This is a genomic window from Acinetobacter sp. ACIN00229 (genome assembly GCF_016106645.1).
Lineage (GTDB): Bacteria > Pseudomonadota > Gammaproteobacteria > Pseudomonadales > Moraxellaceae > Acinetobacter > Acinetobacter oleivorans.
The window spans coordinates 115,344-173,014 of record NZ_JADWOM010000009.1 but is presented as its reverse complement, the minus strand read 5'-3'; the positions used below and the strand labels follow the sequence as shown (position 1 = coordinate 173,014).

Below are 57,671 nucleotides of genomic sequence, written 5' to 3'. Positions count from 1 at the left end.
TAATCTCTATTAGAATGCTTTTTGAACGCTTGAGTGTAAAACTTGTATTTGAATGACTATGAAGTATTTGCATTTTTATAAAATCAAGCTAATTTAAAACAAAATGATAAAACACAGGACAGAAGAAATGACAATCGTTGCACAAGTAATCAAAAACAAATCAGAGCAAGATATTTTTACAATTTCTCCTGAAGCCACTGTCCTTGAAGCAATTAAGATCATGGCTGATAAAGGAATTGGTGCGTTAGTGGTAGCTGAAGGTGAAAAAGTTGTCGGAATTTTATCTGAACGTGACTACACGCGAAAAGTGACACTGATGGAACGTTCTTCATACAGCACTACAGTTGCTGAAATTATGACATCTAAGGTGCTTACAGTAAGTCTAAACAACACAGTTGAAGAGTGTTTACAGCTTATGACAGATCGCCACTTACGTCACTTACCTGTATTAGACAATGAAAAATTAGTTGGTTTTATCTCTATTGGTGACTTGGTAAAAGCAGCAATGGAAGACCAGAAAAATTTAATTGAACAGTTAAAGCAGTATATCTCTGGTTAATTATTCGAAATAAAAAAATGGGCATATAAATGCCCATTTTTAATACTGAAACTTAAAGATAATTATCAATCAAAGCGACTAAACGCTCTAATAAGTCATCAGCCTGTGCTTGAGTCATATTAATAGGCGGTAACAAGCGAACCACAGAACCTGCTGTAACGTTGATAATAAGCTTGTGTTGATCACGAGCAATGGCAACGAGTTCAGCACAGTCTTTAGGTAATTGAATACCTATCATCATCCCAAAACCACGCACCTGAACATTCTTGTCAGCTAACTGTGTGCGAAGTTGATCCACAATATAGCGTCCCACTACTGCCGCATTTTCTACAGCATTTTCTTTTTGAATTGTGTCAATTACTGTATAAACCACACGAGAACCTAATACAGTACCGCCATAGGTAGAACCATGACTACCAGGTCCCAATAAACCAACAGCTTTACCTTGTGTCATTACAGCACCTACTGGAAAACCATTTCCAAGTCCTTTCGCAGTCGTCAAGACATCAGGCACAATGTTGGTATGCTGATATGCAAAATATTTACCAGTACGGCCATTACCTGTTTGAATTTCATCCAACATCATTAGCCAGTTGTGCTGATTACAAATATTACGGACTTCTTCAAGATAGCTAAAGCCTTGAGGAGCAGTATTAATACCACCCTCACCTTGAATTGGTTCAATCAAAATTGCAACGATATCTGGATGCTGCAATGCAGCTTCTTGAATTGCTTCTACATCACCAAATGGCACACGAATAAAATCATTGGTTAAAGGAGCAAAACCATCTTGTACTTTCTTATTACCAGTTGCTGAAAGTGTTGCTAAAGTACGACCATGAAAAGATTGTTCTGCCACAATAATCTTTGGTAAACGTACACCTTGTTGAGTACCAAATTTACGAGCAATCTTAATCGCACCTTCATTTGACTCAGCACCACTATTTGAAAAGAAGATTTCTTCCATACCAGAAACCTCTGCAAGCTTCTGGGCAGCAGCAGTTTGCCAAGGAATTTCAAATAGATTACTTGTATGCACAAGGGTTGCAGCTTGTTCAGCAATTGCTTGTGCAATAACTGGGTGCGCATGACCTAAACCACATACAGCAATACCCGTTAAAGCATCTAGATATTCTGTACCATCTTCAGTATATAGATATGCCCCTCGGCCTCGTACAAAACTGATCGCTTGGCGACCATAAGTAGCCATTAAGTGTGATGGTTGATCAGGTTGTATTGGAGCTAGGGTAATATCAGTCATAACGAACTCTGTCTGTATGAGGTTTTTAGAAGGGTTTATATAAACAAAAACTGGCTCTGATGAAAAGTCTCATCAATCATTTATCTAAAATTTCGTCTGCTTTTCGCTATCACTTCGGTTTATACAATAAAATATTGAATATTCAATGCAACTTTAAGCATTAAGGTGGTTTGCAAAGCAACATAAACACCCCCTATAATGCTGCTAGATTAGTTGAGGATCTATTTATGACTGAACAAGCACGTGATACTGAAGCGTTAATCCGCGATCAAATTGCGAAGCATCCCGTTTTACTTTACATGAAGGGCACTCCACAGTTTCCACAATGTGGTTTCTCTGCACGTGCTGTAGAGGCGCTCAGTCAAATTGGTCGTCCATTTGCATATGTAAATATTCTGGAAAATCCTGATATTCGTGCAATCTTACCAGCAATTGCGAATTGGCCTACATTCCCGCAACTTTGGGTAAATGGCGAACTTATTGGCGGTAGCGATATTATGCTAGAAATGTTCCAAAATGGTGAATTAAAACCATTAGTTGAACAATATAGCGCTGCACCAGAAGCGTAAATAATAAAAAAGCCAATCAATAGATTGGCTTTTTTATGTTCTTAATTTTAAAGATCGCTTACCCCAACATAGCGAAACAAACCTTCCACACCTAAATCAGATTTTAAAACAATCAAATTTTCATAAGCTGTTGTAGTCAAAGCTTCAAAAATATTCATATTTGGATCTTCGTGCAACTCATCCACGCTCTGGCTCATGCACTCTTCAAATCGATCTGCAACAAATTCAAAGCCCAAGTCCATCGCAATAAATAAAGTATGTTCACATGGTTGAACATATTGCTCTTGTACCCAGTCAATTATCGCTTGTTTGCAAAATGGACACTCAATATTTGCAGAGGCATCGTTAAGTTCTATCAGTTGATAAAGCATTAGATTTGAAAAGTAGAGAAAAATATAGTGTAGAAGAAAATGATGAACACTTCTATAGACAATGTCTAAAGCTACTTAAAATGCATACGTTAAAATCACAACGTAATTACAACATAATTTCAAAAAGCCATTTCTAGCAATGAGTAATGAATTTATCCCCCACTTACAAAAAATTTAGTATAAGAATTATCGTTGCAAAAATAATAATGTAAAATCATGGTTGTTGCAGAAATAGGATATTTTAATGCTCACCGATCTTGATGATTTTTATTGTTTTGCTCTTGTTGTTGAGCATGGTGGCTTTAGTGCTGCTGAGCGTGTAACGGATATACCAAAATCAAAATTAAGTCGCCGCGTTTACAGCTTAGAAGAAAACTTAGGGGTCCGTTTAATCCAACGTAGTTCTCGTCATTTTGCTGTTACAGATATTGGGATGGATATTTATAGACATGCTCAAGTCATGATGAATGCTGCTCAAGCTGCCCATGATTTGGTTGATCATTTAAGTATTCAACCTAGAGGTGTAGTGAAGGTTAGCGTTCCTGTTGATATTGCTCAAAATCAACTTCCAAAAATCCTACCTGCTTTCTTAAAAAAATATCCAGAAATTCGTTTGCAACTGATGGTCAGTAACCGTCGAGTAGATGTGATTAATGAAGGAATTGATATTGCTTTACGTATTCGTTCAAAACTTGATGACGATCCAAGTTTAGTTCTTAGACAGTTTGCCCTTATACAACAAAGTCTATTCGCAAGTCAGGCATATTTAAATGAATTTGGAGATATAAAAAATCCTGAACAACTTAGCGAACACCGCATTTTAAGTTTATCTGAGGAACATCTTGATCAACAATTCATTTTACATGGCCCTGATAATCAGCAAAAGAAAGTCAAAGTCAGTCCTACTGTAATGGGCACAAATATTCACATGTTAGCGCAATTGGCTAGTCAAAGCTGTGGTATCGCTTTATTACCTGAGAGCGCAGCACAAGATTTCGTAAAATCTGGGCAACTCCTACCAATCTTACCCGAATGGAAAGCACCACATGGTGTATTCCATGCAGTTTATCCATCACGCCGAGGATTGCTACCTGCTGTTCGAGTATTTATTGATTATTTAGTAGAAAATCTTTCTGAGCGTTAAAATAAAAAAGTTCGATAATTTATCGAACTTTTTTTATATTTTTCAAATTGTAGGATAGCCTCCCACACCTTCAGGCCATGGGGTTAATAGTTCAAAACCAGTATCTGTTACTGCAACCATATGTTCCCATTGAGCAGATAATGAATGATCTTGAGTAATGACGGTCCACCCATCATTTAACTCTTTCACTTGCGGTCTACCTGCATTTACCATTGGCTCAATGGTAAAAACCATTCCTTTCTTTAAGACCAAACCTTGCCCACGCTGCCCATAATGCAAAACATTAGGTTGTTCATGATAGACCTTACCAATCCCATGTCCACAATATTCTCGAACAATACTATAGCCTTCTCGATGAGCAACCGACTGAATAGCATAACCAATATCACCTAATGTAGCTCCTGGCTTAACAGTGTGAATACCTGCAACCATGGCCTCATAAGTTGTATCAACTAATTTTTTTGCTTGTGGATTTACATTACCCACAAAATACATGCGGCTCGTATCACCAAAATAACCATCTTTAATAATTGCGACATCAATATTAATAATATCGCCATCTTTTAAAATTTTATTCGGCGATGGTATGCCATGGCAAACAACTTCATTGACTGAAGTACATATCGTTTTTGTAAAACCGTGATATCCCACATTAGCAGGAATAACTTTTAAATTATTTACAATATAGTCATTACAGAGGTTATCTAAATACTCAGTAGATACGCCCGGTTTTATATAGGCCTCTATCATTTCTAAAACTTGTGCAGCCAAGCGTCCAGAAACTCTTAACTTTTCCAGATCTTGTTCAGTTTTAATGGTAACAGTAGAAGCTCTCATTCAATTCTATCCTCGCAGACAAGAAACATGCCCTTCCCTACAAAAACCTAAGGTAATTCAAAATATTTTAGGATGAATATAAGTCAGACCAAAAGCCTAAAATGCTTAAATATTCGGCATTCACAATAAAAATTTATGTTTTTATTCTTACATATTTTTTATAAAAAGTCAGAACTTAAAAAGAAGTTCTTTTCTCCTTTTTATGGCTTTTCAAGTACATACTTTAACCAAACAAACGCTTATAACACTATATATGGTTTTAACCACCTGAAAAAAAGCTTTTTCACTTAAATTAGCCCTTGATCATGATTACTTTTGCTCTAAAATTCCTTCTTTTTTTATTAACTTTAATTTATGCAACATCTTCGTACTGGAGATATTATTGCCTTAGGTTTTATGACCTTTGCCCTTTTTATTGGGGCTGGCAATATTATCTTTCCTCCCATCGTTGCTCAACAAGCTGGTGAGCATGTATGGTTAGCTGCACTAGGCTTTTTAATTACGGCTGTCGGCTTACCTGTAATTACCATCATGGCACTCTCTCGTATGCAGGGTTCCATTGAAATTATTAGCTCTCCCTTAGGTCGAGTAGCAAGTCTGATTTTAACTGTTGTTTGTTATTTATCAGTCGGCCCTCTATTTGCTACCCCACGTACAGCTACTGTTTCTTATGAAATTGGTTTTTCCTCTTATTTTGGAACCTCAAGTAGTAGTCTTTTAATCTATAGCGCAATTTATTTTTCATTTGTAACTGTAGTTTCACTTTATCCAAACAAGTTATTGGATACTGTAGGACATGTACTTGCCCCGCTAAAAATTATTGCTTTAGCAATTTTAGGTATTGCAGCAGTGATGATTCCAGCAGGTTACGTACCAGCTCCGATCAATCATTACGTCACATCTCCGGTTTCAGAGGGTTTCGTAAACGGTTATCTCACTATGGATACGTTAGGTGCACTAGTATTTGGTATCGTTATTATTCAAGCGATTTACTCTCGCGGCGTTACTGATAAAAAATTAGTCACCAAATATGCAATTATTGCCAGTCTCATTTCAGGTGTTGGCCTTACTTTAGTTTATTTAAGCTTATTCAAATTAGGTTTAGGTAGCCATGAAGTAGCACCAAATGCAGCAAATGGCGCAGTAATTTTACATGCATATGTACAACATGCTTTTGGAAATATGGGTTCATTATTCTTAACTGGACTAATCTTTTTAGCATGTATGGTTACAGCAATTGGCTTAACTTGTGCGTGTGGTGAGTACTTTGCTCAGTTAACGAAATTACCATATAAGCTTTTAGTGTTTATTTTAGTTGGTTTCTCTTTCATTATTTCGAATCTTGGCCTAACTAAACTGATTGCTATTTCAGTACCTGTCTTAAGTGCAATCTATCCACCAGCAATTGTGGTGATTATGCTGAGCTTCTTCTGGAAATTTTGGCATAAGCCTTCTTTTATTGTCGGTTCAGTAACAAGTATTGCTTTAATTTTCGGTATTATCGATGGTCTTAAAGTTGCAGGCTTCAGCAATTATTTACCTGAATTCCTTCAACATTTACCATTAAATGAACAAAACTTAGCTTGGTTGATCCCATCTTTAGTTGTTCTTGCAGTTACCGTAATTATCGACAAAGTTAAATTCAAAAGCATTTAATCTAGTGACTTTTTTGAAATCGAGTTTTATCCAAACATGATTTTATATATTGAATAGAATGCTGTGTTTACCCAACCAGCATTTTATTTCCACACTAGTTTTTAATGACAAATCAACTATAGATATAATTAATTTTTACTGTAAAATTACACTAAAATAATTTTTAGCTACTCAGGAAAGAAGAGCAACAATGAAAACTAAATATTACCTAACATTAGCAGATGCAGAGTTTTTAATGGAAGAAGCTCAAAAATATGCAATTGAACACAACTTTAAAGTCAGCATTGCGATTGTTGATGAAACAAGCTCTCTATTATTCATGAAACGATTAGATGGTGCTTCTCCTCTAACTACACATCTATGCCTAGAAAAAGCAAAATGCGCTGCAATATCAGGTAGACCTTCAAAATTTTACGAAGAACTTCTAAAAAGTGGGCGTCTTGGTTTCTTAAGTATGCCTAGTGCTCAAGGGATGTTAGAAGGTGGAATACCGATTATTTATGAAGGTGAAATTTTAGGTGCTATTGGTGTATCGGGTGTTCAATCTTTTGAAGATGCAGAAATTGCTCAACATGCGATCGATAGTTTTTTTAAAAAAATATAATAGCTAAAGCAAAATCACAGGAAAGAGAAATTAATACACTTTTCATTTAAATAATTTCTCTTTTCTAAAAGAATAAGTATTTCATACAAAAATATTAAACATTTACTTTTTTAATACCTTAAACCTTTATAAATATAGAGGTTTTTATAAAACTGCTCAAAAAATTTTCTATTTGCTATTGAACTGAATCAAAAATAGCAGTACAACATTAAACTTAAAACTTATTCTTGACTAAAACATTAGGTTTTAGCGCAACCACAAGGAGGGATGGAGATGTTATCATTACATTTCAACAAACAAGTCTTCATTAACACTCTGAACAGCAAAGATTCAGTTGTTTATGGAGTAACACCGCTTGCTCTTATGCTGACTTTACTGTTTCAAGGTATGATTAAAGGAAATCTGAAACCCGAATACTTTATGTATGCGATGGTCGTTTCTTTCATATTTTGTGTGTGGGCCTTTGTCGATCATAAGATGCGAAAACTAGCTAAAAGACGTCTTAGTCAACAAAATTTGAATTCTTAAAAAATGGATGAGTAATCATCCATTTTTATACACCTATAAATAAAAAAATTGTTCCAATAACTAAAATAGCTGTAGCCAATAATTCAGTCACAATTAATCCCACCATCATTAAAGACATTATCCACGAAGGTAAATTAAATCTGCCCAACCGATGGGGAGTTTTGAATTGATTTGTCGTGTCCTGTAAACATCCATGTATGATATAAACCAATATTGAAAAGCTAAAAAAGAAAATATTCGCTAACACACACCACAAAGCAACATTTTCATTTAAAACAGTAAAATAGCTTAATACCGCAAGAATGAGACTAGCAGCCGCATATAGCAAGCTACTGCGATGAGCAATGTCAACATAATAGTGGGCACGATGTAACTCTGAACGGCGTATTTGCCAATACTTCCACACCCCTGTGAACATTCCTACCCATAAAAATATGCCACTAAACACAATTGCTAACTGTACAGCTTTCGATAAATCCATCTTTTTTCCAATTATTCGTTTTATTAAAATTTAATGAGCTGTATAGCACAAATCTTGACTTTATAGTCACATTTTAATCAAGTATCGTTTTGGAACTCATGTAAATTAAAGTCATTAATAAGCTAATCATTACGTAATATTATGGATAACACTTTTGAATCATTTTGGATGACCTGCGAAGATGGTTATCAACTTGCTGCACAATTTTATCCAACTCAATCAAAGAAATCGGTACATCCTGTTTTGATTTGTCCAGCAACAGGTATTACCAAAAACTTTTATCATTCTTTTGCTACATGGTTAAGTCAGCAAGGCTATGATGTATTAAGCTTTGATTTCCGTGGAATTGGAGATTCATTGCATGGGCCGTTAAAGCAAAGTACAGCGAGCATTAATGATTGGGGAACGCTTGATATCCCTTGCGCAATTGAAACTTTATTAGAAAAAGCCGAAGCAGAAAAAGTTACTCTTCTTGGCCATAGTGCGGGTGGGCAACTGCTAGGGATTGTGCCAAATTTTCATAAAGTCGCAAAAGTTGTTGCAGTAGCAGGTTCTACAGGCCATGTAAAAGGACTTAAAGGTAAAACAAAATTTCTAGCCCCCGTCATGTTTAACGTTATCTTTCCAATTTCGAGTACCTTAAAAGGCTATGGTGCTACTCAATTTATTGGAATGGGTGAAAACTTGCCTAAAAAAGTCGCACAACAGTGGAGAGAGTTTTGTAGTCACCCAGGCTATGTGAAAAATGCTATTGGTAAAACTATTTTTCATGACTTTCATAGTGAAATTATTTGCCCTATTACTTCTATTTGGGCAAGTGATGATGAAATTGCCACTCAACACAACGTTGCAGATTTATTAAGTTTATACCCTAATGCATCTACTAAAATGCTAGAACTGAACCCGACAAAACTCGGCTATAAATCAATTGGGCACATGTTAATGTTTAAAAAATCACATCAAAAGCTGTGGTCAGTCTTAGAGCAAGAAATTCAATAGTAATTTAAATTCTATCATTTAGTTTTTGCCTCTATGCCCGTAATCCGGTGTAGAGGTTTTTTTATTATTAGCAGTCCCCTTTTTATAAAATAACTTTATTAAATTTATAGTTACCATAAGAAACTAAAATATATTAAGCCGTGATTCCTTTGTGTTTTTAATAAGCATTATTTACGTAAATACGTCGATATAAACTTAAAGTTCTGCTATGGTAATTTGTCTGAAGCTGTTGTTTAAAAACAGGTAAACCAACCTATTTTAATACAAACAGCTTCTTTTTTCTGTTTAAGTTAAAACCTAAGAAATTGTTCAAGGATAAGTATGCTAGCACTCGAGCCTCGACATATTCATATGAATCAACATGCTGTTGATAAAAAGCATGCATTACAGTGTCTAGTAGATATATTAGTAAAAGATGGGTTAGTTACGCCTGAATATTTAACAGGACTCATCAATCGTGAACAACAAAGCGCTACCTATTTAGGCCAAGGTATTGCTATTCCACATGGTACGCCACAATCTCGTGAATTTATTTTAGAAACAGGTATTCGGTTAGCTCACTTCCCTGAAGGAATAATCTGGGATGGGGAAAACACGATTTATTTAGCTGTTGTTATTGCAGCAAAATCTGATGAACATTTACAAGTACTACAAATATTAACTAGAGCGTTAATGCAGGATGTAAGTGAACAAGTAAAAAATGCGACGCAACCTGAGCAAATTATTGAACTATTACAAGCTCAACCCCTATCCTTAACACTGCATGAAAATTTAATTCAAACTGAAATTGAATCTCAAGATATCGAAGACTTATTGTGGTCAGCCTCTCAAATTCTCAAAAAACATAATTTCGTAAAATGTGGTTTTTTAAGCTCACTTGAGCCAGATCAAGTTATCCAGTTACAAGACCAGATCTGGTCTATTTCTAGCAGTAAGTTTGTTCAACAGCCAGCAATCAGTATTGTAAAACCACGCCATGCTTTAGATGTAAATGGACAAAAACTAAATACTCTCGTCTGTATTGCTGCTAATGAGCAGTTAGATAGTCAAAGATTTAACCGACTGATTGATATTTTATTTAACCCAGAACAAGTTGCACAGCTAGATCAAACACAAGCACCAAATGAGATTGCTAAAATTATTGGTGCAGATGTTATTCCAGATTGGCCTCATCGTTCGGTTGTATTAGCCAATGCCCATGGATTACATGCTCGACCAGCGACTCATTTGGTGAACTTAACTAAAAGTTTTCAAGGTGATATTCAGGTCGCGGTGGACGATGGTAATTTTGTTTCGGCTAAAAGCTTGACGCGCCTCTTGGCTTTAGGATGTAAACGTGGCCAGACTTTACGTTTTATTGCCGAGCCAGAAACAGATGCTGTTGAAGCTTTAGATAAAGTTATTCAGGCCGTGCAAGAAGGTTTAGGAGAAGAGGTTGAACCTATTCAATCTTCAGATACCCAAGAAGCTCAATCGTCTCAAACAGTAAAATCATTGCCGAAAACATTGAGTACAAATACAGGTATTCCAGCTTCTAGTGGCCTAGCTTTTGGCCCCGTACATGTCATCAAACCCAAGATTTACCAATATGAACGTATGGGTTTAAGCGTTAAAGCAGAAAAAGAGAAACTTGATATTGCTCTTCACGCAGTTAAAAACAATATTCACCAAGTTATTGCAAAATCTGAAGTAACTGAAATTAAGCAAATTTTCCAAGCACATTTGGAAATGCTAGACGACCCAGATCTTATTAATGGTGTTTATCAAAAGATTAACTTAAACCTTTCTGCTCCCGCTGCTTGGCATGAACATATTGAAGCAGCAGCTAAAGAGCAAGCAGCCTTACCAGATCGCTTATTGGCTGAGCGTGCTACAGACTTACGTGATATTGGCGATCGGGTTTTAGCACAGCTCTGTGGTGAAGTTATTATCGAGGAACCTAAAGAGCCTTATATTTTGATCATGTACGATGTGGGCCCTAGTGATGTGGCTCGCCTTAATAAAGATCGAGTAGCAGGTATTTTGACAGCTGTAGGCGGTGCAAGTGCACATAGCGCTATTGTTGCTCGTGCGTTAGGTATTCCTGCAATTGTTGGTGCTGGTGATCAAGTACTAGATATTGAACAAAAGAGTTCTCTTTTAATTAATGGAGATACAGGAACTTTTGTATTAAACCCTAACACTCAGCAAATCGAACACGCCAAACAAGAACGAGAGCTTCAACAAAAAATTCGTGAAGAGGCTGAATGTCACAGCCAAGAACCTGCGATTACCCTAGATCAACATCAAATCGAAGTTGCTGCAAATTTAGGAAAAGTTCAAGCTACAGCTCATGCAGTTGAATGTGGCGCAGAAGCAATTGGCTTACTTAGAACAGAGCTTGTTTTTATGGCTCATAGCAGTGCTCCAAATGAAGCTACCCAAGAAGCAGATTATCGTGTTGTGCTAGATGCCCTCGCTGGTCGCCCACTTGTAGTACGTACTCTTGATGTAGGTGGTGACAAGCCTCTTCCTTACCTTCCAATTGCTGAAGAAGAAAATCCATTTTTAGGCCTAAGAGGTATCCGTTTGACATTAAGACAGCCAGAGCTGTTACGTCAACAACTTATCGCTTTGCTTAAAGCCGCAGATGATCGTCCTTTACGAATCATGTTTCCAATGATTGGCCGTGTGGAAGAATGGCGTGCTGCCAAAGCTATTCTTGATGAAGTTAAAGCTGCACATCCATGCGCTGACTTACAAGTTGGTATTATGATAGAAGTTCCTTCTGCTGCTTTACTTGCGCCTATTCTTGCTCAAGAAGTGGACTTTTTCAGTGTAGGAACAAATGACTTAACCCAATATACTTTAGCTATTGACCGCGGTCACCCTATCCTCTCGGCTGAAGCAGATGGCCTCCACCCAAGTATTTTGCAATTGATTGATCACACCGTAAAAGCTGCGCACAAACATGGTAAATGGGTGGGTATATGCGGAGAACTCGCAGCTGATCCAAAAGCTGTACCGATTCTTATGGGATTAGGCGTAGATGAGCTCAGCATGTCTCCAAATAGTATTCCTTTAGTAAAAGCCCAAATTCGTACACTTAACTACAGCCAAGCTCAAGCGCTTGCAAAACGCGCACTAGTATGTGAGAGCGCCACTGCTGTACGTCAGTTATCCGAACAAGAAATCTAAAGATTAGGAACAGTAATGGCTAAAGTTTTAACAATTACTTTAAATCCTGCAATTGATGTAACGATACAACTCAATGAGTTACAGGTTGGTGAGGTAAATCGCCAAGAATCTGTAGAGATACATGCAGCAGGCAAAGGATTAAATATTGCACAAGTTTTAAAAGATTTGGGGCATGAAGTTATTGTTTCTGGCTTTCTAGGAACAACGAACAAGCAAATTTTTGATGATCATTTTAAAGAGGCTCAATTCCAATCTGAGTTTATTTATATTGAAGGCGAGACTCGTCAAAATATAAAAATTGCTGAACATTCTGGGCGTATGACCGATTTAAATGGAAAAGGTTTCTTAGTTTCTGAACTAGATAAAAAGAACCTCTTTCAAAAAATCGAAATGATTTTGCCACAGGTAGATGTAGTTGCGATTGCCGGGAGCCTTCCACAAGATTTTAGTGTTGATGAGTTACAGCAACTTATTAAGCTCATTCAACAGCAAGGGAAAAAAGTTGCACTTGATACAAGTGGTAAAGCATTGGTCGCTGCAATTGAATGCCAACCATGGATGATTAAACCAAATACAGATGAGTTACTAGAAAGTTATCAGCTTCCTGCCACGACTTATGCTGAACAAAAAAAGCTTTTTGAAAACTTAGCTAAAATTGAGCATGTCGTTATTTCGATGGGCGAAGACGGTGTAAACTGGCTACACGACACTCACCCGCTTCATGCCAAAGCCCCTAAAGTGATCGTTAAAAGTACCGTTGGTGCAGGTGACTCTCTTTTAGCAGGCATGATTCATGGCTTAATAAATGGCTTCTCTGATGAAGAAACATTAAAAACTGCTACTGCAATCGCAAGCCATGCTGTTACACAAATTGGCTTTCGTATTCCCAATGCCGAAACGCTAAACCAGTTAAAAGCCCAAACTACAATCAATTCATTGAGTGAATCTGATGCTAACTGCTAAACATTTATTATTTGTCATTAATAGTCCGCAACAGCAAGTCAATGCTTTGATTTTAGCTCGGAAACTTGCACAAGTCGCATCCCAACAGGGTTATCCAAATAACATTATTTCGCTTGATGAATTCGAAATAAGTGAAAACTTTGACCAAGTCTTTGTTGTTGGACAACGCCCGAAAGATCTTAATAGTTTTGGTACACATCCATTATCATTCATTAGCATTGAAGAGATAAAAAATGATGCTCACACAGCTTTCCAAACTGCCTTAGATCACTTTAAGCCAGCTCAAGATTGGCTAAGTGATAATAGCTTGGCAGTAACTACTACTAAAAAGTTTGTAGCAATCACTGCGTGTCCTACGGGTGTTGCACATACTTTTATGGCTGCTGAAGCTTTACAACACGGTGCAGAAAAGCTTGGGTATGAGATTGAAGTAGAAACACAAGGTTCTGTTGGTGCAAAAAATATTTTATCAGCTCAAGCTATTGCTGAAGCGGACATTGTGATTCTTGCCACTGACATTGAAGTTAACACAGACCGTTTTGTAGGTAAGCGTGTTTATCGGTGTGGTACAGGTTTTGCTCTAAAGCAAACAGATAAAGCCTTTGCTGAAGCAATCAGTAATGCGCAAGTTTTAGAACAAGGTAAGCAACAAACATCGACAGAAAACAAAGATAAAACCGAAAAAGTTGGCGTATATAAACATCTCTTAACTGGTGTTTCTTTTATGTTGCCTATGGTGGTGGCTGGAGGTCTCTTAATTGCTCTCTCCTTATGCTTTGGTCTAAATGCTGCTGAACAAGCAGGTAGCTTACCCGCCATATTAAAACAAATTGGCGCTGCCGCATTTATGCTCATGGTCCCGATGTTATCGGGTTATATTGCCTACTCAATTGCTGATCGCCCTGGTCTTGCACCAGGTTTAATTGGAGGGTTACTCGCCTCTCAACTACAAGCAGGTTTTTTAGGCGGTATTGTTTCAGGTTTTCTTGCAGGTTATATCGCACTATTTATTGCTAAAAAACTTAAACTCCCTACAAGTTTAGAGGCACTTAAACCGATTTTAATTATTCCATTATTAGGTACATTATTTGTCGGTCTAATTATGTTCTATGTGGTTGGACAACCTGTAGCACATATTTTCGAGCTAATGAAAGACTTCTTAAATAACATGGGTACAACAAATGCTGTGTTAATGGGAATTATATTAGCCAGCATGATGTGTATCGATTTAGGCGGTCCAATCAATAAGGCAGCCTACGCTTTTACTGTCGGATTGTTGACAACAAATACATATATGCCAATGGCAGCAACAATGGCGGGCGGTATGGTCCCTGCAATTGGTATGGCTATCGCGACTTTCATTGCTAAAAATAAATTTAGTACAGGAGAGAAAGATGCTGGAAAAGCTGCTTTCGTATTAGGTTTATGTTTTATTTCAGAGGGTGCTATTCCCTTTGCAGCTAAAGATCCAATGCGTGTTATTCCAACTTGTATTTTAGGTGGCGCTGTAACTGGAGCACTTGTTGCATTATTCCATTGCGAATTAGTTACTCCTCACGGCGGCGTATTTGTTCTTTTAATTCCAAATGCAATTAACCATGCTTGGCTATATCTTGCTGCCATTGCAGCAGGTAGTATCGTTACAGGTATAAGCTATGCGATTGTTAAGAAAAAAATAGAAGAAAAAATTGTGACCACTGCATAATTAAAAAAGGGAGAATATAAATTCTCCCTTTTTTTCATTTCATATGTTTCAACAAATAAAATTCTTCAATTACCCGCTTTACGCTACTCGCATAATTTAATCTGAATAACTGTTGCTATAAGCTGTGCTAGTACTTCCTCTTCCAACTTTATTGTTAAAGTGAACCTATCTGTGATTTAGAAGATGAGTAGCTTGCAGCATGAGTAAAAACTCTTAAAAATATAATTTATAGACAAAAAAGCTAAATATATAAGGTTCCCCATTCCACCAGCTATTTAATTTTATATATAACAATCAATAAGTTAATAAATAAATCAACTTTATTTCACTAAATAATAGATGATTCATGTTAAATGTATGGTAAATTACACAAACCACGAAACAAAGTAAATTATTGATATTTATAAATATTTATTATTTAAATATCTTGATTTTTCATAATTATGACTTTAGAGACAAAAACTATCTCGTTCAATGCCACGTTCAAATCATAATTTTTTTTCTACGATGCGCTTGTAAGCCAATATCGTTCAATTAACGATCAAGCAAGCCTAGATGCAATCTTGTATATCTGTTCAAAGATTTTAAGGAATTAATGGCTATGACTTATCAAGTCACATTAACTTTCAACAAACTTTGACCATAGTAGAAGAGTATTTTTAGTTTATGCAAAGTATAGAGAAACTTATCAATACAAGGTCCTTTAAACCATGTCATTGTTAAATTTAGCTATATAAATTTTGCTCACCAAGTAAAGTCCTGATATAACTTGCTTGATGAAACTATATTTTTCAACTATTAAAGATAGTTCACCAGAAATGCGATCCACCAAGGTATGGGGAAAAGTCAATGACAAAGAAGTATGCGCGTTTTTTACCTACAACAGAATCTTTTACTCTTGAAGATTTTCCATATTATTGGATTACTCAAGTACATGCTCAATATGTACAAAACATTGATAATGCTTTAAAAAAATATGGTTTAGATAACTCACGTCGACGCATTATGTTGGCTTTAAGTAGTAAGCCCCATGCAAGTGTTTCTGAACTTTCAGATATGATTATTTCAAAAATGTCGACAACCACCAAGATTGTTTATCGTTTAAAAGATGAAGGTTTGGTGGAAACTTATTCTTGTCAGACCGATGGTCGAATCACCCGCGTAGTACTTACAGACAAAGGTACTGAAATGATCAATAAGATTAACGATCTAACCAGCGTAGTACTTGAACAATCATTCGAAGGTATCACCCCTCTGCAATTAGAAAAAATGATGGAAAGTTTAAAATTACTTTTAAAGAATCTTTCTCGTTAAAAATAGCATAGATATCTTATTAAGCTCTCTTAGGAGAGCTTTTCTATTTTAATGCCTCGTCTGGGTATTGATAGAAACAACACCTCACATAAAATAAGCAATTAACTTCTCATCTGTTGACTTGAGTCCTTAACTCCAGTAGAAATTCTCTTTCAACAACTGCATAGCAAATTTTTGAAAATGGCTAAAAGAAAATACAAAAGTGACAAGTTTCAAGTGCGTCGTATTAACCGTCAATGGTGGGTACTTGAAAAAGACCTTGAATCAAACTGCTATTTAAAACATGAACGAGTGGCAACAAAAACCTTAGCAAACAACTATGCTGATGATTATATTGAACAATATTATATGAATCTTTATATTCAACAAGAGTTGAAAAAGCCTGAAACTGTATAAAAAAGCCATTTGGCTTTTTTTTATTTTTAATATTTAGAGATTATAAGGTCAAAAATTAAGAATAAAAAAAACCTACATCTTGGGGAAAATGTAGGCTATAAAATGCACAAAAAGGAAATATATATCCTTTTTGATAAAAAGAATTTTACGATAATATAAGCCTTTATTTTATATTACTTTTGTAAACTTAATAGTGGTTATTGTATTTATTCAGACTTTTAAAAACCTCTCCGTCTTTATATATGGTGGTTAAATTTTGGCTTATTAAGATTTTAATCCTCGCAATTTTATCCTTCTCATTTTTATAATTTATTTTCATGGCTTTTATTAAAATAGTTCTGCATAGACAAATATAAGCTTCTGTTTTAATAAGTTTTTTACAAAAATAAGCATAAATCTTTTTTTAACTTAAGACAGATAAAAATTAATAAATAACAAAAACATAAATTAAATATTAAGTATATAATTTATTTAAGATCTCAATTTTAGTTCAAAAAAAAGACAGTTAGAATTTATTTATTACTGTTTTGATTACTACAGAAAGATTACAATAACGACTAATAATTAGATTACCCGCCCATACAATCTTTCTAGGCATGTTATGACTTCAATGTCGAACAACACCCAAAAGCATTTTATTGTTGAGCAAATTCCACTACCAACTTGGGTAAGTGATGAAAATGGCTTGATATTATATTGCAATGTAGAGTGTACAGAATATTGGCAGGATACTTTTTCTCCATTACCTCAGCAATGGTTAGATTTTATATCTCCTGTCGATTTAGACGAAGTCAAAAATAGATGGCTCGAAGCAATTCGCCTGCAAAAAAGAATAGAATTAAAATGCCGACTTTTACAAAGTGGCAATCAATATAGATGGTGTAAACTTTCCATTCAAGCATCTAAATATCGTGGCTCTTCTCTAGCGAGTGAATGGTATGTCAGCTTTTTAGATATTGATCACGATATTCAAGAGCAACAAAACCTGCAAAAGAATATTGAAATACAAAATCAAATGTTAGACATCAGTGTAGATTGCATTAAAGTATTGAATGTAGACGGCACAGTTTCTCATATGAATAAATCAGGATGCCTCGCTTTAGGTGTTCCTGTTGATGAAACAAAATTTGGAATGAAATGGCTTGAGCTATTGCCACCTCATATTCGTAAACGTGGACGTGTCGCTTTAAAAAAAGCCCTTCAAGGCAAAGTTGCCAGATTCGCTGGAATGAGTTGTTTACCAGATCAGGACCCCGAATATTGGGATAATATGTTGACCCCGATTCATCGGGACAATGGTGAAATCATACAAATACTGTGTGTATCCCGTAACGTCACTCAACAGCATCTGACAGAAAATCAACTTAGAAATATGAGTGAAAGAGATGAGCTGACCGGATTATGTAATCGGCGTTCATTTAAATTTCAGCTTAAACGGACCCTCGCATATTCAAAAGACAGCCAAACAAGTGTGGGTTTACTATTAATTGACCTTGATCATTTTAAGCATATTAATGACACATTAGGGCATAGCGCAGGCGATCATCTTTTAAAAGTTTTGTCCAAACGGTTTAGTCATTGTGTTGATGATGAAAGATGCTTTGTCGCAAGGCTGGGTGGAGATGAATTTGCGGTTATTATTAATAACCTTAAATCTGAAAGTGATGTGCGTGACCTAGCCGCAATCTTACTTCAGCAGCTAAATCAACCTATTACTTATTTAGGCAATGTTCTAAATGGTGGTATGAGTATTGGTTGTGCAATTTATCCTCAAGATGCCGTCGACCAATCTGGTTTACTCAGTTGTGCAGATATGGCATTGCATGACTTAAAAGCACGTGGTCGTGGTGGTATTCGCATGTATGACCCATGCATGATGCAAATGACCGAAACAGTCGCTTCTCAGCTTAATTTAGCACGTCAGCTTATTCGTCATCATACAATCCAACCCTACTATCAACCTAAAGTAGATTTAAAAACTCATCGTGTTGTAGGTTTTGAGGCTTTATTGCGATGGCATACAACTTCCGCTCAAAAGGGTTATCCGTCACAAATTGCAGAGGCTTTTAAAGATTATAATTTAGCGAGTAAAATCGGTGAAACGATGCAACATCAAGTTTTACGGGACATCGCAAAATGGATAGATCTTGGTATTAAACCCCTTCCTGTTTCACTCAATGCTGCTCCTGTTGAGTTTTTAAGAGACAACTATGCTGAACGGCTTTTGAAAAAGATCAATCAATTTCAAATTCCAACACATTATATTGAAGTAGAAGTCACTGAACATATGTTGGGCGATCGAGGTTCAGAGTATGTGATCCGTGCACTTAATAAATTAAAACAGCATGGCGTACATATTGCTCTAGATGACTTTGGTACAGGTTTTTCATCACTCACCCATATTCGAGACTATCCAATTGATAGTTTGAAAGTAGACTGTAGTTTTATACAAAAGATGCAACATGACCCATCAATTTATGCGATTGTTCAAGCAATTGGGCTACTCGCTCCAAATTTATCACTGGGGCTTATTGCAGAAGGAATTGAAACCCCTGAACAAGAAGAACTACTTCGACAATTTGGATATAGTATAGGCCAAGGATTTTTATTTGAATCTGCTATAGATGCTAATCAAGTCATTTCAATACTTAAACAGAATCAACCTTACTTAGAAAGTCATTATCACGCTTTAAGATAAAATTTTTAATAAAATCTCTTACTTTTCTCCATACTAAAAATAAACAATAATCTTTCAAAAATTGTTCATAATATAAGCATAAAGATAATAAATCGGTGTTTTGGCACCATACATTGTCACAGGACAATAAGGAGCAATATATGAGTTATCACCATATCTTGGTTCCAGTCGATGGTTCTCCTACCTCACTCATTGCTGTCAATCATGCAGCAGCACTTGCTAAGGCCTTTGGTAGTAAAGTGACTCTAGTATATGCGCTTACTATAGATCCTTTTATTTCTGTAGAATTCATTGATAGTACAGAATTAGCACAGGATTACTTTAATAAAGCTAGAGCATCTATTCAGGGTATTTTAGACCAAGCGAAAGAACAATTTAGCCAACATGGAATTTCTGTTGAAACAAAAATTGTTGAGGGTCAAACAATTCATACAGAAATTATTAAAGCCGCTACTGAACTCAAAGCAGACCTATTAGTGATTGGTTCTCATGGTCGAAAAGGGTTTAAAAAGTTCTTCTTAGGAAGTGTGACTCAAGCTCTTTTAGGAGAAATTCATTTACCGGTATTAGTCGTAACTGAATAATTTTTCTTAAGTTAAAAAAACCGATCTTATGTAGATCGGTTTTTTAATGGCCTGTATTACTGAGCTTTATATGTAAATTTAATCAAAGACCCCGGGTTTTCTAATGTATTCGTTACAGAACCATCATCTTTTTGGACATTTCCGGCAGTATCAGTCAACACGTATAAAACATTTCCATCTGGACTTGCAATCACGTCACGATAACGGTTGTTGCTCTTAAACATTGGTACCGCATCATCATAAGTCGCACTATACGTTGGATCTAACTTAATACGGAAAATAACACCGCGTTTTAAAGATGGAACCAACAACGTATTTTCCCAACCAGCAATTGCTTTTTTGCCACCCTTATAGACGTAAGCAGATGACGGCGCAACGGTTGGCCAGCAAATGTAGGTCATATTCCCACAAGTTGGGTCATTATAGTTGTAGGTATCCTGTACGGTATATAAAGTTTTTAACGGCGGTACAAAGTTTTTACCAGTCCATTCAGATTCTTTCGTCACAGGTACACCTGCAGCTACTTTTACTCCGTTTTGCCCTAAATCTTTAATTTGTGACTTATTGGTTGCTGCCGAATAATTTGCATAGGCATAACCACTGTCATCTTTATAACCCGCTACATTTGGCCAACCATAGTTACCACCTTTAACTATGAGGTTAATTTCATCGTCAGAGTTTGGACCTTGTTCAGATTGCAACAATTTACCATTTGGAGTAAATGCTAAACCCTGTGGATTACGGTGTCCGAGCGTATAAATATGGCTAACCACCCCATTAAAACTTGGATTATCTTTTGGAATACTTCCATCAAGATTTAAGCGTAGTACTTTACCCATATAGGTATGATAGTCTTTGCCATTCAACTCTTGTTGAGTCGGCGTATGTTGTGCCTGATTTGGCAAGAATAAATAAGCAAGCTGGTTACGCCCTTGGTCGCCAATCGTATAGTAAATCTTTTGGTCTGGACCAATGACAAGACGACCTGATTGATGGTCTTTCGATGAAGGTAACCCTGCTAATAAATCGACTGGCTTCTCAAGAGTATCAGTTGACTTGTTATAGGTATATCGACGAATAATCGTTTGATTCGGTAGTTCTTTATCTGTAGATTTCGGATTTTTAAATGTACCCGAAATGTAGATATAAGGATTATTTTTAAAATCAGGATGGAAAGCAAAGCCTAATAAACCATTTTGTCCATCAGCATCATTTACAATCTCAGGCACCTGAAAAACTGTTTTTACACTGCCCGACTCCGGATTCACTCTTAGAATCTTACCTGTTGCGCGCTCTGTTAACCAAATTTGATTATCAGGTCCCCACAACAAAGCATGTGGCTTATTTAAATTAGATAGAATAACTTTCTTGTCAAAGTTTTCTGATTTCGCTTTAGCAAATTGAGATGGAGTTAGAGGAATATCAGCAAATGCTGAGAGTGTAACTAGCTGAGCAGCGCCTAATAAAGCAATTTTAGCCAATAAATGTTTATTCATGTGTCCACCTTATAAATTGTCAAAATTTTCCGAGAATTTTTAAACCTCTAATAAAGGGTTTGTAAGAGTTCTCTATATGATTTGTATTATGATGAATAACGAATCTATTAAAATCTAAATTTCTGAAAGGCTCTGTTGCATAAAAGTAGCTATTAAAACTGAATAAACTCTCTTTAAGATGAGCAACTTAACTATACGATTTATCTATTCAATTCATTTTATATCTGAAACTTTTTTGAAATGGCCATTATTTAAATAAATATTTATTAACGAAGTAATTGATAGTTAAAAATTAATACTCAAAGAGACAATTCTAATTATAAAAATATACATCACTAAAGATTAAAAGTTAGAAGCTGTAATTGAGAGCTATTTTTGCAATGAAGGTGTCTTATGTGTGCAAACTTTAAACCTATTAAGAAAACACATGCCAATCAATTAAACTTATTTGAACCCACTTTTGAATATAAGATGGATATTTTTCCAAGTGATGATTGCCCACTCATTTTATCGAATGAAAATGAGCTTGAGTGGAGAAAAGCTAAATTTGGAATGCTTCCCCCTTATGCCAAAGAAATTGCTTTCAAATACGCAACGTATAATGCCAGAACAGAGACAGTACAACAAAAGCGCTCTTTTAAACATGCTTGGTTAAATGACCAATTTGCGCTTATTCCTGTTGAAGCCATTTATGAACCTAAATATATCAATGGAAAAGCGCATTGGTATGGTATTTTCCGGCAAGATGAGCAACCTTTTACACTGGCTGCGATCTTTGAAGAAACACTTATTGATGAACAGAAAGTTAGATCAATGTCGCTATTAACAATCAATGCTGATCATCACCCTTTTATGAAACAATTTCATAAACCAGATGATGAAAAACGCTCAGTTATTGTAATACCAGATGATCTTAGAAATGATTGGCTCAACTGCACTCATTCTGAAGCAAAAGATTTTTTCTTAGATATGCCTGCGAATGAATTTACCTCAATGCCGAAAGCTGAAATGAAGAATTATGATTAAATTGGTTTAGTCGACTTAGGTTAGTCAGCCTTAAAAACTTATGCTATTCTTCGGGCACTTTTAGATGCCTCAAACTATCTATACCTATGACACTTACGCCACCTTAAGTTTATTTACCCTTTCCATTGTAAATAACTCATCACTGTTTAGTGATGTGGTGTAGTCGCTTGTGTTGGTATATCACATCACTAGCCTTTCAAAATTTAGAACTTAGGCTATTTCTCATGTTATCGAATTTCCGAGAACAATGGTTCTCTAATGTCCGCGCAGATATTCTTTCCGGTCTTGTTGTGGGTCTTGCTTTAATTCCAGAAGCAATTGCATTTTCAATTATTGCAGGCGTAGATCCTAAAGTCGGTTTATATGCATCCTTTTGTATTGCCGTTATTATTTCTTTCGTAGGTGGTCGTCCCGCTATGATTTCGGCGGCTACAGGTGCAATGGCTTTGGTTATGACAACGCTCGTAAAGGACCATGGGCTTCAATACTTATTTGCAGCAACTATTTTAACCGGTGTCATACAAATTTTAGCTGGATATTTCAAACTCGCCAAACTCATGCGTTTTGTTTCTAAATCGGTGGTTATTGGATTCGTTAATGCCCTCGCCATACTCATCTTTATGGCTCAATTACCAGAATTGGTAAATGTGACATGGTATGTCTACTTATTAGTAGCAATCGGCTTAGGAATTATTTATCTATTCCCCTATATTCCAAAAATTGGAAAGTTCTTTCCCTCACCTCTTATTTGTATTGTAGTGGTCACATTACTCGCTATTTTTTTAGGTTTTGACGTTCGAACAGTGGGTGATATGGGATCATTACCAGATACTTTACCTATATTTCTAATTCCGAATATTCCTTTAAATTTAGAAACCCTCCTTATTATTCTTCCATATTCTTTAGCCCTTGCCGCGGTTGGCTTACTTGAATCAATGATGACTGCAACAATCGTTGATGAAATGACAGATACATCTAGTGATAAATTTCAAGAATGTAAAGGTCAAGGTATCGCAAATATTGCTTCAGGTTTTATGGGCGGCATGGCAGGTTGTGCCATGATTGGTCAATCAATGATTAATGTAAAATCGGGTGGCCGCACACGTTTATCCACTTTCTGCGCAGGCATATTCTTACTTATTTTAGTTGTATTTTTAAGTGGTTGGTTAAAAGTGATTCCCATGGCTGCTCTGGTTGCGGTCATGATTATGGTATCGATCAGTACTTTTGAATGGAACTCTCTGACTCAATTTAAAAATAATCCTAAAAGTAGTAATGTCGTTATGATCGCTACCGTTATTGTAGTAGTTGCTACCCATAATTTAGCGCTAGGTGTGTTAACTGGTGTATTACTTTCAGCACTTTTCTTAGCAAATAAACTTGAAAATGATATTCGTATAGAAACTTCATTCGAGAATCGAGCTCGTCTATATGAATTAAGAGGTCAAATATTTTTCAGTTCATCTGAAAAATTTATGCAAAGCTTTAACTTTAAAGAAGAAATTAAAGAAGTCATTATTGATCTTACTCACTCTCATATTTGGGATGTGACTTCAGTTGCCATGCTAGATTCAGTAGTAAATAAATTTCAAAAGAACGGTATTCAGGTAACGGTCCGCGGTTTAAATGAAGCCAGTTCAATCATGATTGATAAATATGGTACTCATGCAAAAATCTAAAAAAGGTCCTTCGGGACCTTTTCCAATTTCAAGACATACTTCTTATTAAGGTGATTTATATAACAATCGATTTGGGCTACCAGAAGGATTTTTTACCACATTACTACTTGCTTGATTTAACAGATTAGTTGAGATTATCTGAGGTGTTGCTGTAGGTGTACTTTGCAACATTTCAGCTACGACACCAACAACATGTGGAGTAGCCATTGAAGTTCCATTTAAAACTTTAGTTGCGGTATTACTCCCAATCCATGAAGAATTGATCTGGCTTCCTGGCGCAAAAATATCAACGCAGCTTCCATAATTAGAATAACTCGCTCGTGTATCAGTATCATCTGTAGCAGCGACAGTGATTGCTTTACTCACTCTTGCTGGAGAAGAACTACATGCATCTGCATTAGAATTTCCTGCAGCGACAACCATCACATAACCGTTATTAAATAAGTTTTCTACTGCGCTATCTAAGGATGTGTTCGCATCACCGCCTAAAGACATATTCACCACAGCTGGCTTTTTACCATTTTTTAATATCCAATCTAACCCCGCAATCACGTTACTCGAAGCACCAGACCCATCACATCCTAAAATTCGTATTGGTACTAAACTTACGTTCTTAGCAACACCATAAGTACTGCCACCAACCGTTCCTGCTACATGAGTACCATGCCCATTACAATCCGTTGTACCATTTCCATCAGAGATCGCGGTATAGCCACTTAATACTCGTCCAGAGAACTGTTGATGTGTAGATAATATTCCGGTATCAACAATATAAGCTGTTGTGCCCGAGCCTGTTTGTAAATATGAATAAGCTGAATTTAAAGGTAAGGTTTTCTGATCAATACGATCTAAACCCCAATCTGGATTGCTTTGTGTAGTTACATCAATTTTCATGACTGTGTCATTTTCTACTGAAAGAACTTTAGGATTTTTTTTCATGGCTTCAACAAAAGCACTACCCGCAACATCGGGTAAATAAATTGCAAATCCCTTAAGTACAGTATCATAAGTCTGTAATATCTTTCCCCCATGTTGTTTAGCAATACTTTGTGCAAAATCATTAGAAGGACCAACATCCTTATTGAGAATAACAATATATTGGTTTTTAATAATTCCTTTAGCTTCCAAAGAAGTTGGTACAGAATTTGTTGTAGCAGGTGCTGCATAGACTAGATTGACGGCGGCCATTGATAAGAAAGCAGCCGATATTTGGCAAAATTTCATAAAAAATCTCCATATTTTTTACTTCAGACATCGTTGTTATGATCAGTACAGTCTTTATATTTAGAGGTTAAAATTTTTTAGAAAGGAATTTTTATTATATTCTCCATCTATTATAACCAAGTCATATTTTCATAAAACTTGGGCCTATACAATACTCTTATCTTTTTCTATTAAAAGTGAGAACCAATTCAAATAAATTAAAAAATCAAAAGTTATTTTACTCTATTGATAATTTAGATTAGCTGGGATGTATGATGTAAAAATATATAATCATTAAAAATAATATAAATGTAGAAATAATGAGATATGTTCCAATGGTGTTAAAACTTCTTAAAAATTTCCAGATATCCATAAATAAAATATAAAACAGTAAGTTATATAAATTTTTGCAAATTTCAATCCTAGCTTCAACCAAAATAAATTTACAATTTCTTTAACTATACATATTCAGTATTAAATATGTAAAGATATATTACTCAAGTCTCTATTACTTACCGATTCTATAAATTTTTAAATGATCTTAAATATATAGACAAACACTAAAATTAATAAAACCTATCATTTTTTAATTTTAGTTCTGGCAACTCAACCGTACATCCTGCTAAATTATGTCTACAGTTAGCACTATATTCAATAAAGCCACCTTTAATAAAGTAATTACAATGACCATACATAATTATGAGCTGATCAAAAGTTGGTTTTTCCAAATTATTATTAAAAGTCCATTGGTTACCATTAGAAAAAGGATAAAGTACAGGAATATAGTGAAGATACCCGCAACCTGGACACATATGTTTATACATGCCACCTTCAAAATATTGTACTTTCATAAAGGCTCCTTTATAAATAAAAAAACCAACTCATGAGAGCCGACTAAATCAATTACTTTCAAATGCTATATATTATTTAATTATTCTTATAGCTTTTATTTTCTTATAATTTATCAAGCCTATATGACAAATTCATGAATGATAAGTCAGCTTATATTTTAATTAATCTACTTATTAAATGATAATTCGAGTTAAATCATGAAAAAACCCTAGTTTATTTCTTATTTATGACAGGTCTATCTTATTCATTCATATTAATCTTTGGATAAATATTATAGCTATATCACCCTTTATCTTATTGTTTTTAAAAGTCAAATAAAAAAGTCCGCATCTTGGGAAGCTACGGACTTAAAAACTCAACTAAACAACAGCTAAACAATTTATTGTCTAGTGAGAAAGCACTATCTTTTTAATCTAATTAAGTTCCACTGTTAGGTCAACAACAATAAATAATTTCTATAAAAAAACAGGTTAAGATGTGATTCACCTCACACTTTATCTGTCTATAAAATTAATTACTCATACAATCACATTGCATATATTTTAATTCGACTGCTTAAACTAATATCGACTTAAAATAGTGTTCTAAAATAGAATAATGATTAACTTTAGGAATAAGCTTAAAAGAAACAAAATCCTGATCTTGCTCTTTTTTAATATCAAAATAATTTTGGCTTTGCCATTTCAACTTTTCGAGCTCAAGTTCACCACAGAAAATTGAACATGGAATAGTGACTCGATCACTGTGATGAACAGGACTATATTTTAAGATATCTTCGCTTGAAAGATTGAGAGCATGGTTTAAATGAGTGCTTTGTATAGGCCTTAAGTCATAAATTCCACTTAACAACACCATCTCAGATATGAATGGTTGGCCTAATGACAAAGCAGCCAGGTGCGCCCCTGCTGAATGCCCCACCAAAACTACCTCATTAGTTTTCCAGTCTTGCTCTCGAATAAAATCGAGAGCTTGATTAACTTGAGAAACAATATCTGAAATTTTGCTTTGTGGTGCCAAATCATATTCTAAAAGAACACACTGGGCTCCTTTTGCTAGAACATACGGTACGATGAATCCAAAATCTGATTTATCACACCATTGCCAATAGCCACCATGAATAAAAATAACAGTCTTTTTGGCTTGCTCTAATGGGAATAAATCTAAAGTTGATCTTGGGTGCGGACCATATTGAATATCTGCAATATGAATAAACTCTTGGTAGCTCAGTAAACTTGTCCGTTGAAATTCTGCCAATATCTCATGTTCATTAGCCACGGTTCTAGCATTGTCATAGGGTCTCATAGGTCTCTCACTTCAACGATTCTTCATGAGCATTTAAAGCAAGCTTGGCTGATGACCGTTTTAAATAATAGAAAACAGTAAGCACAACAACTAATGGAACTCCAAATTGTAAAGTTGACTTGAATTCATTGGTAAACCATGTGGTGACTGTGATACTTAAAATTGCGATTAACCCCAACAGTGAAATTAACTGGCTTGCTGGAACCTTAAACTTTAATTGCTGGCCTTTTCGTGCCATGTGCCTTCTGAAACACATATGGGTAACAAAAATACTGCCCCAAGTGAACAGTGCACCAAACATAGATAAAGCAATCATGATCGGGAATGCCGAACTCGGATTAATGGTATAAACAATACTCGCGATCCCAATACCCACTGCTGACAATAGCAACGCGTTGATTGGTACGCCATTATGACTAATACGACCAAATAGTTTTGGTGCATCACCTGCGCGTGACAAGCTAAATAGCATACGTGTCGAGATATACAACATACTATTCATGGCGGATAAGGCCGCGACAATTACAATAAAATTTAAAATACTGTCCGCATATGGAATACCTACAATTTTCATTACCATCACAAAAGGGCTAGTCGCATCGGCTCCAATTAAAGTTGTCCAAGGAACAAGTGCCACAATGAGAAATAAAGACAGTAGATAAAATAGTATTAAGCGAATTGCAGTACTTTTAAACGCTTTCTTAACGGCTCTTTCCGGATCTTTAGCCTCACCAGCCGCAACAGCGATCATTTCAATACTTAAATAACTAAATATTGAAATAATTACCCCGATCCAGACCCCACTAAAACCATGAGGAAAAAAGCCACCATGCTCGGTTAAATTAGAGAGAACCTGTTCTGTTCCTCCATGACTTTGGGTCAGAATACCAATTGCTAAAAGAATAAATACAATAATTGCAAAGACTTTTATGGTCGAAAACCAATATTCAACCAAACCAAAAGCTTTAACACTATATGCATTAACCACAAGCAAAGTCAGCGAGAAAAAAGCGATCCAGACCCAAGAGCCTACATCTGGAAACCATAATTTCATATAGTTAGCTACTGCTGTAATTTCTGTACCGACCGCTAATACAATACATGCCCAATAGCAATAACGGACTAAAAACCCAGCAAGAGGACTTACATAATGCTCAGCATATGCTCCAAATGAGCCTGACGTAGGATGCTGAACTGTCATCTCAGCCAAACAAGCCATAATAGCAAATGCGATTAAACCACCAATAGCATAGCTCACGATGACAGCTGGCCCAGCAAAGCTAATTGCAAACTTGCTTCCCATGAACAGCCCTGTACCAATCGCTCCACCAATTGCAATCATTCCCATCTGTTTTGCGGATAATTTCTTATGTAAACCCGCTTCTCGATTTTGTATTTCATCAAAACTGCTCATAGGCCCTCCTAGCCATTCTTCTGATATTAACCTTTAACGATCAGGTCACTTCACTACGTACCAGATAACGCTCATTTTTCCATTCACTATTCAACATAATCTGCTTAAGTTGCTGTACGGCATTCCAAATATCTTCGAAACCTAAATATAGAGGTGTAATTCCAAAACGTAATACTTCCGGCTCTCGGTAATCCCCAATCACACCACGAGCAATAAGCGCCTGAATAATTTCATAACCAAACTCATGTCTATAACTGACATGACTGCCACGATAGTTATGGTTTAAAGGTGTGATCAATTCAAAACCAAACTGAGGACATTCTTGTTGAACAAGTTGAATAAACAAATCAGTTAATTTGAGGGATTTCTCGCGTATTTGTTGCATATCAGCTTGTAAGAAAATATCGATACCACATTCGATTAGACTCATCGAAATGATAGGTTGTGTTCCACACAAATAACGACGAATACTGTTAGCTGGTTCATAGTGCTGAGCCATATCAAATGGTTTTTTGTGCCCCCACCAGCCTGATAAAGGTTGCCAGAACTGATCACGATGCTTCCGATTTACCCATAACAGCGCTGGAGAACCTGGGCCGCCGTTTAAGTATTTGTAAGTACAACCAATCGCAAAATCACTGTTGCTCTGATTAAGATCCATAGGCACCGCACCAACCGAGTGACATAAATCCCAAATAATCAAAGCATCTTTAGCGTGAATTTGTTGATTAATAGACTCCATATCATAGAAATATCCAGTCCGATAATTCACATGAGAAAGAACAACGACAGCCACATCTTTTACTAAAACACGAGATAAATCATCGGCCCCATCAATCAATTCAACTTGATAACCTTGATTAATCAAGTCTATAAAGCCTTCAATAATATAAATATCGGTTGGGAAGGCATCTTTTTCTGCAACAATAATTTTACGTTCCGGAAATTTTTCGGCTTGAATTTTTACCGCTGCGGATAAAACTTTAAATAAATTTAAGGTGGTTGAATCTGAAATAACCACTTCCCCTTTTTCGGCACCGATAAGCTGTGCAACTTTATCTCCGAGCCTAGTCGGTAGCCCCCACCAATCTGCTTTATTCCAACTATTAATGAGGTCCTCGCCCCACTCTTTTGAAATAATATGCTGAGCAACCTCTAATGATTTCTTTGGTCTTGCACCTAAAGAATTACCATCTAAATAAATGACATTTTTTGGCAGTGCAAATTCATCTTTAAACTTTTTGAGTTCATCATCCTGATCCCAATAGAGGCATTGTTCGCAAGTAATCATTTGTTATTTCACCTATTTTCAACATTTCCTTTGTATTTGAATTTTATCACGCCAATTCTTTCGATTTATTCGATAATATTTGATTAAAATTTGCTATTTTCGTATAAAATTCGAATTAAAATTAAAAAACATGGATGAAATTCGAAAATGAATGTGGATGCAATCGACCTAAAAATCCTAAAGTATTTACAAGATAATGCTCGGTTAAGTAACCAAGAACTGGCCGATCTCGTTAACCTTTCGGCTTCAGCTTGTCATCGGCGTGTTAAAATTTTAGAAAGCAATGGTGTAATTGAAAAATATCAAGCGAAAGTTAATTATGAAAAACTAGGCATAAAAATTGAGGCAATCGTCGAAATAAAACTTGCCCAGCTAACAGAAAATGATCACAACTTCTTTTTAAGTCAGATCAAAAATTTTGATGAAGTCATTAATGCATATATTATTACTGGTGAATCTAATTATGTTTTACACGTTGCGACCAAAGATTTGAGTTCCTTTTCTCATTTCGTCATTAACACCTTAAATAAAATAAAAGGTGTAGTGAGCATCAATTCCAAGATCATTTTACAGAAGATTGTGCAAAAACCACTTTAACTTCTCATTTTCAATTAAAGAGCCATCTCATGATCGAAACAAAACGTTTAATTTTAAGACAATGGAAAGAAAGTGATTTTGAGTCTTTTATAACAATGGGCTTAGATCAAGATGTTATGCAATTTTTCCCAAATCTCTTAACACCCCAAGAAAGCCTTAATTTAATCGAAAAAATTTCATCTCTCATTCATGAAAATGGTTGGGGCTTTTGGGCAGTAGAATTAAAAGAAACCCATCAATTTATCGGGTTTATTGGTTTACACAGCCAACCTGAACAATTTGACTTCTCTCCATGTGTGGAAATTGGATGGCGACTTGCAAAAGAATTTTGGAAACAAGGTTATGCAACAGAAGGAGCAAAAGCAGTTTTAGATTATGGTTTTAATATACTGAATTTAGATAAAATCGTTTCATTTACTGCTACGATTAATACACCCTCTCAAGCTGTCATGGAAAGACTGGGAATGCAAAAAGTTAAAAACTTCGAACATCCTAAAGTTCCTCTTCATCACGAATTAAGAGAACATGTGCTATATGAAATTACGAATGTTTACTCATCAAAATCATAGCCGACAGAGGTTGAACATTCCCAATATTCATTAAGTTTATCTGCTATTTCTTCTTTTTCCATAGTGGTAAGGACATAAAAAAGTTTAGCCTCTTTATTCTTTCTTAGAATTAATAAATTGTAATAATCATACTCAGGTCCATTCAGCCCCAAGGTAAGTTGTGACTCACAATGTTTTTCTGCTTTGTAGTGCCACTCAAGTTTATAAGTATCAAGGCCATCGGCAGCATTGATTACGATACCGTCATTGGTTCCACCAATAAATCCAATTTTCATTGCTTTCTCTAAGTTCTTATAGGAATAATTTTAAATATAACTTTAAATAAGTATCCTTCAATTTATAAAATGTTTGTCAATACGTATCCTATGTAAGCAAATTTAATCCTACGTGCTAAAACCTTAAATAAATTTTAAATTTAAGGGAGAGATTTTCTACTAAAACTATCTCATTACTATTTTTTGTTTTACCAAATTCCACGTTATAATTTCAAACCATTGATCTCTCCTATCCATCCTATGAAGCTATGTAAATTTTAGAAAATTATTGGATGGAGCTTTAAATTAGTTTGAGTATTTATAAGTTTATTTAATTTATGATTTTAAAAGGTTATATGGTAGATGTGTTTTAAAAATTTTGATTTAAATGATTTTGGAGATCTTTAAAAAAATGTCTAAAATCATAATGTTTGACATGGACGGAACACTCTTAGATCTCGCTTTTGATGATTTCATATGGAATGAATGTCTTCCTGAGCGACATTCAAAAATACATCAACTTCCCCTCTCCGAGAGCAAAGAAAAGCTATATCAATTTTATCAATCACATCGCCATACGCTTGTTTGGTATTCATCAACCTATTGGACTAAAACTGTAGGCGTTGATGTACTCAAATTACAACAAGAATTTCAATCTAAGATTCAAGCTCGTTCTGGCTGTATTGAGCTTTTGCAACAACTTAAACAGCAAGGATACACGTGTTGGTTAGTTACAAATGCTGACCGCGCAAGCTTACGCTTAAAACTAGATAATATTGCAATTGAACATTTCTTTGATGTGATTATATCAAGCGAACAAGTGGGTTATGCCAAAGAAAATATTAATTTTTGGCAAAAACTCCAAAAATTACATCCATTCAATCCAGATGAAACGATTTTTATTGATGATACGGCTCCAGTATTAAAAACTGCAGAAAAATTTGGTATTCAACACTTGTTTACTATCTCGCAGCCCTCAAGTCTAAAGGATATAAAACAGCATCAAGATTTAGAATTTAAAGCACTAGATCGGCTTACTGAATTGCTGTCTATATTGAATGAAATTGATAGAAAGGATAATGATGTCAAAATTGCCTGAAAACGATGCTGTAGAGACCATGCGTGTCGACAAATGGTTATGGGTTGCTCGTTTTTTTAAAACTCGTTCAATTGCTAAAGGAGCGATTGAAGGAGGTAAAGTACATCACAATAATGAGCGTGTAAAAGTTTCCAAAGAAATTCGAGTTGGAATGGAACTTGTTATTCAGCAAGGGTTTGATAAGAAAACTGTTGTGATAAAAGCTCTTTCGAACACACGTGGTCCAGCTCCCATCGCACAGCAACTTTATGAAGAAACCGAAGTAAGTATTGCTAGACGGGAGTTGATTGCATCCCAACGAAAATTGCATAATCTAGCTCGACCTGACCATAGACCGGGTAAAAAGGATCGTCGTCAAATTATTCGATTTAAACAGGAGAATGATCAAAATTGGTCATACGGTGATGAATAAAAACGTCGAGTTGTGTCGCACACACACATACAACACATAGAAGCTATAGAAAAAATCTGTCACTATTACCCTAGTGAAACAAGTTGAGATTCAATGCATCCACTTGGGTTAAACGTGATGAACATAGAGTATTGAGGTTTTTGAGATGGATGAGAATAAAAGCAAAGCATTACAAGCCGCGCTAAGTCAAATTGAGAAACAATTTGGCAAAAATACGGTGATGCGTCTCGGTGACAACACTGTTCAAGCTGTTGAAGCTGTATCTACAGGCTCTTTGACTTTAGATATTGCATTGGGGATTGGCGGTTTACCAAAAGGTCGTATTGTAGAGATTTATGGTCCAGAATCTTCTGGTAAAACCACAATGACTCTACAAGCAATTGCACAATGTCAAAAAACTGGTGGTACGTGTGCCTTTATCGATGCAGAGCACGCATTAGATCCACAATATGCACGTAAGCTTGGTGTAGACATTGATAACCTGCTTGTATCGCAACCTGATAACGGTGAACAAGCACTCGAAATTGCAGATATGCTCGTTCGTTCTGGTGCAATTGACTTAATCGTTGTCGACTCAGTCGCTGCACTTACCCCTAAAGCAGAAATTGAAGGTGAGATGGGTGACTCTCATATGGGCTTGCAAGCTCGTTTAATGAGTCAGGCACTTCGTAAAATTACGGGTAATGCTAAACGTTCAAACTGTATGGTTATCTTCATTAACCAGATCCGTATGAAGATTGGGGTAATGTTTGGTAGTCCAGAAACTACAACTGGTGGTAACGCATTGAAGTTCTACGCTTCTGTACGTTTAGATATCCGTCGTATTGGTCAAGTAAAAGAAGGCGATGAAATCGTCGGCTCTGAAACCCGAGTTAAAGTGGTTAAAAACAAAATGGCTCCTCCTTTCAGAGAGGCTATTTTCCAAATCCTATATGGTAAAGGCACAAACCAGCTAGGCGAACTTGTAGATTTAGCTGTACAACAAGATATCGTACAAAAAGCAGGCGCTTGGTATTCATATCAAGGTAATAAAATTGGTCAAGGTAAGAACAATGTTATTCGCCACTTTGAAGAAAACCCTCAGATGGCTGGAGAAATTGAACGTAACATCCGTGAACAGTTGTTAACAACAGGTACTAATACTGCTCAAGTTGAAGATGAAGAAGAAGCTGATCTTCTACTAGAATCTTAATTATTCATGAGCCTTAAAACGCCCTTCGGGGCGTTTTTTTACAAGGGAACCCTAATACTATGTTCAAAAGAACTGAAGAACAGTCTCAACAAAGAGCTTTGCTTACAGGTCAACGTTTACGCTCTTATGCTTTTGCTTTATTGACTCGTCGAGATTACTCCAAAGCAGAGCTTACTGAAAAATTAACTCGTTATGCACAAAACCCTGAAGAGGTTACGCGACTTGTTGAAGAATTATCTGAACAAAACTATCAAAGTGATCAACGCGTTGCGGAATTAACATTAGCTAGCCAAATTCGTAAAGGAAAAGGTCCAAAACGTATTAAGCAAGTTTTAAAAACAAAACAAATTGAAAATGATTTAATTGCAGACGAAATTCATAATATTGATTGGGTAGAACAGGCTTATCAACTGAAAGTGAAGAAATTCGGTGAAGAAGTAGAAAAAGATCCTAAACTAAAAGCAAAACAGATGAGGTTCTTACAATATAGAGGATTTGATTTAGATGTAATTATGAAAGCAATCCAACGGAGAGTGGATTAAAAGAATGGTGGCAGCCCCACTAGCAAAACTTCGGCACATCATAGATCTGCTACCGTTGCTACCTTCCGGTCCTGGCGGGGTTCACAGAGTACAATTGCGAAGCCACCAGCGGGGCTACCATTGCAAGACAGAGTATAGAGATTTTTAAAATAGTTGCAAGCCTTCTTCACGGTTTTAAGCAAGTTTATGTTTCAATTGATTAATTCATCAGCAAAAAGCCTTAAATTCCTATACTTCTCTCCCCTATATTTTTTCTTGTATCTAATTTTGGATAAAATATGCTTGAAGATTGTAAACTATTCTTGCATTTATATTGTTAGCTGTTTTAATTGCATTGACCAATTAAAATCTTAGTTAGATAGTTAAGTGAATAGTTTATATATTCCTTTTTTAAGTTGGCTTTTACATAAAATTATGGACCTATACTCATGCGATTGATGAAGCATTCTTTCTTATTTATTGCCTTAATGAGCACTACCTCTCTCTATGCCAACATTCCAATTGAGTCTCGCGGTTTAAGCCAAAGCGGTGGTAGCACAACTAATTCTTCTTCTAATAATGTTTCAGTACCTAGTAATTTAAACTGGGAATTAATGCAAAAAAATCAACAATTAGAAAATGATATACGTACCCTACGTGGGCAATTAGAAGAACAATCAAATGATATTGAACAATTGAAAAAAGATCTATCTAATCGCTACACAGACCTAGATCAACGCCTAGAACTCCTTAATCAGAAAGTTGATCCTGAAAGTGCACAATCAGATAATCCAACGAATAGTGATACGCCTGCTACGGCAAGCACAGAAACTCCTGCAGTTGAAAATAAAGTAGTGAATACTGCTCCAACAAGTACCCCATCCACTCCTCCTCAACCGGAAGCTTCACAACCACCTTCACAAAACCAATCAAATCCTATAGAGCTTGAAAAGGCAGCTTACACTGTTGCTTTAGATGCCTATAAACAAGGCGGAGCAAAAAAAGCGATTGCTCCAATGCAGAACTTTATCAAAAATCACCCTAATAGCGTCTATACAGGGAATGCATATTTTTGGTTAGCTGAGTTTAATTTAGCAACTGATCCGGTGAATTATAATGAAGCTAAAAAGAACTACAATGTAGTAGCAACTCGATATCCAAATTCGAGTAAAGCTCCTCGTGCCCTTTATCAGCTCTATAGCATTGCTAAAGATGTCGATAAAAATACAGCTTCAGCAAACCAATATAAAACTAAAATTTTAAGTCAGTATCCAAAATCTGAAGAAGCCAAATTTTTTAATAAATAATAATTTTAAGAAAAAAAAAGACACTGCAAAATGCAGTGTCTTTTTTTTAATATATTTTCTTAACGCACAATACCACGTTCTGACTGTTCAACAGAGTCAATTAGTAATTGAGCTTCAGGAACATTCGGAAGAATATCATTTTTAATCTGCTCAACAGCTTGAACAGAAGTAAGACCTGATTTAAAAATTAATTTATAAGCCTCTCTGAGACCTTGAATTGTATTCTTAGACCAACCCTTTCTACGCATTCCTTCGATATTAATACCGAATGCATGAGCTGGATTACCAGAAGCCATAACGTAAGCTGGCACATCTTTTAAAATTAGTGAGGCTCCACCCACCATACTGTAAGAATCAATTTTACAGAATTGATGAATGCCAGAATTACCACCAATGATGATGTGATCACCTATGTGTACGTGCCCAGCAACACCAACATTATTCGCGAAGATATTGTGATCACCAACAATACAATCATGTGCAATATGTGTATTAACCATCAATAGGTTATGACTTCCTATTTTAGTTAAAGCATTATCTTGCACAGTTCCTCTATGTAAACTGCAATGTTCACGAATTAAATTATGATCACCAATCTCTAACCAGGTTTCTTCACCTTGATATTTCAAATCTTGGCAAACCTCACCAACACTTGCGAACTGGAAAATCTCATTATTTTGACCAATTTTGGTAAAACCACCCACTACTACATGAGAATGAAGTTTCGTACCCGCACCAATCGTCACATTTGGACCGATAACGCAATAAGGTCCTATCTGGACATCTGGAGCAATCACTGCAGATGGATCAATAATGGCCGTAGAATGAATTAAGTCGTGATTGCTCATGCCTGCTCTGTTTTTTGGTGTGAAATCATAATTTCAGCGGTTGTTGCTACAATACCATCCACGGTAGCCGTACAATTATATTTGTAGATACCGCGTTTTTGCATTACTAATTCAGATTTTAATACAAGTTGGTCACCAGCAACTACTTGTTTTTTAAATCTAACTCTTTCCGCACCAGCAAAAAGGAATAAAGAACCAGGTTTTGGCGTTTCATTGTTCATAATAAACCCTAGAACACCTGAAACTTGAGCTAATGCTTCTACAATTAGAACACCAGGCATAATTGGATATTCTGGGAAATGTCCCTGTAGAAACTCTTCATTGATAGAAACATTTTTATAACCAACAATACTATTGTCAGTAACTTCAGTCACACGATCAACCAATAAGAAAGGATAACGATGCGGCAAATATTGACGAATCGTTTGAATCTGCATTGGTAATTCAGGGATGGCAAATTTAGGTGTAGTTGACTCGGTCATAATATTCTATTTACGCAAATTAAAGGTTGATTCAAGAGACTCTATTTGAGCTTGTATATGATCAAGTCGTTTAGTGATTTGGGTCAATGGCACATCTGCTAATTGTCGCAAGCGTACAATTGTCTTTTTCCAATGGCTATTTTCAAATAATCCAATTCCCGAAGAGTAAGTACCAGGTTCAGAAATATTTTTTGTGACCATTGACATTCCGGTCAAAGTCACATTATCGGTAATAGAAAGGTGGCCTGATACACCGCAAGCCCCAGCTAGAATACAGTTTTTGCCAATTTTAACACTACCAGCAATTCCGCATTTAGCAGCGATAGCTGTATTTGAACCAATATGAACGTTATGCGCGATTTGCACAAGGTTATCAATAATTACCCCATCTTCCAAAATGGTGTTGTCGAGTGCACCTCGATCAATACTACAATTTGAACCAATGCGAACATCATTACCAATAATAACTGAACCCAATTGAGCAATACGATGCCACTTTCCTTGGTATGGCGCAAAGCCAAAACCTTCACTACCAATTACAGTGCTTGCATGAACTCGCACACGATCAAATAATTTAGATTCACCAGTAATAGTGACATGAGCATCAATAAAACAATCTTTTCCAACTTCCACCTTATCATCCAGTCGAGTATGGGACTGAATAATTGTGTTATCACCAACCACACAATTTTCGCCAATGACGACATAATGACCAATATATGCTGTTTCAGAAATGATTGCAGAAGGATGAATTTGAGCAGTACTTTCTATACCTACCGATGTGATTTTTTTATCGAAAACATGCGTAAGTATGGCAAATGCTAAATATGGATTATCAACAATAATAAAATTTTGTTTGTCAGGAAGCTGTTCTTTAATAAGGTTTGTAACAATGTACGCACCCGCACGGCTAGCCTTTGCTTGATCAATATACTTTTCGCCATTCACGAAAGTAATTTGATGAGTTTCAGCATTTTCTAAACTTGCTAAGTTTATAAATTGAAGACTACCCGTACCTACTAGCTCACCATTTACTAGGTGAGCTAGTTCATCTAAACGATAATGTTGCACTTTCATTAATTTATTTCATTGAATTAACCTTTTGTATCATTTTATCAGTTAAATCATATTTAGCGTCATAGGCAACAGTTGAATTTTTATTCAAAATGAAGTCAAGATTATTTTCTTTTCGTAATTGTTCAGCTGCTTGCTTCACACGAGTCTCAAAAGTTGAGTTCATTCCTTGCAAACTAGTTTGAACTTTTGACTGCAAACCTTGTTGAGTAGAATTAAATTCATTGAGTTTTGTTTGATATTGCGCCTGAAGCTTTTTGATATCATCTTCTTTCATTTTTTGCCCTTGAGTTTGGGCTTGACGTTGAAGACCTTCTAATTCTTTACCTAACTGCTCAAGACGAGTTGTGGTTGGCTTAACTGATTGATTTAAACTTGCGTTTTGTTGTTTCAAATAAGCACTGCTTTCAACAACTTTAGCAAGATCAATGACACCATAACCAGCAGCATTAGTCATGGCAGAAACTGTCAAACCTAGTCCTAACATTAATATATTTAATTTTTTCATTTAAATTTGTGTCCTTATTACATGTTTAGTCAAGTCGTACTTAGAAAGTACGACCGATTTCAAACTGGATCTCTTTAGTTTCATCACCAGGCTTATCATTTAGAGGGAAGGCATAGCTAAGAGATAATGGTCCAATCATAGTGATCCATGTGAAACCAACACCTACGCTATAACGCATATTACCTAAGTCAAAGCCATAATTATCTTCACAGTATTTTTTAGCATTGGCAATTTGCTGACCATTCATAATCATAGAATAAGAACCAACGTCACACTTGGTATCAAATACCTGACCACCTTCAGCAAAAAGAACTGGGCGTACTTGTCGAGTCCAATCTCCTTTGAAAGGTAATGGCAATGCTAACTCTGTACCAAACTGTACTAGAGCATTACCACCTACTTCTTCTGGAGAAGAGTCATTTTTACCTTCTTCTTGCAAATTCACACTTGAATATTTCGGCCCCAAAGTACTGCTATCGTAACCACGAACAGAACCATACCCCCCTGCATAGAAGTTTTTATAGAAAGGTAAATCATTACCATAACCCAACTTACCATAGCCACGAAGTACAAAACCTGTGCTACCAATAGGAAAGAATGCCTGAGCATCATAAGTTGCTTTTTGATAGTCAACATCACTACCAGGTAAACCAATTTCCAAACCTATACGATGTGACATGCCTGAGGTTGGGAAAATTGGACGGTTTAATGTGTTATATGACCAACCTAAATTTAAGTTATAAGTAAAGAACTCTCCTTCAAATGCACTCCCATAAGGCTCAGAAGTTTGGCCATCTGGACAATTATACAGTCCTGTTTCTTTATCTTGAACAAGATCAACAAGACAATAGGTACTTGTAGAAGTGGTTTTCCCACCATTTGCCTTCAAGTAATCACGGACATATGTAGAGACATAAGGACCAGTCGTTACTTTAGTATTATCAACACCCACCGAAGCACTTAAACTTTGGTTTTCATCAATTGGATAACCAAAACTTAAACTGCCACCAAAACTATCGGTAACATAGTTATTAACGTTATAGTCATCATTTAGTTTCGTTTTACGATAGTAAACGTTGTAACCGCGACTTACCCCATCAATTGTGAAGTAAGGGTCTGTAACACTTAAGTTATAGTAATCTTGAGTTTCAGAACGAGATAAATCGATCGAAACACGGTTACCCGTTCCCATAAAGTTAGTTTGACTCAAACCTGCCTGGAATGTGATACCACCACTTTGTGAGTAACCTACCGCTAATGTTGTAGTTCCCGAGTGTTGCTCTTCAACATTTACGTTTAAATCCACCTGATCTGGTGAATTTGGAATACGAGCTGGCTTAATATCAACAGTTTTGAAGAATCCTGTACGCTCTAAACGAACCTTAGACAAATCAATTTTTTCATTACTCGCCAAAGCGCCTTCCATTTGACGCATTTCACGACGTAATACTTCATCGGCAGTTTTACTGTTACCTGTAAAATTAATACGACGCACAGTAACTTGCTGACCTGGATTTACATAGTAATTTAAGTCAACAACACCTGTATCATTATTAATTTGTGGAACAACATTCACATCTGCAAAGTAATAACCAGCATTACCGTATTTACGCAATAATAATTGCTTAACGGCATTTACTTTTTCTTGCGAATAAGTGTCACCATCTTTATAGATTTTTAAAGCTTGTAACTCTTCAGGTTTATAAAGTGCATCACCTAAAAATTTGGTTTGTCCAAATTTAAATTGACTACCTTCCTCTACAGCAACTTCAATAAAGATGTTCTTCTTATCTTCACTAATATTAAGCTGTGAGTTATTGATATGAAAATTGATATAACCTTTATTCAGATACATCGCACGCAAAGCTTCAAGGCTCGCCGCCATTTTCTCTCTAGCATAACGGTCATTCCGAGTTACGATTGAAGCCCAACCGCTTTCTTTAACTGCAAAGGCTTGTTTAATTTCACTGTCTTTAAAAACAGTATTACCAATAATATTGATATTAAAAACTTTAGCCGCAGTACCTTCATTAAAATTTAATTTAAGTTCAACCCGGTTATTAGGACGAGCTATCGTATCAATAGTTACATCAGCATCATAACGGCCTTGCTGGGTATATTGCTGCTCTAATTCAGTTTCAATTGTTTGTAAAGCTGACTTCTTAAAAACTTCGCCTTCAGCAATGCCCATTTTTTTGAGACCTTGCTCTAAAGCCTCCTTAGGAATAAGTTTGTTACCCTTAAATTCAAGTTTTGAAATAATTGGGCGCTCTACGACATTAAAAACTAAAGTATCGTTGTCTCTTGATGCTTTAATATCGTCAAAAAGTCCAGTGGCATACAATGTTCGAATTGCTTCTGCGATCATCGGTTCATTAACGCGATCGCCACTGTTGATTGGCAACATGGTAGAAACATTTGCAGGAGTAAGACGGACCAAACCATCTACACGAATATCTCGAACGACGAAATCATCAGCTGCATATGCTTGTTGTACCGCTGCCATAGCGCTAACAAGTGCCAAAGGCATTAAAAAATGTGTGTGCCGCATGCCAGTTTTTCCAGTAAGTTATAAATCCATATACGTTTACAAACGCATAAAATCGTTAAATAAAGCTAAAAGCATCATACTACCGAGCAGTACCATACCAATTTTTAGACCAAACATTTGTATTTGTTCAGAAACAGGCTTACCACGAATAGCTTCAATAATGTAATAAACGAGATGTCCACCATCTAGCATTGGAATTGGCAATAAATTTAAAATTCCAAGACTTACACTCATTAAAGCCATAAATGAGATAAAAGTCTGCCATCCCATTTCTGCACTTTGTCCCGCTACTTTCGCGATTGTAATTGGTCCAGAAAGATTCTCTAAACCAATTAAACCCTTAACCATTTTTACAATCGAACTCAATATCATGCTAGAGATTTGACCAGTTTTATCTAGTGACATCTCTAAAGCTTGTATTGGAGTATATTGAATTGTTTGCTTATATTCGTCAGGAATTGTAATTTTTCCTGCATCGCTTTTCACACCCAAAACACCACTCACTTGCCCCATGTTATCTCGTTTCCCTTGAGGCATAACTTGCAAATGGACTAATTGATTATTACGCAACACATCAATATTGAGTAATTTTTCTGGAGAATGTTGTACGACCTCGACAACATCAAACCAGTCTTTCATTGCTTGACCATTAATTGAAACAATACGATCACCTACTTTCATTCCTTGACGAATTGCAGCTCCATCTTGAGTCAATTCAGTAACAACAGCAGGAATAACAGGGCGATATGGTAAAAAACCTAACACATCTAAAGCTGATTCATTCTGGTTTTTTAAGAAGTCTTTAATTGGTAAAACAATATTCTTTTCAGTACCTGCGCGGTCCACATCAACATTTACACTGCCAGTTTCACCTACACGATCAATTAAAGCAAAGTTAAGCTTTTCCCAAGTTTGCGTTTCTTTTCCATCAACAGCAATAATCTTGTCACCGACTTGCATTTGTGCAGTTGCTGCTGGTGAGTTTGGTATAACTTTACCGACCCTAGTGTTCAGTTGTTCTTGTGCTGGTAAAAACAAGATCCAGAAAAGTAAAACACCAAAAATCAGATTAATTAATGGACCAGCTGCAACAATTGCCATACGTTTCCATGGCTTTTGGCGGTTAAATGCATAAGGTAAATCTTGCTCTGCAACATTACCTTCACGCTCATCAAGCATTTTTACATAGCCGCCCAATGGTAAAGCTGAAAGTTGATATTTGATGCCAGATTTTTTTGATGTCCACTTGAGTAATGTAGGTCCAAAACCAATCGAATACACTAAAACTTTAACACCTAGTTTTCGTGCTACCCAATAATGACCGAACTCATGAATTGCAATTAAAGGACCAAGTAAAAGAGCCGCTGCTGCAATCATAAATAATGCACTCATTTCAGCCTCCTATACTTGATATATATTGCTGTGCTACATGTCGTGCTATTTCATCTTTAGCTAAAATACACTCAATATTTTCAGCAACTGAATTTTCCAATTTTTGCAAAGTATGCTCTACCACTTGTGGGATATTTGTAAATCCAATTTGTTCCTTTAGAAATGCAGCAACAGCAACTTCATTTGCAGCATTTAAAATAGTAGGTGCCAAACCTCCCGCACGCATTGCCTGACGAGCCAAATCAAGTGCTGGGAATTTCTGAATATCTGGTGCTTGGAAATTAAGTTGAGAATATTCAAACAAATCTAAAGCAGGAACACTCGTCTGTAAACGCTCAGGCCATGCTAAAGCATGCGCAATTGGCGTACACATATCTGGGTTACCCATTTGCGCCAACGTTGAACCATCCACATATTGCACCATAGAATGAATAATACTTTGTGGATGAACAACAACTGTAACAAAATGTTCAGATATTGAAAACAAATGACATGCCTCGATCAACTCCAACCCTTTATTCATAAGAGTAGCTGAGTCAACTGAGATTTTCTGTCCCATAGACCAGTTGGGATGCTTACAAGCCTGTGCAGGAGTAACTTTTTCTAATTGTTCTAACGAATGGTTTAAAAATGGTCCACCTGAAGCGGTCAATAAGATTCTTGATACACCCTGTTGCGGTTGTCCATTTCTTTCAGCTTCTAAATAATTATGAGGTAGTGACTGAAAAATAGCATTATGTTCTGAATCAACTGGCAATAACAACGCCTGATGATCACGTGCTGCTTGCATCATGATTTCACCAGACATAACCAAAGCTTCTTTATTAGCAAGCAATACGCGTTTACCAGCTTTCACAGCAGCTAGAGTTGGCAACAAACCTGCAGCACCAACAATTGCAGCCATAACAACATCAACATCTGGATGTGAAGCAATGCTTATCAGGCCTTTCTCACCAACCAAAATTTCAATATTTTGTAATTTATTATATGCAAATAGAGCTGTTAATTCGGCAACTTTCTGCTCAGGAACGACCACAACTTTTGGTTGGAAATGTTTGCAAATTTCAACCAACTCAGAAATTCGACTATGAGCTGAAACCGCAAACACTGAATACTTATCAGGATGTTGATTTAAAATTTTTAAGGTACTTTGACCAATGGAACCGGTTACACCTAATATGCAAACAGATTGTGTCATCTATAAATCTACACCAATAAGTTTTAATATATACATTCCCGTTGCAAAAATCGGGGCTGCTGCAAGTAAAGAATCAATACGATCTAACACACCACCATGACCTGGTAAAACACGACCAGAATCTTTAATACCGGCACGACGTTTAATCATTGATTCGAATAAGTCACCTAAAACTGAACCAAATACCGTAATTAACGACAATATAAGAAACAGAATTTGCTGAATTAAAGTTAAATTTAAATAATGATATTGCACAACCACCATTATTACTACGGTTGTAATAATACCACCGTACAAACCTTCTACTGATTTATTAGGACTTACAGTCGGAGCTAGTTTTCTTTTTCCAAATTTACGACCAACAAAGTAAGCACCACTATCCGCGCCCCATACAAGCAAGAACAGATACATTAACCACCATGGTGAACTTTGCCATACTACAAAAATTGATGTTACCGCAGCGCAGACTAAAATTATGCCAATCACATACAAGGTTGCATTATACCAACCATCAAATTCAGGAAATGACTTAACCCAATATACACTGACAATCCAAGTCAAAATTGAAGCAGACCACAAAAGTAATGCAATATCATGGAAAAATAGGGCGACACCTGAAACAAATGCAACAAGCAGACCGTAACACCAAGCTTTAGGTTTTACAGCATTTGCAGTTTCGCGAGGCATTAATTTATACCACTCATACCCCGCTACCCCTGCTGCCACAATCATAAGAACCAACATTGGATAATGTGATTGCGTAGCAAACATACAGCCTAAAACAACTGCAACAAGTACCAATGCGGTAACAATCCGCTCTAACATTATAAATTCTCTATTTTCTCTTGCTGAATTTGTTCAGATGTTTTGCCAAAACGACGTTCACGCCCTGAAAAAACATTCAATGCATGATCGAACTCTTTTACTGTAAATTCTGGCCATAACGCTTCGGTAAAATACAGTTCCGCATAAGCTGCTTGCCACAACAAGAAATTAGATATGCGATAATCTCCGCCTGTGCGGATTAGCAAGTCCACAGCTGGCAGATCGTTTAGACTGACATATTTTTCGAACAAATCAACATTTATTTGATCAGCACTAAATTCACCACGGGAAACGGCCTCTGCAACCTGTTTTGCTGCATTAGCAATGTCCCACATCCCACCATAGCTTATTGCAATGGTTAAGGTCATAGTGTCATGATGTGCTGTCTGTTGCTCTGCATCTTCCATTAAGGCAACTAAGTGTGAGGATAATCGAGAACGATCACCGATAAAACGCAAAGCAATATTAAATTTCTTCATGCGAGGTATTTGCTCATGAATACTTTCTTCCAGAAGCTTCATAAGCAGATCGACTTCATACTGTGGTCGATTCCAATTTTCACTTGAAAATGCAAAAACAGTTAAAGCACGAATACCAGTTTTTTTACAATGTTCAACGATAGGATCAAGAACATTTTTACCTTCCCGATGCCCATCACCTTTTTGCATTTGATTTTTTTTTGCAAAGCGGTTGTTGCCATCCATAATGATGGCAACATGCTTGGGAAGATGATACTCTTCAGAATCGGTCATAAAATTAGACCTTCATCAATTCTGCTTCTTTCGCTGCAAGACGCTTGTCTACTTCTGCAACATATTTGTCAGTAATTTTCTGAATATCGTCACCTGCACGGCGCTCATCATCTTCAGAAATCTCTTTTTCTTTCAACAATGCTTTGATATCACCTAATACATCACGACGAATATTACGAATCGCAACTTTTGCATTTTCAGCTTCATTACGCGCAACTTTTTGCATATCACGACGTGTTTCTTCAGTTAATGCTGGTAAAGGTACACGAATTGCATCTGCTGTAATCGGGTTTAAACCAAGATCACTTTCACGGATTGCCTTATCAATAGCTGAAACCATTGTACGCTCAAATGGCTGAACAATAAGTGTACGAGAGTCTTCAATACCCACGTTTGCTACTTGATTTAATGGCACATCAGAACCGTAGTAAGGAACCATCACACCATTTAAGATTGATGGGTGTGCACGGCCGGTACGAACTTTAGCAAACCCGAGTTCTAAAGACTCTAGAGTTTTTAACATACGCTGTTCGCTGTCTTTTTTCAGATCGTTAATCATATGATCTACCTTACTTATTTATTCAAAGATATATTTAACAAATTTAATTTAGCGCTAGTATAAAGAGCTTTCGGTAACACGTACATTACTTAGTAACGCGCGTTCCTTCTTTTTCACCCATTACTACTGACAATAATGCACCTGATTTATTCATATCAAAAACTTGCAATGGCACATTATGGTCACGACATAAGCAAATAGCAGTCAAATCCATAACACCAAGCTTTTCATCTAATACTTGGTCAAAAGTTAAATGATCGTATTTAACAGCATCATCATATTTACTTGGATCTTTATTATAAACGCCATCAACTTTAGTCGCTTTTAAAATCAAATTCGCTTCAATTTCAATACCGCGTAAACATGCTGCTGTATCCGTCGTGAAAAATGGATTTCCTGTACCCGCAACGAAAACACAAACTTCACCTTGACTCAAATGACGAATCGCATCACGACTTGAATAAGACTCTACCACTGTACCAATTGGTAATGCAGACATAAGACGAGTTCTGATATTACGACGAACTAGAGCATCACGCATAGCTAAGCCATTCATCACAGTTGCAAGCATACCCATTTGATCGCCTGTTACACGGCCAACCAAGCCATCTTTTTGCAACTGACTACCACGGTACAAATTACCGCCACCCACAACGATACCCACTTGCACACCTAAACCAACCAAGTGCGCAATTGAAAGTGACATATGATCTAAAACTTGGGCATCAATACCCATATCTTTATTACCTGATAATGCCTCACCAGATAATTTTAATAGAATACGTGAATAACGTGGGCTAATTGTTTCCGCCATGACTTTGCTCCAAAACCTCTTAAACTGAATGCTCTTTAAATATATTTTGATTAAACCGATTTAATTTTAATTAACTTTGCAAATAAATCGTATTCATCTGCATCGGTAATTTCGACTTCCAATATATCGCCCGGTTGAATAGTGCTCTTATCGATATCTTCTACAAACACATTACCGTCAATTTCCGGAGCATCGGCATAAGAACGTGCAACGGCAACAGGATATTCGTCTTCTAAACCATCGACTAATACAGTCATCGTTTGACCAATACGTTTTTGCAATTTGGCAGCAGATATTTGCTGCTGCACTTGCATAAAGCGCTCGTAACGCTCTTGCTTAATTTCTTCTGGCACATGATCGGGTAAATCATTTGCCGTAGCGCCTTCTACTGGTGAATAGGTAAAGCAGCCTACGCGATCAAGTTGAGCTTCAACTAACCAATCTAACAAAATCTGGAAGTCTTCTTCAGTTTCGCCTGGAAAACCAACCACAAAAGTAGAACGGATCACAAGATCAGGGCATTTTTCACGCCACAACTTAATTTTTTCTAGTGTATTTTCACTATGTGCCGGACGCTTCATTAATTTAAGAACGCGTGGGCTTGCATGTTGGAAAGGAATATCAAGATATGGCAGGATTTTTCCCTGAGCCATTAAATCGATAACTGCATCAACATGTGGATATGGGTATACATAGTGTAGACGCACCCAGATGCCCAATTGGCCTAGTGCTTCACACATATCGAAGAATTTTGTCTTAACAGGCTGACCATTCCAGAAGTCAAGTTTGTACTTGGTGTCTACGCCATAAGCTGATGTATCTTGAGAAATAACCAAGATTTCTTTAACACCCGCTCTTTTAAGTGCTGCAGCTTCTTCCAATACACTACCAACTGGACGAGAAACCAAGTCACCACGCATACTTGGGATAATACAGAAGGTACAACGATGGTTGCATCCTTCAGATATTTTTAAATAGGCATAATGCTTTGGTGTTAAGCGAATTCCCTGTTCAGGAACCAAATCAATAAACGGATTATGTTTAGGTGGTGCTGGTACATATTCATGTACAGCTTCCATTACATCTTGATAAGCTGCCGCACCAGTAACCTTTAAAACGTTCGGATGCATTTGACGAATTTTATCTTCGTCTTTACCTAAGCATCCTGTAACGATTACTCGACCATTTTCACTCATGGCCTCGCCAATTGCATCTAGCGACTCTTGTACCGCAGATTCAATAAAACCACAGGTATTAACAACTACTAAATCAGCACCATCATAATCTGATGCAACTTGATAACCTTCAGTCTTTAACTGAGTTAAAATTCGTTCAGAATCTACCAATGCCTTAGGACAACCTAAAGAAACAAAACCGACTTTGGGGGTCTTCATGAATCTGCGCTCCACTTGAATGCGCGTATTGTATGTCTTTTCTTGTCTCAAGCATAGGTGGAAAGCCTACTCTTTGTGTAATGCACCAAAATACAACCAACATTTGCACCAAAACTCACCTTTGCACCAATTTAGATCATGTTATTATCTAGACTAAAGCTATTTGTTTTGATCAAAAGATATAAAGAACGATTTCAGCGCGTTTTTAAGTACCTTAAAACTTTAAAATAATCCATAAACAAAGTTGGCGTATATTTTGCATCGTTCATGTTCTATAACGGTGAAAATCCGATAATCAATGAAGATGCCATTGCGCTATTTTAAGACAGGAACGATTCGCTAATGGATCAACACAACCCTATCGACTATCGCCTATTGGTAGACAATTTAACTACTGCGATTTTATTAATCGATAGTAACTTGAATATTTTTTATTTAAATTCAGCCTGCGAAGCACTATTTGACATTAGTTTGCTCCGTGCTTCAGGACAGCCTGTTTTAAATTTACTTCATGCGCCAGATGATACTTTTAATACACATGAAGCTTTATTGAATACCATAAAAACCGGACAACCTTATACACGTCGAGAAGCTGTCATTAATGTTAACTTCAAAGATCTACATGTGGATTACACAGTCTCTCAATTAAATGCCGGTAAAAGCTATCATCCATTATTGTTGATTGAGCTCAACCCAATTGATCGCATGTTAAAGATTTCAAAGGAAGAAAATCTTGTTCAACAACATCAGGTCGCTAGGCAGCTTGTGCGTGGTGTGGCGCATGAAATTAAAAATCCACTTGCAGGTATTCGAGGAGCAACCCAGTTACTCGCTCGTAGTTTAAATGATAAGACTTATGCTGAATTCACCGATGTCATCATTAATGAAGTGGATCGTTTGACTAATTTGGCTGACACCATGTTGGGTTCTAGACAATTACCAAGCTATGAAAATGTTAACGTGCACGAACCTTTAGAACGAGTACGCTCTCTTATTGCGAACCAGACAAAGAAAAAAATTAAAATTATACGTGACTATGATTTGTCTTTACCTGATGTGAATGCCGATCGTGATCAGTTAATCCAAGTCATGCTCAACATTAGTGTAAATGCAATTCAGGCCATAACAGAGAATAAAGCATTCTTTATAGATCACGAACCAGAGCTAATTCTACGTACTCGCATACAACGACTTGTCACAATTAATGGTGTGCTGAATCGATCTACCGTGCGGGTTGATATTGAAGACAATGGGCCAGGTATACCTGAGAGTATTTTAGAGTCCGTATTTTACCCATTGGTTACTGGACGAGCAAAAGGTACTGGGCTTGGCCTGAGTATTGCACAGAATATTATGCATCAACATAACGGAATGATTGAATGCCAATCTGTTCCTGGAAAAACTATTTTTAGCTTATATTTACCTTGGGAGTCAGACCGTGTCGCGAAATAAAATATGGGTTATTGATGATGATCGCGCCATGCGATGGGTATTGGAAAAGACCTTTAAAGAAGAAGGCTTTGACGTTACCAATTTTGAAGAAGCTCAAACTGCGCTTGAACGTTTGCATCATGATGCTCCCGATGTCATCTTAACTGACATCCGAATGCCTGGAATTGATGGTTTAACTTTTTTATCTAAAGTCAAAAACACTCATCCGGATTTACCTGTCATTATTATGACAGCACATTCTGACTTAGAGTCCGCTGTATCAAGTTATCAAACAGGTGCATTTGAGTATTTACCAAAACCTTTTGATATTGATGAAGCTTTAGCCTTAGTCAATCGTGCAATTCTGCATATCAATAAACTACAACAACAAGAAGCTACAAAAACAGCTTCACCACTTCAATCAACAGAAATTATTGGTGAATCTCCTGCCATGCAGGAAGTTTTCCGCGCTATTGGTCGTTTATCTCAATCTCATATTACTGTTTTAATTAATGGTGAATCTGGTACAGGTAAAGAATTAGTTGCGCATGCTTTACACAAGCACTCACCACGCCGTGCAAAGCCTTTTATTGCCTTAAATATGGCGGCAATTCCAAAAGACTTGATTGAAACCGAGTTATTTGGTCATGAGAAAGGTGCATTTACAGGTGCAAACACTCAACATCAAGGCCGTTTTGAGCAAGCAAATGGTGGAACTCTATTCCTTGATGAAATTGGCGACATGCCATTTGAAACACAGACCCGACTACTTCGTGTGCTCGCCGACGGTGAATTTTATCGTGTAGGTGGACATATTCCAGTTAAAGTTGATGTTCGAATTGTGGCAGCAACACATCAGGACTTAGAAAAACTGGTGAATGAAGGCCGATTCCGTGAAGACTTATATCACCGTTTAAATGTAATTCGTATTCATATTCCTAAACTTGCTCATCGTAGCGAAGATATACCAATGCTGGCTCAGCATTTTCTTGCACGTGCCGGTAAAGAACTTGGCGTGAGTCCAAAAATCTTACGTACTGAAACAACGGACTATATGCAACAGTTACCGTGGCCCGGTAATGTTCGACAACTTGAAAACACGTGCCGCTGGTTAACTGTGATGATCACTGGACGTGAAGTTTATCCAGAAGATTTACCTTCTGAACTTAAACAAGTTCCATTGCAAAAGAATAGTGACTCTGGGCAACCTGCTCCTTCATTTGAACGCATTTCTCTACACCATTGGGATGAGTTACTAAATCAATGGGCAATTCAAAAGCTTAAGAATGGTGAAATGAAGATTTTGGATATTGCTACACCAATGTTTGAACGCACCTTAATTAACGCTGCTTTACAACAAACACGTGGACGCAAACGCCATGCAGCAGAATTACTAGGTTGGGGACGCAACACCTTAACTCGCAAGTTAAAAGAACTTGGAATGGATTCTGCTGACGATGATGAAGAAGATGAACATAAGGTTAGTCAAACCGAACCCTAAAAAGCTTAGCATCTAAAATAAAAGCGGCTAAGACATTCTTAGCCGCTTTTATTTTGATTAGATTTTTTATTCAATTTAAAATTGAACATCAGGTTACATCATTAAATCATTTCAAAATTCACTCTAAGCTTATATTTTCTATTCTTTTATTTTTTTAAATATCTATTTACTGTTCAGCAGATGATCTAAAAAAATAGCGATGACCATCCTTAAAGATAGTTTTGCTATACTAAATAAGTAAAGTTAACTGTTGTTATGAAATTTTATGCATGATTCCGTCCTTGACCCACATCATTCAGTATGTGAAAAACCACAAACACGCAGAGGTATAGAACGTCGCCTAGCTCTATTGCTAAGTGCAACCGAGCTGTTTTTGGATAAAGGATATGATGCTGTTTCTCTTGATGACATTGTTAACCATGCAGGAGGTTCAAAAACTTCTATCTATAAATATTTTGGTAATAAAGAAGGACTTTTTACTGCTATTTGCGACTATAAACGTGAAATGTTTTTTAAAGACGTTTGCATTCCATTTCAACCAGAGAAAACTACTTTAAGAGAATACTTAATTCAAACGCTCAATCGTGTTTATGTTCACATCATTCAACCCGAACATGTTGCATTTTTGCGACTCATTATTGAACAGACTGAGTGTAATACGGTCCTCATACAATATCTATATGACAAATGGGTACATAATTTACAGAATACACTTACCCAAGCATTAGAATTTGCAGACAAATCAGGCGAAATTACATGCCCTTCTCCTTATTATTCTTCACTCATGTATTTTGGGATTTTGCGCGATATTGAATGGCGCATGATTATGGGTATGCCAGCCCTACCAGATGAGCAGGAAGCCACTGATTATATTGAATATTGCGTAGATATTTTCTTAAAGGGCCATCATAAAGTCTAATTCTTTTGCATTTTAAAATGCTTATAGTATAGTAGACTTCTTTTTTCCCACCTCCACCCCAGCCAACAACAGATAATTGTTGTATTTCATAACGATTATTATGGAGTAGCTACATGGCTCTAAGACATTTCCTGACTTTACGTGATCTATCCACTCTAGAACTTAATCGCATTTTAGAACGCGCAAGCGAACTTAAAAAAATGCAGCATGACAATAAGGTATATCAACCTTTTGTTGGTAAAGTATTGGGAATGATTTTTGAGAAATCAAGCACGCGTACTCGTATCTCTTTTGAAGCAGGCATTAACCAATTTGGTGGTAGCGCGATTTTCCTATCACCTCGAGACACACAATTAGGCCGCGGCGAACCAATTGAAGACTCAGCACGTGTAATTTCTAGTATGCTTGATATTGTGATGATTCGTACTTTTGGTCATGACATTGTTGAACGTTTTGCATCGTATTCAAAAGTTCCTGTGATTAACGGTTTGACAGATGACCATCATCCTTGTCAGTTACTTGCAGATTTACAGACTTATAATGAACACCGCGGTAGCATTAAAGGTAAAACCGTTGCTTGGATTGGTGATGGCAATAATATGTGTAACTCATATATTGAAGCTGCACACATGATGGGCTTTAAACTTAAAATTGCATCACCGAAAGGATATGAGCCTAAACCTGAATTTTTAGCAGAGTTTGGTCATTGTGTGGAAGTTTTTGACAACGCAGAAGATGCTGCCGTAAATGCTGACCTCATTGTGACAGATGTATGGGCAAGCATGGGACAAGAAGAAGAACAGAAGCTTCGTGAAAGAGCTTTTGCAGCTTTTCAAGTCAATGAAAAATTAATGGGACTTGCTCATCCTGAATGTTTATTCATGCACTGCTTACCTGCTCATCGTGGCGAAGAAATTTCTGAAACTATGCTTGATCATAAAAATGCAGTGGTATGGGATGAAGCAGAAAATCGTCTTCATGCTCAAAAAGCTTTAGTAGAATTTTTATTGAATGAAAATCTAAAATCATAATTATTTAGACAAAAAAACAGCATCTTTATGATGCTGTTTTTTTATTTTATAAAACTTGTACTTTTCCAGTTAATTATTTTTAAAGTTTTGATAACGTTGTCGAATATATAAGCAGGCTGTATTTCAACTATTCCCTAGAATCGTGTATAACATTCTACACAATAAGCTAAGCCTACTCTCGTAGAGTGCGATCATGACTACCCTTGAACAATCATTATCTCAAATTCCCGCATTTTCAATTATTCATGAACATTTATTTAGTTCAGCACAGCCTTCTGCTGAACAACTGAAACTAATTAAAGAATATGGTTGTAGTACCGTCATTAATCTCGCTTTAAGTAACGCACCAAATCATATTGAAAATGAAGATCGTATTTGTTTAGACCTCGGTTTAAATTACATCCATATTCCAATTGACTGGGAAACTCCATCGGCTGAGCAATGTTTATTGGTACTCGATCTTATTGATCATTTAGTCCAGAATGAAATTGTCTGGATTCACTGTTCTAAAAACGATCGCTCTAGCTGCCTGATGTATGTCTATAGACAGTTTTATATGAATATGGATATGCCTACTTCTCAAGATTTACTTCATGAAATTTGGGAACCCAATGAAACTTGGACAGGGCTTATTCATAGTATTACCTTACAGCTACAAGGCCGTAAGGCAACTCTTGAGCTTCAGCAGTCTTTACAACAAGCTGATCACTTGGTGTGATGAGAGACTAAAACAGTTGCTGTAGCTAAAATCCCTTCTTGACGACCGGTAAACCCAAGTTTTTCGGTTGTCGTTGCTTTAATACTGATTTGATTAACATCTACATTTAAAACATCAGCAATACTTTGACGCATTTCCAAATTATATTTAGCTAATTTTGGACGCTCACAAGCCACTGTAATATCCGCATTATTTAACTGATAACCGCGATCTAAGATTAACTGATAAACATGCTTTAATAGTACTCGGCTGTCCGCACCCTTAAATTCTGGGTCAGTGTCAGGAAAATGTTGCCCTATATCTCCCAGTGCCAAAGTACCTAACAAAGCATCACACAAGGCATGGAGTACAACATCGCCATCAGAATGCGCTTTCAAGCCATGCGTATGCGGAATTTGAATGCCAGCCAATGTAACGAAGTTCCCCTCTTCAAAGGCATGTACATCCATTCCTTGTCCAATGCGAATTTGAGCAACCATATAACTATTACCTTCCATAAAAACTTAAGAAATCTTGTATTCAGCCTTTCTGTTTCGCTATAGTACACCTAGCAAAGTAGACTGAAAGTATAAGCGATCATGCTGTCTAATACTGATATGAATCAATTGAAAAGATTAAGTTTTGCCGTGACACTGAGTTGTTTATGTTCATCTCATGTTTTTGCAGAACCAATAGACTGTTCCAATCATGGAGCTGAGCTTAAAATCTGTTCAAAAACATTTAGTGAATCGAGAACGCAACTCAATAATAAATATCTTTCTGCATATTTAGTTACTGATGCTCCCTTACAGCTTTTACAGGATACACAAAAGTTATGGTCTAAACATACTCAGCAATGCAAGAGTAATTCATGCTTTCAACAACAGTTTGATTTACGTACTGACGACCTAAATTTTTATGCATCACTTAAGCAAACGCTTACCCAACATTATCTTAAGTTTGAGAATGGACATCTAGCAGCACAGCCTGTTCACATTCAGGTCCATCAGCTCGAAAAGGATAAAATCAAGATTGAAGGAATAGCATACCGAAATCCAAATAACCGTAAAGAAACTCAAACGATTTCTTTGATGGCCTATAGTTCACCTGAACAAAAAAATGAAATCTTAGACAATGAGCATAACTGTAAATATCAGTTTAATTTTCAAAAAGCTTTACTTAATGTGAAAACCCAGCAAAAAGGCTGTGAGCGTTTCAGCGGAATCTACCGATTATATGATTAGTGCTTTAAGTAAAAAGCCAGTGTTTGCACACTGGCTTTTTACTTTTTAGATCGGATATTTTTGAGCAATATCCTGACCCACTAAAACCGCGGTTGCCGCAGACAAAGTCCACCCTAAATGCCCATGCCCTGTATTGTAAAAAATACGAGGTTGTTTAGATTGCTTCACCACAGGCAGCATATTAGGCATCATTGGTCTTAACCCTGCCCAAGGTACGACATGCTCAGTTGAAATATCAAAGTTACGGTTTACCCAATTTACCAAAGGTTGAATACGATCAGCCCGTATATCGCGGTTGTAACCATTAAATTCAGCAGTTCCCGCCACGCGCAACCGATCTTTACCTAAACGAGAAGTCACAATTTTAGCACTCTCATCTAGTAAACTAACCCACGGTGCATTCTTTACACTTTGCTCATCTTTTAATTGCACAGTAATTGAATAACCTTTTACTGGGTAGACATTTACTCGCTCTCCAATCATATCGGCGAGTTGATAACTTCCTACACCACCGCAAACTACAAGCACATCACCTTCGATTTGGATGCTATCTGATTCAACAAGATAAGGATGCTCTGCACTTGGCTGACAACTTACGATCACTTTGTCTGGATGACACTTAATATCTGTAACTTCCAAACCAAATTTATACTCAACACCGTATTGTTTAGTCTTTTCAGCCAAAGAGGTTGAATATTTATGAATATCCCCCGTTGCATCACTTGGTGTGTAATAACCACCAAAATATTCACCTGTTAATGATGGTTCTATGGTTTTCATCTCATCAGGTGAAACTGAATAGCGCTCTAATGTACCTTTGTTCAATACATTGTTCACTTGTTTAGCAATCTCGTAGTCAGCCTTACTATGATACATATGGAGAATTCCACGTTTCTCCAAATCAAACTCGAGCTGCTCTTTTTCAGCAACCTCAAATAAACGCTTACGAGCAAGTAATGCCAAACGGACCGTCTCAATCGTGTTTGCTTCATAGTTTTTAATATGGGATAAAAACTCAACTAGCCAGCTATATTTATGCAAACTAAATGAAGGATTCAGCAGTAGCGGTGCATCTTTTTGTCTCATCCACTTAAAGCCTTTAACTACAGTGGCTTTTTGGTTCCATACCTCGGCATTACAAGCCGATAATTGCCCTCCATTGGCAAATGATGTTTCCATTGCAGGATATAGATGTCGATCAATCACTGTGACTTTATAACCCAGTTGCGACAATTCATAAGCAGAGGTAACCCCTGTGATTCCCGCACCTATCACAATAACATGTGGCATAACAGACTCCTCAGAAATGCAAAACATTTCATCAGTACAGCCCATCTGTCATTGGTACCTGAGAGTTTCGACCCCAACGTTACCTTTTAACGTTTAGATCTTCCCCTTCGGTGAGTTTATAATTTATAAGTTATTATTTTCAATTCTTATAAATCTAAGCTTCTCTCCAGATTTTTTAATTATTACAGTCCTTCTGCCTGAGAGTTTCCGGGCTTGTTGCTCCTTCGGCGGGTTCTTTCGAACCTCTCTCCCGCAATAATTTTGTATTTATATAAGCAATGTATCTGCCACTTTAGAAAAAACGCATTCTTTTCTTGTAAACTTTTGTACCAGCAATTATCAAGTTATAAAGCATTAATTTAATTATAAAAATAAAAAAGGTGAATTTTCATAAATTCACCTTTTGTGTTTAATTAGAATTTTCCATTGAGCACTGGATCTGAAACTATACCCTTCCATTGCTCACGCAAAGTTGGTAAATAAAATTTCTCACCAATAGTGACCAATTCCGCATCAATCAATGCGTGAACTTCGTGCATAAAAATATAATCAAGTGCAACCAAAGAGAGCTGATGATTTTTTTGTGCTGTTTTCTTACGTTTCGCTTGAGCTTGTTTCACTAACTCATTCGCAAAGTTTTTATCTTTATAAGCCGTAATTGCATTTAAACGGAGTTCAATAACACCCCATCCAGCCAAGAGCTTTTTAAAGACATCAAAATCTTCTGAAGTTGATTCCCATGTTACATTTTCTAAATCATTATCATCAGGTAAAACTGGCAATAACAGGTCACCTGTACTTGGGAAAATCTTTTTAAGATTTAACAGAAACTTAACAGGCTGATCACCGGGATAATCATTAAATTGCACATGTTGTTGGGTATCTGTTAAATAAATAGAGAGCATTCAAAAATCCTTAGCTAAGCTTCTGTTTTCAATTACTTTATCTTCAATCTTGCAAAATGAATGCAAAACAAAAACAATATAAAAACAGGACAAGGTGGGCATTTTAACAATTATGACAGCTTATTCAACGCTAATTCGCCATTAATTAGTGAAACTTATACCCTCTTTATAAAAAGCCCTCCGGAAAGAGCTCTTT

56 protein-coding genes, 1 other RNA gene and 1 riboswitch are annotated in these 57,671 nt (G+C 36.4%); of the genes, 29 read left to right on the top strand and 28 right to left on the bottom strand.

Features of this window, described 5'->3' with window-relative positions; translation table 11 throughout:
* Window positions 1–127: 127 nt before the first annotated feature.
* Window positions 128–559: a CBS domain-containing protein gene (locus I7H67_RS10575; RefSeq protein ID WP_004791938.1), complete on the top strand. Its 432-nt coding sequence runs from the start codon at window positions 128–130 to the stop codon at window positions 557–559.
* Window positions 560–611: 52 nt separating this feature from the next.
* Here I7H67_RS10575 and I7H67_RS10570 read toward each other — a convergent pair whose 3' ends face one another.
* Window positions 612–1,820, bottom strand: coding sequence for an aspartate aminotransferase family protein (locus I7H67_RS10570; RefSeq protein ID WP_198307804.1), 1,209 nt, complete (start codon window positions 1,818–1,820; stop codon window positions 612–614).
* Window positions 1,821–2,047: 227 nt separating this feature from the next.
* On the opposite strand from I7H67_RS10570, the gene grxD reads away from it, so the two are divergent.
* Window positions 2,048–2,389, top strand: coding sequence for a Grx4 family monothiol glutaredoxin (grxD, locus tag I7H67_RS10565; RefSeq protein WP_004643080.1), 342 nt, complete (start codon window positions 2,048–2,050; stop codon window positions 2,387–2,389).
* Between the two features lie 47 nt (window positions 2,390–2,436).
* On the opposite strand, the gene I7H67_RS10560 is transcribed toward grxD, so the two are convergent.
* Window positions 2,437–2,760: a hypothetical protein gene (locus I7H67_RS10560; RefSeq protein ID WP_198307803.1), complete on the bottom strand. Its 324-nt coding sequence runs from the start codon at window positions 2,758–2,760 to the stop codon at window positions 2,437–2,439.
* Between the two features lie 244 nt (window positions 2,761–3,004).
* On the opposite strand from I7H67_RS10560, the gene I7H67_RS10555 reads away from it, so the two are divergent.
* A complete protein-coding gene (locus tag I7H67_RS10555; protein ID WP_192453955.1) occupies window positions 3,005–3,904 on the top strand; it encodes a LysR family transcriptional regulator in 900 nt (299 codons plus the stop codon).
* A 42-nt stretch (window positions 3,905–3,946) separates the two neighbouring features.
* On the opposite strand, the gene map is transcribed toward I7H67_RS10555, so the two are convergent.
* A complete protein-coding gene (gene map, locus I7H67_RS10550; RefSeq protein WP_198307802.1) occupies window positions 3,947–4,741 on the bottom strand; it encodes a type I methionyl aminopeptidase in 795 nt (264 codons plus the stop codon).
* Between the two features lie 354 nt (window positions 4,742–5,095).
* Between map and brnQ the strand changes: the two genes are divergently transcribed.
* From brnQ to I7H67_RS10535, 3 genes are all read left to right on the top strand, one after another.
* The gene (gene brnQ, locus I7H67_RS10545; RefSeq protein ID WP_049836864.1) at window positions 5,096–6,397 is read left to right on the top strand and encodes a branched-chain amino acid transport system II carrier protein; all 1,302 of its coding nucleotides are present in this window, start codon (window positions 5,096–5,098) and stop codon (window positions 6,395–6,397) included.
* A gap of 190 nt (window positions 6,398–6,587) precedes the next feature.
* A complete protein-coding gene (locus I7H67_RS10540) occupies window positions 6,588–7,001 on the top strand; it encodes a GlcG/HbpS family heme-binding protein (protein ID WP_005306202.1) in 414 nt (137 codons plus the stop codon).
* A gap of 273 nt (window positions 7,002–7,274) precedes the next feature.
* Window positions 7,275–7,529, top strand: a complete 255-nt coding sequence (locus I7H67_RS10535) for a hypothetical protein (protein WP_004791919.1) — start codon at window positions 7,275–7,277, stop codon at window positions 7,527–7,529.
* A 25-nt stretch (window positions 7,530–7,554) separates the two neighbouring features.
* Here I7H67_RS10535 and I7H67_RS10530 read toward each other — a convergent pair whose 3' ends face one another.
* Window positions 7,555–8,010 (bottom strand): hypothetical protein, encoded by a 456-nt coding sequence (locus I7H67_RS10530; protein WP_198307801.1) that lies wholly within the window; start codon window positions 8,008–8,010, stop codon window positions 7,555–7,557.
* A 141-nt stretch (window positions 8,011–8,151) separates the two neighbouring features.
* Between I7H67_RS10530 and I7H67_RS10525 the strand changes: the two genes are divergently transcribed.
* The 8 genes from I7H67_RS10525 to I7H67_RS10490 all read left to right on the top strand — a co-directional run bounded on the left by I7H67_RS10525 (window position 8,152) and on the right by I7H67_RS10490 (window position 19,846).
* Window positions 8,152–9,009 (top strand): alpha/beta fold hydrolase, encoded by an 858-nt coding sequence (locus I7H67_RS10525; protein ID WP_198307800.1) that lies wholly within the window; start codon window positions 8,152–8,154, stop codon window positions 9,007–9,009.
* Between the two features lie 321 nt (window positions 9,010–9,330).
* Window positions 9,331–12,186, top strand: coding sequence for a phosphoenolpyruvate--protein phosphotransferase (gene ptsP / locus I7H67_RS10520; protein WP_198307799.1), 2,856 nt, complete (start codon window positions 9,331–9,333; stop codon window positions 12,184–12,186).
* A 15-nt stretch (window positions 12,187–12,201) separates the two neighbouring features.
* Entirely contained in the window at window positions 12,202–13,149 is a 948-nt protein-coding gene (pfkB, locus tag I7H67_RS10515; protein WP_198307798.1) for a 1-phosphofructokinase, read from the top strand.
* Window positions 13,136–14,854: a fructose-specific PTS transporter subunit EIIC gene (locus I7H67_RS10510; protein WP_198307797.1), complete on the top strand. Its 1,719-nt coding sequence runs from the start codon at window positions 13,136–13,138 to the stop codon at window positions 14,852–14,854. The genes pfkB and I7H67_RS10510 overlap by 14 nt, the downstream gene beginning before the upstream one ends.
* Window positions 14,855–15,703: 849 nt before the next feature.
* A complete protein-coding gene (locus tag I7H67_RS10505; RefSeq protein ID WP_004791909.1) occupies window positions 15,704–16,168 on the top strand; it encodes a MarR family winged helix-turn-helix transcriptional regulator in 465 nt (154 codons plus the stop codon).
* A 180-nt stretch (window positions 16,169–16,348) separates the two neighbouring features.
* Entirely contained in the window at window positions 16,349–16,564 is a 216-nt protein-coding gene (locus tag I7H67_RS10500; RefSeq protein WP_198307796.1) for a hypothetical protein, read from the top strand.
* 601 nt (window positions 16,565–17,165) lie between these two features.
* On the top strand, window positions 17,166–19,262 hold the full coding sequence (locus I7H67_RS10495) for an EAL domain-containing protein (protein ID WP_198307795.1): 2,097 nt from the start codon (window positions 17,166–17,168) through the stop codon (window positions 19,260–19,262).
* A gap of 140 nt (window positions 19,263–19,402) precedes the next feature.
* Window positions 19,403–19,846 (top strand): universal stress protein, encoded by a 444-nt coding sequence (locus tag I7H67_RS10490; RefSeq protein ID WP_005046644.1) that lies wholly within the window; start codon window positions 19,403–19,405, stop codon window positions 19,844–19,846.
* Window positions 19,847–19,902: 56 nt separating this feature from the next.
* Here the strand turns inward: I7H67_RS10490 and I7H67_RS10485 are convergent, their stop codons facing one another.
* Window positions 19,903–21,342 (bottom strand): glucose/sorbosone family PQQ-dependent dehydrogenase, encoded by a 1,440-nt coding sequence (locus I7H67_RS10485; RefSeq protein WP_198307794.1) that lies wholly within the window; start codon window positions 21,340–21,342, stop codon window positions 19,903–19,905.
* 393 nt (window positions 21,343–21,735) lie between these two features.
* Here I7H67_RS10485 and I7H67_RS10480 point away from each other — a divergent pair, with 393 nt between their 5' ends.
* Window positions 21,736–22,368, top strand: coding sequence for an SOS response-associated peptidase family protein (locus tag I7H67_RS10480; protein ID WP_013197622.1), 633 nt, complete (start codon window positions 21,736–21,738; stop codon window positions 22,366–22,368).
* A 224-nt stretch (window positions 22,369–22,592) separates the two neighbouring features.
* Entirely contained in the window at window positions 22,593–24,047 is a 1,455-nt protein-coding gene (locus I7H67_RS10475; protein WP_198307793.1) for a SulP family inorganic anion transporter, read from the top strand.
* A 45-nt stretch (window positions 24,048–24,092) separates the two neighbouring features.
* On the opposite strand, the gene I7H67_RS10470 is transcribed toward I7H67_RS10475, so the two are convergent.
* The 6 genes from I7H67_RS10470 to kynU form a co-directional block, all read right to left on the bottom strand.
* Window positions 24,093–25,271 carry a S8 family peptidase gene (locus I7H67_RS10470; RefSeq protein WP_013197620.1) on the bottom strand — a complete coding sequence of 393 codons (1,179 nt, stop codon included), beginning with the start codon at window positions 25,269–25,271 and terminating at the stop codon, window positions 24,093–24,095.
* Window positions 25,272–25,509: 238 nt separating this feature from the next.
* Entirely contained in the window at window positions 25,510–25,623 is a 114-nt protein-coding gene (locus I7H67_RS19685; RefSeq protein WP_225623321.1) for a hypothetical protein, read from the bottom strand.
* A gap of 193 nt (window positions 25,624–25,816) precedes the next feature.
* Complete coding sequence (locus tag I7H67_RS10465; protein ID WP_198307792.1) at window positions 25,817–26,101, bottom strand: DUF6527 family protein; 285 nt, start codon at window positions 26,099–26,101, stop codon at window positions 25,817–25,819.
* A 556-nt stretch (window positions 26,102–26,657) separates the two neighbouring features.
* On the bottom strand, window positions 26,658–27,404 hold the full coding sequence (locus I7H67_RS10460; RefSeq protein ID WP_198307791.1) for an alpha/beta hydrolase: 747 nt from the start codon (window positions 27,402–27,404) through the stop codon (window positions 26,658–26,660).
* A gap of 7 nt (window positions 27,405–27,411) precedes the next feature.
* On the bottom strand, window positions 27,412–28,818 hold the full coding sequence (locus tag I7H67_RS10455; protein WP_013197617.1) for an amino acid permease: 1,407 nt from the start codon (window positions 28,816–28,818) through the stop codon (window positions 27,412–27,414).
* A 40-nt stretch (window positions 28,819–28,858) separates the two neighbouring features.
* Window positions 28,859–30,109, bottom strand: a complete 1,251-nt coding sequence (gene kynU / locus I7H67_RS10450; protein ID WP_198307790.1) for a kynureninase — start codon at window positions 30,107–30,109, stop codon at window positions 28,859–28,861.
* Between the two features lie 147 nt (window positions 30,110–30,256).
* Between kynU and gigD the strand changes: the two genes are divergently transcribed.
* A complete protein-coding gene (gigD, locus tag I7H67_RS10445; RefSeq protein WP_004791887.1) occupies window positions 30,257–30,706 on the top strand; it encodes an Lrp/AsnC family transcriptional regulator GigD in 450 nt (149 codons plus the stop codon).
* A gap of 29 nt (window positions 30,707–30,735) precedes the next feature.
* Complete coding sequence (locus I7H67_RS10440) at window positions 30,736–31,275, top strand: GNAT family N-acetyltransferase (protein ID WP_192835714.1); 540 nt, start codon at window positions 30,736–30,738, stop codon at window positions 31,273–31,275.
* On the opposite strand, the gene I7H67_RS10435 is transcribed toward I7H67_RS10440, so the two are convergent.
* Window positions 31,257–31,550, bottom strand: a complete 294-nt coding sequence (locus I7H67_RS10435; RefSeq protein WP_004791883.1) for a hypothetical protein — start codon at window positions 31,548–31,550, stop codon at window positions 31,257–31,259. The two genes, I7H67_RS10440 and I7H67_RS10435, sit on opposite strands and share 19 nt — an antisense overlap.
* A gap of 391 nt (window positions 31,551–31,941) precedes the next feature.
* On the opposite strand from I7H67_RS10435, the gene I7H67_RS10430 reads away from it, so the two are divergent.
* The 4 genes from I7H67_RS10430 to I7H67_RS10415 all read left to right on the top strand — a co-directional run bounded on the left by I7H67_RS10430 (window position 31,942) and on the right by I7H67_RS10415 (window position 34,774).
* On the top strand, window positions 31,942–32,628 hold the full coding sequence (locus I7H67_RS10430; protein ID WP_198307789.1) for an HAD-IA family hydrolase: 687 nt from the start codon (window positions 31,942–31,944) through the stop codon (window positions 32,626–32,628).
* Complete coding sequence (locus I7H67_RS10425) at window positions 32,612–33,040, top strand: RNA-binding S4 domain-containing protein (RefSeq protein ID WP_005306259.1); 429 nt, start codon at window positions 32,612–32,614, stop codon at window positions 33,038–33,040. The genes I7H67_RS10430 and I7H67_RS10425 overlap by 17 nt, the downstream gene beginning before the upstream one ends.
* Before the next feature lie 145 nt (window positions 33,041–33,185).
* A complete protein-coding gene (gene recA, locus I7H67_RS10420) occupies window positions 33,186–34,232 on the top strand; it encodes a recombinase RecA (protein ID WP_049836882.1) in 1,047 nt (348 codons plus the stop codon).
* A 59-nt stretch (window positions 34,233–34,291) separates the two neighbouring features.
* On the top strand, window positions 34,292–34,774 hold the full coding sequence (locus I7H67_RS10415) for a regulatory protein RecX (RefSeq protein ID WP_198307788.1): 483 nt from the start codon (window positions 34,292–34,294) through the stop codon (window positions 34,772–34,774).
* 14 nt (window positions 34,775–34,788) lie between these two features.
* On the opposite strand, the gene ffs is transcribed toward I7H67_RS10415, so the two are convergent.
* An RNA gene (ffs, locus tag I7H67_RS10410) (signal recognition particle sRNA small type) lies at window positions 34,789–34,885 on the bottom strand.
* A 317-nt stretch (window positions 34,886–35,202) separates the two neighbouring features.
* Between ffs and I7H67_RS10405 the strand changes: the two genes are divergently transcribed.
* Window positions 35,203–36,060 carry a YbgF trimerization domain-containing protein gene (locus tag I7H67_RS10405; protein ID WP_198307787.1) on the top strand — a complete coding sequence of 286 codons (858 nt, stop codon included), beginning with the start codon at window positions 35,203–35,205 and terminating at the stop codon, window positions 36,058–36,060.
* A gap of 59 nt (window positions 36,061–36,119) precedes the next feature.
* Here the strand turns inward: I7H67_RS10405 and lpxA are convergent, their stop codons facing one another.
* The 12 genes from lpxA to rimO all read right to left on the bottom strand — a co-directional run bounded on the left by lpxA (window position 36,120) and on the right by rimO (window position 48,457).
* Window positions 36,120–36,908 carry an acyl-ACP--UDP-N-acetylglucosamine O-acyltransferase gene (lpxA, locus tag I7H67_RS10400; protein ID WP_003652175.1) on the bottom strand — a complete coding sequence of 263 codons (789 nt, stop codon included), beginning with the start codon at window positions 36,906–36,908 and terminating at the stop codon, window positions 36,120–36,122.
* Window positions 36,905–37,390, bottom strand: a complete 486-nt coding sequence (gene fabZ / locus I7H67_RS10395) for a 3-hydroxyacyl-ACP dehydratase FabZ (RefSeq protein WP_003652176.1) — start codon at window positions 37,388–37,390, stop codon at window positions 36,905–36,907. The genes lpxA and fabZ overlap by 4 nt, the downstream gene beginning before the upstream one ends.
* A gap of 6 nt (window positions 37,391–37,396) precedes the next feature.
* On the bottom strand, window positions 37,397–38,467 hold the full coding sequence (lpxD, locus tag I7H67_RS10390) for a UDP-3-O-(3-hydroxymyristoyl)glucosamine N-acyltransferase (RefSeq protein WP_198307786.1): 1,071 nt from the start codon (window positions 38,465–38,467) through the stop codon (window positions 37,397–37,399).
* Between the two features lie 4 nt (window positions 38,468–38,471).
* Window positions 38,472–38,972: an OmpH family outer membrane protein gene (locus I7H67_RS10385; protein WP_004643108.1), complete on the bottom strand. Its 501-nt coding sequence runs from the start codon at window positions 38,970–38,972 to the stop codon at window positions 38,472–38,474.
* A 40-nt stretch (window positions 38,973–39,012) separates the two neighbouring features.
* Window positions 39,013–41,523, bottom strand: coding sequence for an outer membrane protein assembly factor BamA (gene bamA, locus I7H67_RS10380; RefSeq protein ID WP_198307785.1), 2,511 nt, complete (start codon window positions 41,521–41,523; stop codon window positions 39,013–39,015).
* Window positions 41,524–41,559: 36 nt separating this feature from the next.
* On the bottom strand, window positions 41,560–42,915 hold the full coding sequence (gene rseP / locus I7H67_RS10375; RefSeq protein WP_198307784.1) for an RIP metalloprotease RseP: 1,356 nt from the start codon (window positions 42,913–42,915) through the stop codon (window positions 41,560–41,562).
* Window position 42,916: 1 nt separating this feature from the next.
* Entirely contained in the window at window positions 42,917–44,113 is a 1,197-nt protein-coding gene (ispC, locus tag I7H67_RS10370; protein WP_198307783.1) for a 1-deoxy-D-xylulose-5-phosphate reductoisomerase, read from the bottom strand.
* Window positions 44,114–44,938: a phosphatidate cytidylyltransferase gene (locus I7H67_RS10365; RefSeq protein WP_004791856.1), complete on the bottom strand. Its 825-nt coding sequence runs from the start codon at window positions 44,936–44,938 to the stop codon at window positions 44,114–44,116.
* On the bottom strand, window positions 44,938–45,690 hold the full coding sequence (gene uppS / locus I7H67_RS10360) for a polyprenyl diphosphate synthase (protein WP_004791854.1): 753 nt from the start codon (window positions 45,688–45,690) through the stop codon (window positions 44,938–44,940). The genes I7H67_RS10365 and uppS overlap by 1 nt, the downstream gene beginning before the upstream one ends.
* Before the next feature lie 4 nt (window positions 45,691–45,694).
* Window positions 45,695–46,249, bottom strand: a complete 555-nt coding sequence (gene frr, locus I7H67_RS10355; RefSeq protein WP_004791853.1) for a ribosome recycling factor — start codon at window positions 46,247–46,249, stop codon at window positions 45,695–45,697.
* Window positions 46,250–46,334: 85 nt separating this feature from the next.
* Window positions 46,335–47,063: a UMP kinase gene (pyrH, locus tag I7H67_RS10350; RefSeq protein WP_004791851.1), complete on the bottom strand. Its 729-nt coding sequence runs from the start codon at window positions 47,061–47,063 to the stop codon at window positions 46,335–46,337.
* Between the two features lie 50 nt (window positions 47,064–47,113).
* A complete protein-coding gene (gene rimO / locus I7H67_RS10345; protein ID WP_004791849.1) occupies window positions 47,114–48,457 on the bottom strand; it encodes a 30S ribosomal protein S12 methylthiotransferase RimO in 1,344 nt (447 codons plus the stop codon).
* A 342-nt stretch (window positions 48,458–48,799) separates the two neighbouring features.
* On the opposite strand from rimO, the gene glnL reads away from it, so the two are divergent.
* From glnL to I7H67_RS10315, 5 genes are all read left to right on the top strand, one after another.
* On the top strand, window positions 48,800–49,909 hold the full coding sequence (gene glnL / locus I7H67_RS10335) for a nitrogen regulation protein NR(II) (protein WP_004791847.1): 1,110 nt from the start codon (window positions 48,800–48,802) through the stop codon (window positions 49,907–49,909).
* Window positions 49,896–51,389, top strand: a complete 1,494-nt coding sequence (gene glnG, locus I7H67_RS10330) for a nitrogen regulation protein NR(I) (protein WP_198307782.1) — start codon at window positions 49,896–49,898, stop codon at window positions 51,387–51,389. The genes glnL and glnG overlap by 14 nt, the downstream gene beginning before the upstream one ends.
* 265 nt (window positions 51,390–51,654) lie before the next feature.
* Window positions 51,655–52,308 carry a TetR/AcrR family transcriptional regulator gene (locus tag I7H67_RS10325; protein WP_192453979.1) on the top strand — a complete coding sequence of 218 codons (654 nt, stop codon included), beginning with the start codon at window positions 51,655–51,657 and terminating at the stop codon, window positions 52,306–52,308.
* A gap of 113 nt (window positions 52,309–52,421) precedes the next feature.
* The gene (argF, locus tag I7H67_RS10320) at window positions 52,422–53,339 is read left to right on the top strand and encodes an ornithine carbamoyltransferase (protein WP_005306284.1); all 918 of its coding nucleotides are present in this window, start codon (window positions 52,422–52,424) and stop codon (window positions 53,337–53,339) included.
* Window positions 53,340–53,532: 193 nt separating this feature from the next.
* Window positions 53,533–54,057: a protein tyrosine phosphatase family protein gene (locus tag I7H67_RS10315; RefSeq protein WP_004791839.1), complete on the top strand. Its 525-nt coding sequence runs from the start codon at window positions 53,533–53,535 to the stop codon at window positions 54,055–54,057.
* Here the strand turns inward: I7H67_RS10315 and ispF are convergent.
* Entirely contained in the window at window positions 54,045–54,536 is a 492-nt protein-coding gene (ispF, locus tag I7H67_RS10310; protein WP_198307781.1) for a 2-C-methyl-D-erythritol 2,4-cyclodiphosphate synthase, read from the bottom strand. The genes I7H67_RS10315 and ispF overlap by 13 nt on opposite strands.
* A gap of 99 nt (window positions 54,537–54,635) precedes the next feature.
* Between ispF and I7H67_RS10305 the strand changes: the two genes are divergently transcribed.
* Window positions 54,636–55,280, top strand: coding sequence for a hypothetical protein (locus I7H67_RS10305; protein ID WP_198307780.1), 645 nt, complete (start codon window positions 54,636–54,638; stop codon window positions 55,278–55,280).
* 45 nt (window positions 55,281–55,325) lie between these two features.
* Here the strand turns inward: I7H67_RS10305 and I7H67_RS10300 are convergent, their stop codons facing one another.
* The gene (locus tag I7H67_RS10300; RefSeq protein WP_005306291.1) at window positions 55,326–56,570 is read right to left on the bottom strand and encodes a D-amino acid dehydrogenase; all 1,245 of its coding nucleotides are present in this window, start codon (window positions 56,568–56,570) and stop codon (window positions 55,326–55,328) included.
* 175 nt (window positions 56,571–56,745) lie between these two features.
* A riboswitch (glycine riboswitch) is annotated at window positions 56,746–56,833 on the bottom strand.
* 150 nt (window positions 56,834–56,983) lie between these two features.
* On the bottom strand, window positions 56,984–57,475 hold the full coding sequence (locus tag I7H67_RS10295; RefSeq protein WP_009390283.1) for a hypothetical protein: 492 nt from the start codon (window positions 57,473–57,475) through the stop codon (window positions 56,984–56,986).
* Between the last annotated feature and the right edge of the window lie 196 nt (window positions 57,476–57,671).

Excerpts from the sequence above, each read along its gene's own strand:
- I7H67_RS10575 (WP_004791938.1), top strand. The coding sequence starts at position 128 with ATGACAATCGTTGCACAAGTAATCAAAAACAAATCAGAGCAAGATATT.
- I7H67_RS10570 (WP_198307804.1), bottom strand. The coding sequence starts at position 1,820 with ATGACTGATATTACCCTAGCTCCAATACAACCTGATCAACCATCACAC.
- grxD (WP_004643080.1), top strand. The coding sequence starts at position 2,048 with ATGACTGAACAAGCACGTGATACTGAAGCGTTAATCCGCGATCAAATT.
- I7H67_RS10560 (WP_198307803.1), bottom strand. The coding sequence starts at position 2,760 with ATGCTTTATCAACTGATAGAACTTAACGATGCCTCTGCAAATATTGAG.
- I7H67_RS10555 (WP_192453955.1), top strand. The coding sequence starts at position 3,005 with ATGCTCACCGATCTTGATGATTTTTATTGTTTTGCTCTTGTTGTTGAG.
- map (WP_198307802.1), bottom strand. The coding sequence starts at position 4,741 with ATGAGAGCTTCTACTGTTACCATTAAAACTGAACAAGATCTGGAAAAG.
- brnQ (WP_049836864.1), top strand. The coding sequence starts at position 5,096 with ATGCAACATCTTCGTACTGGAGATATTATTGCCTTAGGTTTTATGACC.
- I7H67_RS10540 (WP_005306202.1), top strand. The coding sequence starts at position 6,588 with ATGAAAACTAAATATTACCTAACATTAGCAGATGCAGAGTTTTTAATG.
- I7H67_RS10535 (WP_004791919.1), top strand. The coding sequence starts at position 7,275 with ATGTTATCATTACATTTCAACAAACAAGTCTTCATTAACACTCTGAAC.
- I7H67_RS10530 (WP_198307801.1), bottom strand. The coding sequence starts at position 8,010 with ATGGATTTATCGAAAGCTGTACAGTTAGCAATTGTGTTTAGTGGCATA.
- I7H67_RS10525 (WP_198307800.1), top strand. The coding sequence starts at position 8,152 with ATGGATAACACTTTTGAATCATTTTGGATGACCTGCGAAGATGGTTAT.
- ptsP (WP_198307799.1), top strand. The coding sequence starts at position 9,331 with ATGCTAGCACTCGAGCCTCGACATATTCATATGAATCAACATGCTGTT.
- pfkB (WP_198307798.1), top strand. The coding sequence starts at position 12,202 with ATGGCTAAAGTTTTAACAATTACTTTAAATCCTGCAATTGATGTAACG.
- I7H67_RS10510 (WP_198307797.1), top strand. The coding sequence starts at position 13,136 with ATGCTAACTGCTAAACATTTATTATTTGTCATTAATAGTCCGCAACAG.
- I7H67_RS10505 (WP_004791909.1), top strand. The coding sequence starts at position 15,704 with ATGACAAAGAAGTATGCGCGTTTTTTACCTACAACAGAATCTTTTACT.
- I7H67_RS10500 (WP_198307796.1), top strand. The coding sequence starts at position 16,349 with ATGGCTAAAAGAAAATACAAAAGTGACAAGTTTCAAGTGCGTCGTATT.
- I7H67_RS10495 (WP_198307795.1), top strand. The coding sequence starts at position 17,166 with ATGACTTCAATGTCGAACAACACCCAAAAGCATTTTATTGTTGAGCAA.
- I7H67_RS10490 (WP_005046644.1), top strand. The coding sequence starts at position 19,403 with ATGAGTTATCACCATATCTTGGTTCCAGTCGATGGTTCTCCTACCTCA.
- I7H67_RS10485 (WP_198307794.1), bottom strand. The coding sequence starts at position 21,342 with ATGAATAAACATTTATTGGCTAAAATTGCTTTATTAGGCGCTGCTCAG.
- I7H67_RS10480 (WP_013197622.1), top strand. The coding sequence starts at position 21,736 with ATGTGTGCAAACTTTAAACCTATTAAGAAAACACATGCCAATCAATTA.
- I7H67_RS10475 (WP_198307793.1), top strand. The coding sequence starts at position 22,593 with ATGTTATCGAATTTCCGAGAACAATGGTTCTCTAATGTCCGCGCAGAT.
- I7H67_RS10470 (WP_013197620.1), bottom strand. The coding sequence starts at position 25,271 with ATGAAATTTTGCCAAATATCGGCTGCTTTCTTATCAATGGCCGCCGTC.
- I7H67_RS19685 (WP_225623321.1), bottom strand. The coding sequence starts at position 25,623 with ATGGATATCTGGAAATTTTTAAGAAGTTTTAACACCATTGGAACATAT.
- I7H67_RS10465 (WP_198307792.1), bottom strand. The coding sequence starts at position 26,101 with ATGAAAGTACAATATTTTGAAGGTGGCATGTATAAACATATGTGTCCA.
- I7H67_RS10460 (WP_198307791.1), bottom strand. The coding sequence starts at position 27,404 with ATGAGACCCTATGACAATGCTAGAACCGTGGCTAATGAACATGAGATA.
- I7H67_RS10455 (WP_013197617.1), bottom strand. The coding sequence starts at position 28,818 with ATGAGCAGTTTTGATGAAATACAAAATCGAGAAGCGGGTTTACATAAG.
- kynU (WP_198307790.1), bottom strand. The coding sequence starts at position 30,109 with ATGATTACTTGCGAACAATGCCTCTATTGGGATCAGGATGATGAACTC.
- gigD (WP_004791887.1), top strand. The coding sequence starts at position 30,257 with ATGAATGTGGATGCAATCGACCTAAAAATCCTAAAGTATTTACAAGAT.
- I7H67_RS10440 (WP_192835714.1), top strand. The coding sequence starts at position 30,736 with ATGATCGAAACAAAACGTTTAATTTTAAGACAATGGAAAGAAAGTGAT.
- I7H67_RS10435 (WP_004791883.1), bottom strand. The coding sequence starts at position 31,550 with ATGAAAATTGGATTTATTGGTGGAACCAATGACGGTATCGTAATCAAT.
- I7H67_RS10430 (WP_198307789.1), top strand. The coding sequence starts at position 31,942 with ATGTCTAAAATCATAATGTTTGACATGGACGGAACACTCTTAGATCTC.
- I7H67_RS10425 (WP_005306259.1), top strand. The coding sequence starts at position 32,612 with ATGTCAAAATTGCCTGAAAACGATGCTGTAGAGACCATGCGTGTCGAC.
- recA (WP_049836882.1), top strand. The coding sequence starts at position 33,186 with ATGGATGAGAATAAAAGCAAAGCATTACAAGCCGCGCTAAGTCAAATT.
- I7H67_RS10415 (WP_198307788.1), top strand. The coding sequence starts at position 34,292 with ATGTTCAAAAGAACTGAAGAACAGTCTCAACAAAGAGCTTTGCTTACA.
- I7H67_RS10405 (WP_198307787.1), top strand. The coding sequence starts at position 35,203 with ATGCGATTGATGAAGCATTCTTTCTTATTTATTGCCTTAATGAGCACT.
- lpxA (WP_003652175.1), bottom strand. The coding sequence starts at position 36,908 with ATGAGCAATCACGACTTAATTCATTCTACGGCCATTATTGATCCATCT.
- fabZ (WP_003652176.1), bottom strand. The coding sequence starts at position 37,390 with ATGACCGAGTCAACTACACCTAAATTTGCCATCCCTGAATTACCAATG.
- lpxD (WP_198307786.1), bottom strand. The coding sequence starts at position 38,467 with ATGAAAGTGCAACATTATCGTTTAGATGAACTAGCTCACCTAGTAAAT.
- I7H67_RS10385 (WP_004643108.1), bottom strand. The coding sequence starts at position 38,972 with ATGAAAAAATTAAATATATTAATGTTAGGACTAGGTTTGACAGTTTCT.
- bamA (WP_198307785.1), bottom strand. The coding sequence starts at position 41,523 with ATGCGGCACACACATTTTTTAATGCCTTTGGCACTTGTTAGCGCTATG.
- rseP (WP_198307784.1), bottom strand. The coding sequence starts at position 42,915 with ATGAGTGCATTATTTATGATTGCAGCAGCGGCTCTTTTACTTGGTCCT.
- ispC (WP_198307783.1), bottom strand. The coding sequence starts at position 44,113 with ATGACACAATCTGTTTGCATATTAGGTGTAACCGGTTCCATTGGTCAA.
- I7H67_RS10365 (WP_004791856.1), bottom strand. The coding sequence starts at position 44,938 with ATGTTAGAGCGGATTGTTACCGCATTGGTACTTGTTGCAGTTGTTTTA.
- uppS (WP_004791854.1), bottom strand. The coding sequence starts at position 45,690 with ATGACCGATTCTGAAGAGTATCATCTTCCCAAGCATGTTGCCATCATT.
- frr (WP_004791853.1), bottom strand. The coding sequence starts at position 46,249 with ATGATTAACGATCTGAAAAAAGACAGCGAACAGCGTATGTTAAAAACT.
- pyrH (WP_004791851.1), bottom strand. The coding sequence starts at position 47,063 with ATGGCGGAAACAATTAGCCCACGTTATTCACGTATTCTATTAAAATTA.
- rimO (WP_004791849.1), bottom strand. The coding sequence starts at position 48,457 with ATGAAGACCCCCAAAGTCGGTTTTGTTTCTTTAGGTTGTCCTAAGGCA.
- glnL (WP_004791847.1), top strand. The coding sequence starts at position 48,800 with ATGGATCAACACAACCCTATCGACTATCGCCTATTGGTAGACAATTTA.
- I7H67_RS10325 (WP_192453979.1), top strand. The coding sequence starts at position 51,655 with ATGCATGATTCCGTCCTTGACCCACATCATTCAGTATGTGAAAAACCA.
- argF (WP_005306284.1), top strand. The coding sequence starts at position 52,422 with ATGGCTCTAAGACATTTCCTGACTTTACGTGATCTATCCACTCTAGAA.
- I7H67_RS10315 (WP_004791839.1), top strand. The coding sequence starts at position 53,533 with ATGACTACCCTTGAACAATCATTATCTCAAATTCCCGCATTTTCAATT.
- ispF (WP_198307781.1), bottom strand. The coding sequence starts at position 54,536 with ATGGTTGCTCAAATTCGCATTGGACAAGGAATGGATGTACATGCCTTT.
- I7H67_RS10305 (WP_198307780.1), top strand. The coding sequence starts at position 54,636 with ATGCTGTCTAATACTGATATGAATCAATTGAAAAGATTAAGTTTTGCC.
- I7H67_RS10300 (WP_005306291.1), bottom strand. The coding sequence starts at position 56,570 with ATGCCACATGTTATTGTGATAGGTGCGGGAATCACAGGGGTTACCTCT.
- I7H67_RS10295 (WP_009390283.1), bottom strand. The coding sequence starts at position 57,475 with ATGCTCTCTATTTATTTAACAGATACCCAACAACATGTGCAATTTAAT.